The organism is Pseudomonas sp. GW822-FHT06D10 (assembly GCF_058799535.1).
The window spans coordinates 866022-922830 of record NZ_JBXALN010000001.1 but is presented as its reverse complement, the minus strand read 5'-3'; the positions used below and the strand labels follow the sequence as shown (position 1 = coordinate 922830).

Annotated in this window: 49 protein-coding genes and 1 pseudogene (2 of these 50 only partly in view); 29 read left to right on the top strand and 21 right to left on the bottom strand. The window is 64.4% G+C overall.

Features of this window, described 5'->3' with window-relative positions:
• The 9 genes from arnA to AC1RL5_RS04025 all read left to right on the top strand — a co-directional run.
• On the top strand, positions 1 to 1489 hold the 3' portion of the coding sequence (arnA, locus tag AC1RL5_RS04065) for a bifunctional UDP-4-amino-4-deoxy-L-arabinose formyltransferase/UDP-glucuronic acid oxidase ArnA (RefSeq protein ID WP_011061333.1). 518 nt of this gene lie to the left of the window's left edge; only the last 1489 of its 2007 coding nucleotides appear in the window; its start codon lies beyond the left edge, outside the window; it ends in the stop codon at positions 1487 to 1489.
• Positions 1489 to 2373 (top strand): 4-deoxy-4-formamido-L-arabinose-phosphoundecaprenol deformylase, encoded by an 885-nt coding sequence (arnD, locus tag AC1RL5_RS04060; protein WP_492588920.1) that lies wholly within the window; start codon positions 1489 to 1491, stop codon positions 2371 to 2373. The genes arnA and arnD overlap by 1 nt, the downstream gene beginning before the upstream one ends.
• The gene (gene arnT / locus AC1RL5_RS04055) at positions 2370 to 4019 is read left to right on the top strand and encodes a lipid IV(A) 4-amino-4-deoxy-L-arabinosyltransferase (RefSeq protein ID WP_123577845.1); all 1650 of its coding nucleotides are present in this window, start codon (positions 2370 to 2372) and stop codon (positions 4017 to 4019) included. Before arnD ends, arnT begins: the two co-directional genes overlap by 4 nt.
• Positions 4016 to 4360 carry a 4-amino-4-deoxy-L-arabinose-phosphoundecaprenol flippase subunit ArnE gene (arnE, locus tag AC1RL5_RS04050; protein ID WP_011061336.1) on the top strand — a complete coding sequence of 115 codons (345 nt, stop codon included), beginning with the start codon at positions 4016 to 4018 and terminating at the stop codon, positions 4358 to 4360. The genes arnT and arnE overlap by 4 nt, the downstream gene beginning before the upstream one ends.
• Entirely contained in the window at positions 4357 to 4770 is a 414-nt protein-coding gene (gene arnF / locus AC1RL5_RS04045) for a 4-amino-4-deoxy-L-arabinose-phosphoundecaprenol flippase subunit ArnF (protein WP_015635644.1), read from the top strand. The genes arnE and arnF overlap by 4 nt, the downstream gene beginning before the upstream one ends.
• Positions 4767 to 6131 carry a UDP-glucose dehydrogenase family protein gene (locus AC1RL5_RS04040; protein ID WP_072450309.1) on the top strand — a complete coding sequence of 455 codons (1365 nt, stop codon included), beginning with the start codon at positions 4767 to 4769 and terminating at the stop codon, positions 6129 to 6131. Before arnF ends, AC1RL5_RS04040 begins: the two co-directional genes overlap by 4 nt.
• Positions 6132 to 7757 (top strand): ArnT family glycosyltransferase, encoded by a 1626-nt coding sequence (locus AC1RL5_RS04035; RefSeq protein ID WP_492588922.1) that lies wholly within the window; start codon positions 6132 to 6134, stop codon positions 7755 to 7757. It abuts the gene before it with no gap.
• Positions 7758 to 7798: 41 nt separating this feature from the next.
• Positions 7799 to 8314, top strand: coding sequence for a GNAT family N-acetyltransferase (locus tag AC1RL5_RS04030; RefSeq protein WP_072450307.1), 516 nt, complete (start codon positions 7799 to 7801; stop codon positions 8312 to 8314).
• A 289-nt stretch (positions 8315 to 8603) separates the two neighbouring features.
• Complete coding sequence (locus AC1RL5_RS04025) at positions 8604 to 9308, top strand: HPP family protein (protein WP_053151700.1); 705 nt, start codon at positions 8604 to 8606, stop codon at positions 9306 to 9308.
• A 91-nt stretch (positions 9309 to 9399) separates the two neighbouring features.
• Here AC1RL5_RS04025 and AC1RL5_RS04020 read toward each other — a convergent pair whose 3' ends face one another.
• From AC1RL5_RS04020 to AC1RL5_RS03985, 8 genes are all read right to left on the bottom strand, one after another.
• Positions 9400 to 10263 carry a LysR family transcriptional regulator gene (locus tag AC1RL5_RS04020; RefSeq protein ID WP_015635648.1) on the bottom strand — a complete coding sequence of 288 codons (864 nt, stop codon included), beginning with the start codon at positions 10261 to 10263 and terminating at the stop codon, positions 9400 to 9402.
• A 59-nt stretch (positions 10264 to 10322) separates the two neighbouring features.
• On the bottom strand, positions 10323 to 11357 hold the full coding sequence (gene astA, locus AC1RL5_RS04015; RefSeq protein WP_207239229.1) for an arginine N-succinyltransferase: 1035 nt from the start codon (positions 11355 to 11357) through the stop codon (positions 10323 to 10325).
• Positions 11354 to 12292, bottom strand: a complete 939-nt coding sequence (gene ctlX, locus AC1RL5_RS04010) for a citrulline utilization hydrolase CtlX (protein ID WP_011061343.1) — start codon at positions 12290 to 12292, stop codon at positions 11354 to 11356. Before ctlX ends, astA begins: the two co-directional genes overlap by 4 nt.
• A 257-nt stretch (positions 12293 to 12549) precedes the next feature.
• Entirely contained in the window at positions 12550 to 13029 is a 480-nt protein-coding gene (locus AC1RL5_RS04005; RefSeq protein WP_011061344.1) for an Lrp/AsnC family transcriptional regulator, read from the bottom strand.
• A 12-nt stretch (positions 13030 to 13041) separates the two neighbouring features.
• Entirely contained in the window at positions 13042 to 13803 is a 762-nt protein-coding gene (locus tag AC1RL5_RS04000) for an ABC transporter ATP-binding protein (RefSeq protein ID WP_015635651.1), read from the bottom strand.
• Between the two features lie 64 nt (positions 13804 to 13867).
• Entirely contained in the window at positions 13868 to 14578 is a 711-nt protein-coding gene (locus AC1RL5_RS03995) for an ABC transporter permease (RefSeq protein WP_011061346.1), read from the bottom strand.
• Positions 14575 to 15300: an ABC transporter permease gene (locus AC1RL5_RS03990; RefSeq protein WP_011061347.1), complete on the bottom strand. Its 726-nt coding sequence runs from the start codon at positions 15298 to 15300 to the stop codon at positions 14575 to 14577. Before AC1RL5_RS03990 ends, AC1RL5_RS03995 begins: the two co-directional genes overlap by 4 nt.
• A gap of 72 nt (positions 15301 to 15372) precedes the next feature.
• Positions 15373 to 16152 (bottom strand): transporter substrate-binding domain-containing protein, encoded by a 780-nt coding sequence (locus tag AC1RL5_RS03985; RefSeq protein WP_011061348.1) that lies wholly within the window; start codon positions 16150 to 16152, stop codon positions 15373 to 15375.
• 460 nt (positions 16153 to 16612) lie between these two features.
• On the opposite strand from AC1RL5_RS03985, the gene AC1RL5_RS03980 reads away from it, so the two are divergent.
• Positions 16613 to 17719 (top strand): enoyl-CoA hydratase/isomerase family protein, encoded by a 1107-nt coding sequence (locus tag AC1RL5_RS03980; protein WP_492588924.1) that lies wholly within the window; start codon positions 16613 to 16615, stop codon positions 17717 to 17719.
• 4 nt (positions 17720 to 17723) lie between these two features.
• Complete coding sequence (locus AC1RL5_RS03975) at positions 17724 to 18875, top strand: acyl-CoA dehydrogenase family protein (RefSeq protein ID WP_011061350.1); 1152 nt, start codon at positions 17724 to 17726, stop codon at positions 18873 to 18875.
• A gap of 148 nt (positions 18876 to 19023) precedes the next feature.
• Here AC1RL5_RS03975 and AC1RL5_RS03970 read toward each other — a convergent pair whose 3' ends face one another.
• The 11 genes and pseudogenes from AC1RL5_RS03970 to AC1RL5_RS03920 form a co-directional block, all read right to left on the bottom strand.
• Positions 19024 to 19284, bottom strand: coding sequence for a PAAR domain-containing protein (locus AC1RL5_RS03970; protein ID WP_072450304.1), 261 nt, complete (start codon positions 19282 to 19284; stop codon positions 19024 to 19026).
• A gap of 96 nt (positions 19285 to 19380) precedes the next feature.
• A complete protein-coding gene (locus AC1RL5_RS03965; protein ID WP_072450303.1) occupies positions 19381 to 20382 on the bottom strand; it encodes a T6SS immunity protein Tli4 family protein in 1002 nt (333 codons plus the stop codon).
• The gene (locus AC1RL5_RS03960; protein WP_072450302.1) at positions 20379 to 22091 is read right to left on the bottom strand and encodes an esterase/lipase family protein; all 1713 of its coding nucleotides are present in this window, start codon (positions 22089 to 22091) and stop codon (positions 20379 to 20381) included. Before AC1RL5_RS03960 ends, AC1RL5_RS03965 begins: the two co-directional genes overlap by 4 nt.
• On the bottom strand, positions 22088 to 24607 hold the full coding sequence (locus AC1RL5_RS03955; RefSeq protein ID WP_093403261.1) for a type VI secretion system Vgr family protein: 2520 nt from the start codon (positions 24605 to 24607) through the stop codon (positions 22088 to 22090). Before AC1RL5_RS03955 ends, AC1RL5_RS03960 begins: the two co-directional genes overlap by 4 nt.
• Before the next feature lie 134 nt (positions 24608 to 24741).
• A pseudogene (locus AC1RL5_RS03950) lies at positions 24742 to 26175 on the bottom strand (type VI lipase adapter Tla3 domain-containing protein); the annotation flags it as partial.
• A 195-nt stretch (positions 26176 to 26370) separates the two neighbouring features.
• Complete coding sequence (locus tag AC1RL5_RS03945; RefSeq protein ID WP_011061351.1) at positions 26371 to 27144, bottom strand: enoyl-CoA hydratase; 774 nt, start codon at positions 27142 to 27144, stop codon at positions 26371 to 26373.
• 20 nt (positions 27145 to 27164) lie between these two features.
• A complete protein-coding gene (locus AC1RL5_RS03940) occupies positions 27165 to 28292 on the bottom strand; it encodes an acyl-CoA dehydrogenase (RefSeq protein WP_093403263.1) in 1128 nt (375 codons plus the stop codon).
• Positions 28293 to 28304: 12 nt separating this feature from the next.
• The gene (locus AC1RL5_RS03935) at positions 28305 to 29495 is read right to left on the bottom strand and encodes an acetyl-CoA C-acyltransferase (RefSeq protein ID WP_207239233.1); all 1191 of its coding nucleotides are present in this window, start codon (positions 29493 to 29495) and stop codon (positions 28305 to 28307) included.
• Between the two features lie 12 nt (positions 29496 to 29507).
• Positions 29508 to 30269, bottom strand: a complete 762-nt coding sequence (locus AC1RL5_RS03930; protein WP_072450299.1) for an SDR family NAD(P)-dependent oxidoreductase — start codon at positions 30267 to 30269, stop codon at positions 29508 to 29510.
• 14 nt (positions 30270 to 30283) lie between these two features.
• Positions 30284 to 31948 carry an AMP-binding protein gene (locus tag AC1RL5_RS03925; RefSeq protein WP_072450298.1) on the bottom strand — a complete coding sequence of 555 codons (1665 nt, stop codon included), beginning with the start codon at positions 31946 to 31948 and terminating at the stop codon, positions 30284 to 30286.
• 242 nt (positions 31949 to 32190) lie between these two features.
• Positions 32191 to 33213: an AraC family transcriptional regulator gene (locus AC1RL5_RS03920; protein WP_123578014.1), complete on the bottom strand. Its 1023-nt coding sequence runs from the start codon at positions 33211 to 33213 to the stop codon at positions 32191 to 32193.
• Between the two features lie 338 nt (positions 33214 to 33551).
• Here AC1RL5_RS03920 and AC1RL5_RS03915 point away from each other — a divergent pair, with 338 nt between their 5' ends.
• A complete protein-coding gene (locus AC1RL5_RS03915) occupies positions 33552 to 35762 on the top strand; it encodes a TonB-dependent receptor (RefSeq protein WP_103407446.1) in 2211 nt (736 codons plus the stop codon).
• Here the strand turns inward: AC1RL5_RS03915 and AC1RL5_RS03910 are convergent.
• A complete protein-coding gene (locus AC1RL5_RS03910) occupies positions 35750 to 36037 on the bottom strand; it encodes a hypothetical protein (RefSeq protein ID WP_143031414.1) in 288 nt (95 codons plus the stop codon). The two genes, AC1RL5_RS03915 and AC1RL5_RS03910, sit on opposite strands and share 13 nt — an antisense overlap.
• 93 nt (positions 36038 to 36130) lie before the next feature.
• Between AC1RL5_RS03910 and AC1RL5_RS03905 the strand changes: the two genes are divergently transcribed.
• The 7 genes from AC1RL5_RS03905 to AC1RL5_RS03875 all read left to right on the top strand — a co-directional run bounded on the left by AC1RL5_RS03905 (position 36131) and on the right by AC1RL5_RS03875 (position 44579).
• Entirely contained in the window at positions 36131 to 37402 is a 1272-nt protein-coding gene (locus AC1RL5_RS03905; protein WP_237615559.1) for an ABC transporter substrate-binding protein, read from the top strand.
• Positions 37403 to 37559: 157 nt separating this feature from the next.
• Entirely contained in the window at positions 37560 to 38486 is a 927-nt protein-coding gene (locus AC1RL5_RS03900; protein ID WP_011061358.1) for a carbohydrate ABC transporter permease, read from the top strand.
• Between the two features lie 10 nt (positions 38487 to 38496).
• Positions 38497 to 39327: a carbohydrate ABC transporter permease gene (locus AC1RL5_RS03895; protein WP_011061359.1), complete on the top strand. Its 831-nt coding sequence runs from the start codon at positions 38497 to 38499 to the stop codon at positions 39325 to 39327.
• Positions 39328 to 39350: 23 nt separating this feature from the next.
• A complete protein-coding gene (locus tag AC1RL5_RS03890) occupies positions 39351 to 40451 on the top strand; it encodes an ABC transporter ATP-binding protein (protein WP_492588927.1) in 1101 nt (366 codons plus the stop codon).
• A 16-nt stretch (positions 40452 to 40467) separates the two neighbouring features.
• A complete protein-coding gene (locus AC1RL5_RS03885) occupies positions 40468 to 41949 on the top strand; it encodes a mannitol dehydrogenase family protein (protein WP_011061361.1) in 1482 nt (493 codons plus the stop codon).
• A 181-nt stretch (positions 41950 to 42130) separates the two neighbouring features.
• Positions 42131 to 43627 carry a xylulokinase gene (gene xylB, locus AC1RL5_RS03880; RefSeq protein ID WP_065364091.1) on the top strand — a complete coding sequence of 499 codons (1497 nt, stop codon included), beginning with the start codon at positions 42131 to 42133 and terminating at the stop codon, positions 43625 to 43627.
• A gap of 13 nt (positions 43628 to 43640) precedes the next feature.
• Positions 43641 to 44579, top strand: coding sequence for a carbohydrate kinase family protein (locus tag AC1RL5_RS03875; protein WP_072450295.1), 939 nt, complete (start codon positions 43641 to 43643; stop codon positions 44577 to 44579).
• Positions 44580 to 44669: 90 nt separating this feature from the next.
• Here the strand turns inward: AC1RL5_RS03875 and AC1RL5_RS03870 are convergent, their stop codons facing one another.
• Positions 44670 to 45971 (bottom strand): OprD family porin, encoded by a 1302-nt coding sequence (locus AC1RL5_RS03870; RefSeq protein ID WP_011061364.1) that lies wholly within the window; start codon positions 45969 to 45971, stop codon positions 44670 to 44672.
• A 644-nt stretch (positions 45972 to 46615) separates the two neighbouring features.
• On the opposite strand from AC1RL5_RS03870, the gene AC1RL5_RS03865 reads away from it, so the two are divergent.
• The 10 genes from AC1RL5_RS03865 to AC1RL5_RS03820 all read left to right on the top strand — a co-directional run.
• A complete protein-coding gene (locus tag AC1RL5_RS03865) occupies positions 46616 to 47968 on the top strand; it encodes a UDP-glucose dehydrogenase family protein (protein ID WP_011061365.1) in 1353 nt (450 codons plus the stop codon).
• Complete coding sequence (locus tag AC1RL5_RS03860) at positions 47965 to 48984, top strand: NAD-dependent epimerase (RefSeq protein ID WP_011061366.1); 1020 nt, start codon at positions 47965 to 47967, stop codon at positions 48982 to 48984. Before AC1RL5_RS03865 ends, AC1RL5_RS03860 begins: the two co-directional genes overlap by 4 nt.
• A 57-nt stretch (positions 48985 to 49041) precedes the next feature.
• Positions 49042 to 49794: a sugar transferase gene (locus AC1RL5_RS03855; RefSeq protein ID WP_019093969.1), complete on the top strand. Its 753-nt coding sequence runs from the start codon at positions 49042 to 49044 to the stop codon at positions 49792 to 49794.
• 1 nt (position 49795) lies between these two features.
• Complete coding sequence (locus tag AC1RL5_RS03850; RefSeq protein ID WP_011061368.1) at positions 49796 to 50440, top strand: CpsD/CapB family tyrosine-protein kinase; 645 nt, start codon at positions 49796 to 49798, stop codon at positions 50438 to 50440.
• 22 nt (positions 50441 to 50462) lie between these two features.
• Positions 50463 to 51482: a polysaccharide biosynthesis/export family protein gene (locus AC1RL5_RS03845; RefSeq protein ID WP_093403279.1), complete on the top strand. Its 1020-nt coding sequence runs from the start codon at positions 50463 to 50465 to the stop codon at positions 51480 to 51482.
• 11 nt (positions 51483 to 51493) lie between these two features.
• On the top strand, positions 51494 to 53086 hold the full coding sequence (locus tag AC1RL5_RS03840) for a GumC family protein (protein ID WP_041118261.1): 1593 nt from the start codon (positions 51494 to 51496) through the stop codon (positions 53084 to 53086).
• Between the two features lie 11 nt (positions 53087 to 53097).
• The gene (locus AC1RL5_RS03835; RefSeq protein ID WP_492588928.1) at positions 53098 to 54198 is read left to right on the top strand and encodes a glycosyltransferase family 4 protein; all 1101 of its coding nucleotides are present in this window, start codon (positions 53098 to 53100) and stop codon (positions 54196 to 54198) included.
• Positions 54195 to 55565, top strand: a complete 1371-nt coding sequence (locus AC1RL5_RS03830; RefSeq protein WP_072450293.1) for an O-antigen ligase family protein — start codon at positions 54195 to 54197, stop codon at positions 55563 to 55565. Before AC1RL5_RS03835 ends, AC1RL5_RS03830 begins: the two co-directional genes overlap by 4 nt.
• 144 nt (positions 55566 to 55709) lie before the next feature.
• Positions 55710 to 56675: a glycosyltransferase family 2 protein gene (locus AC1RL5_RS03825; RefSeq protein WP_492588929.1), complete on the top strand. Its 966-nt coding sequence runs from the start codon at positions 55710 to 55712 to the stop codon at positions 56673 to 56675.
• Positions 56668 to 56809: the 5' end (the start) of a glycosyltransferase gene (locus tag AC1RL5_RS03820; protein WP_053158618.1), read on the top strand. Its footprint extends 995 nt past the window's final position; the window shows 142 of its 1137 coding nt (coding positions 1-142); the start codon lies at positions 56668 to 56670; the stop codon falls past the right edge of the window. Before AC1RL5_RS03825 ends, AC1RL5_RS03820 begins: the two co-directional genes overlap by 8 nt.

Here is a 56809-nt window from a genome sequence, read left to right as displayed (position 1 = left end):
CCTGCTGCGCGACACCCTGCCGGCACTGGCCCAGGGCAAGATCACCGAAACCGCCCAGGACGAGTCCAAGGCCAGCTACTTCGGTCGTCGCACCGCGGCGGACGGCAAGATCGACTGGCAGCGCCCGGCCGAAGAGCTGTTCAACCTGGTGCGCGCCGTGACTCAACCCTACCCGGGCGCCTTCTGCGCCGTGGGCGAGCACAAGCTGATCGTCTGGAGCGCCGAAGTCGCCAAGGGCAACGAAGGCCAGGCCCCGGGCCGGGTCATCAGCGTCGACCCGCTGCGCATCGCCTGTGGCCAGGACTCCCTGGTGATCACCTCCGGCCAGCGCAACGCCAACGGCCTGTTCCTGGGTGGCCCGCAACTGGCCAACGAACTGGGCCTGGTGGACGGTTCCCTGCTGCGCGGCGCCGAGTCGGGGCGCAAGCCACGTCGCACCCGCGTACTGATCCTGGGCGTCAACGGCTTTATCGGTAACCACCTGTCCGAGCGCCTGTTGCGTGACGACAAGTACGACGTCTACGGCCTGGACATCGGCTCCGACGCCATCGAGCGCCTGCGCAGCCATCCGAACTTCCACTTCGTCGAAGGCGATATCAGCATTCACTCCGAGTGGATCGAATATCACATCAAGAAGTGCGACGTGGTCCTGCCTCTGGTGGCCATCGCCACCCCGATCGAATACACCCGCAACCCGCTGCGCGTGTTCGAGCTGGACTTCGAAGAGAACCTCAAGCTGGTTCGCTACTGCGTCAAGTACAACAAGCGCGTGATCTTCCCGTCGACTTCGGAAGTCTATGGCATGTGCCAGGACAAGAACTTCGACGAAGACACCTCCAACCTGATCGTCGGCCCGATCAACAAGCAGCGCTGGATCTACTCGGTCTCCAAGCAGCTGCTGGACCGGGTGATCTGGGCCTACGGCGCCAAGGGCCTGAACTTCACCCTGTTCCGCCCCTTCAACTGGATGGGCCCGCGCCTGGACCGCCTGGACTCGGCACGCATCGGCAGCTCCCGGGCCATCACCCAACTGATCCTCAACCTGGTGGAAGGCACCCCGATCCGTCTGTTCGACGGTGGCGAGCAGAAGCGCTGCTTCACCGACATCGCCGACGGCATCGAAGCCCTGGCACGCATCGTCGACAACGAAAACGACTGCTGCAACGGCCAGATCATCAACATCGGCAACCCGGACAACGAAGCCAGCATCCGTCAGTTGGGCGAAGAGCTGCTGCGCCAGTTCGAAGCTCACCCGCTGCGCGGCAACTTCCCGCCGTTCGCCGGTTTCCGCGATGTGGAGAGCAAGGCGTTCTACGGTGCCGGCTACCAGGACGTGGAACACCGCAAGCCAAGCATCGACAACGCCAAGCGCCTGCTGAACTGGGAGCCGACCGTGGAAATGAGCGAAACCATCGGCAATACCCTGGACTTCTTCCTGCGTGAAGCGATGCTGGAAATCGCCGACCGCGCCAAGCAAGAAGCACGCTGATGCAGGCAGGTCTGCGCATTGATGTCGATACCTACCGCGGCACCCGGGAGGGGGTGCCACGGCTGCTCGAATCGCTGGACGAAGCCGGGGTCAAGGCCACCTTCTTCTTCAGCGTCGGGCCGGACAACATGGGGCGCCACCTGTGGCGCCTGATCCGTCCGCAGTTCCTCTGGAAAATGCTGCGGTCCAATGCCGCGGGCCTGTACGGCTGGGACATTCTCCTGGCCGGCACGGCCTGGCCGGGTAAACCCATTGGCCGGGACCTGGGGCACTTGATGCGCCAGACCCTGGCCGCCGGTCATGAAGTCGGCCTGCACGCCTGGGATCACCACGGCTGGCAGGCCAATACCGGGCGCTGGAGCCAGGCACAGCTGATCGAGCAGATCCGCCGTGGCGTCGACAGCCTCAACGATATTCTCGGGCAAGCGGTGAGCTGCTCGGCGTCCGCCGGTTGGCGCGCCGACGAACGCGTCATCGAAGCCAAGCAACAATTCGACTTTCGCTACAACAGCGATTGCCGCGGCCAGAGCCTGTTCCTGCCACGCCTGGCGGACGGCAGCCTGGGCGCCCCGCAGATTCCGGTGGACCTGCCGACCTTCGACGAAGTGGTCGGGCCGGTGGTGGCCGCCAAGGATTTCAACAGTTACATCCTCGACCGGTTCAGCCCGGACAAACTCAACGTCTATACCGTGCATGCAGAAGTAGAAGGGATTCTCATGGCCAACGATTTCCGCCAGCTGCTGGCCAGCGCCAGGCAGCGCGACATCCACTTCCAACCCCTGGGTGACATGCTCCCGGCGGATCTGGCCAGCCTGCCCGCGGGCAAGGTGGTGCGCGGTGCGCTGGAAGGACGTGAAGGCTGGCTGGGAGTGCAAGGCGCATGACCAGACGTTGGGCTCTGCCGTTGCTGCTGATCGCGTTCGGCCTGTTCTACCTGCTGCCCCTGGCCACCCACGGCCTGTGGATTCCCGATGAAACCCGCTACGCGCAGATCAGCCAGGAAATGCTCCTGACCGGCAAATGGGCGTCGCCGCACTTCATGGGCATCCGCTATTTTGAGAAACCGGTGGCCGGCTACTGGATGATCGCCATCGGCCAGGCGCTGTTTGGCGACAACCTGTTCGGCGTGCGCGTGGCCTCGGCCCTGAGCACCGGCCTGAGCGTGGTCCTGGCCTACCTGCTGGCCCGGCGCCTGTGGAACGATCCGCGCAAGAGCCTGGCCAGCGCCCTGCTCTACATGAGCTTTACCGTGGTCGCGCTGCAGGCCGGCTACGCCAACCTCGATCCGCAATTCACTTTCTGGGTCAACCTGAGTCTGGTGGCGCTGTGGTTCACCTTCGACTGCCGGACAACCCGCGGCCAGGTGCTGGCCTGGGTGGCGCTGGGCCTGGCCTGCGGCATGGGCTTCATGACCAAGGGTTTTCTGGCCTGGCTGCTGCCGGTGCTGGTGGCCCTGCCCTACGCCATCTGGCAGAAGCGCCTGCGCTCGCTGCTGATCTATGGCGGCATCGGTGTGCTGGTGGCCATTCTCATCAGCCTGCCCTGGGCCCTGGCGGTGCACTCCCAGGAACCGGACTACTGGCGTTTCTTCTTCTGGCACGAGCACATCCGCCGTTTTGCCGGTGATGATGCCCAGCACGCCTCGCCGTGGTGGTACTACCTGCCGTTGCTGGTGGGGTTCAGCGTGCCCTGGGTGCTGCTGCTGCCGGCCGGCCTGAAGCAGGCCTGGCAACAGCGGCGCCAGAACAGCAGCGGCTTCCTGCTGCTGTGGCTGGTGCTGCCCCTGGCCTTCTTCAGCCTGAGCAAGGGCAAGCTGCCGGCCTATATCCTGCCGTGCCTGTTGCCCCTGGCGTTGTTGATGGGCAACACCCTGGTGGACCGCCTGGCTGCCGGCAAGACCCGGCTGCTGGCATTCAACGGCGTGCTCAACCTGGTGGCCGGCCTGCTGGGGCTGCTGGCCCTGGTGTACTTCCAGATGAAAAAGCCGGTGTATGTGGACGAGCCGCAGCACCTGGTGCTGGTGTATGTGTTGCTGTTGGGCTGGATCCTCAGCAACCTGCTGCAAGCCATGCGCCCCCTGACCCTGTGGGCGGCGCCGGCCCTGGGCAGCTTCCTGCTGGTGGCCCTAGCCCCGGCAGCGCTGCCCAACTCGGTGGTCTACAACAAGATCCCCGACCAGTTCATCATCGATCACGTGGCCGAGCTGGGCCAGGCCAAGGCCCTGCTGAGCAACGACCTGGGAGCTGCCTCCGCCCTGGCCTGGCGCCTGCGTCGCCCCGACGTGACCCTGTACAACACCGAAGGCGAAGTGAAATACGGCCTGGGCTACGAAGACGCTGCCGCGCGCAAAATCGACCTCAATCAGGTCCAGCCGTGGATCGCCGAGGCCCGCAAGCAGGGCTCGATCGGCGTGGTGATGCGGGTCAAGAGCAGCGACGAGGAACATGAAGTCGAGCTGCTGCCCAAGGATGCCAAGCGCTACGAGCAAGGCAACATCGTGATCTTCATCATTCCCCAGAGCCAGCCATGAGCCTGCTGCTTTTGTTGCTGGCCTGCGGGCTGACCTGCCTGGGCCAGGTGGCGCAGAAGTTCGCCGTGGAAAGCTGGCGCGGCCAGCCTTCCAGCGCCCTGCAGAAACTGCGCTCGGGCTGGCTGTGGCTGGCTCTGTTCAGCCTCGGCCTGGGCCTGCTGGTGTGGCTCCTGGTGCTGCAACGCATGGAGGTGGGCGTGGCCTACCCGATGCTCAGCCTGAACTTCGTCTTCATCACCCTGATTGCCCACTTCGTATTCCGTGAGCACATCGACCGGCGCCACTGGTTCGGCGTGGCCCTGGTGATCGGCGGCGTGCTGCTGTTGAGTCGCCACGCATGAGCCGGGCCAAGGGGTTTGCCTTCGCCCTGGGCAGCGTGGCCCTGGTCAGCGGCGCCCAGCTGGGCATGCGCTGGAGCATGACCCGCCTGCCCGCTCCGGATCAGTGGTTGCCGGCGTTGAGTGCCGGCAGCGTCGACCTGGCCGCCCTGGCGGTGGTGGCCGCGGCCATCGCCGCCTATGCGCTGTCGATGCTCTGCTGGCTGCTGGCCTTGCGCGACCTGCCGCTGGGCCGGGCCTATTCGCTGCTCAGCATCAGCTACGCCCTGGTCTACCTGCTGGCCGCCAGCCTGCCGTTGTTCAACGAACCTTTCACGCTTTCCAAAACCCTCGGGGTGGCCCTGGTCATCCTCGGGGTCATCACCATCAACTCTCGATCTGCACCCGCGACAAGTCCCAGGAATACCCCATGAAAATCAGTGTATTTGGAAGTGGTTACGTCGGCCTCGTACAGGCTGCCGTGTTGGCTGAAGTCGGCCACGATGTCATCTGCATGGACATCGACGAGCAAAAGGTCAAACAGCTGCAACAGGGACACGTGAGCATCTTCGAGCCGGGGCTGGCCAGCCTGGTCAAGGAAAACCTCGAAGCCAAGCGCCTGCACTTCACCCACGATGAAAAACTCGCGGTGCAGCATGGCCAGGTGCTGTTCATCGCCGTGGGCACGCCCTCCAGCGAAGACGGTTCGGCGGACCTGCGCTACGTGCTGTCAGTGGGCGACGCGGTGGCCCGCCACCGTGAGCAGCCGGTAATCCTGGTGGAAAAATCCACCGTACCAGTGGGCACGGGCGACACCTTGAAGGCCCACATCGAGAAGGTCCTGGATGGCCGTGCGCTGCAATTCGATATCGTCTCCAACCCGGAATTCCTCAAGGAAGGCTCGGCGGTCACCGACTGCCGCCGGCCGGACCGGATCATCATCGGCTGCGAGCGCGAAGAAGTGCGCGATGTGATGCGCGACCTGTACGCACCGTTCAACCGCAACCATGACCGCATCATGTTCATGGACCTGCGCAGTGCCGAGCTGACCAAGTACGCCGCCAACTGCATGCTGGCGACCAAGATCAGCTTCATCAACCAGATCGCCGAGCTGGCCGAGCACCTGGGGGCCGACATCGAAGCGGTGCGCCTGGGCATCGGCGCCGACACTCGCATTGGCTACCACTTCATCTACCCGGGCTGCGGTTATGGCGGCTCGTGCTTCCCCAAGGACATGCGTGCGCTGATCCACAGTGCCCAGCAAGCCCACTGCTCCAGCGACCTGTTGCAAGCCGTGGAAGCCATCAACGAGCGGCAGAAGCACAAGCTGTTCGAACGCATCAATGCGTTCTACAAGGGCGACCTCAAAGGCAAGACCTTTGCCCTGTGGGGCCTGGCATTCAAGCCCAACACCGACGACATGCGCGACGCCCCGAGCCGGGTGCTGCTCGATGCGCTGTTCGCCGCCGGTGCCCAGGTGCGGGCCTTCGACCCGGAAGCCATGCAGGAAACCCAGCGCCTGTACCCGGACGAGTCGCGCCTGATGCTCATGGGCACCCCGGAATCGGTACTGGTGGGCGCCGACGCCCTGGTCATCTGCACCGAGTGGCAGCAGTTCAAGGCACCGGATTTCGACCTGATCCAGCAGCGTCTCAAGGCGCCGGTGATCTTCGACGGGCGCAACCTGTACGACGCCGAGCGCCTGGCGCGCAACGGCTTCACCTACTTCCCGATTGGCCGCGGTGAATCGCGCAACCTGCCGATCCCCCACCAGCAGTGGTCTGCTGAGGCCTGAATGAACACCAGTCACTCCTCCCCTTCGAACACTCTTCTTTGGCAATCGTTGGGGCTGGGGTTGCTGGCCCTGCTGCTGTTCTGCGTCGGCGCCGACCACCAGTCGGCGATCGGCTTCGATTCGCGCTTCGTGCTGTTTGCCAAGGAAATGCTGCGCCACGGGCCGGGGTTCTTCCCCACCACCTACGGCCAACCCTACGCCGACTACTCCAGCGCCTCGACCCTGCTGGTCTGGCTGTTCTCCCTGCCAGGGGGGCAAGTCACCAGCCTTACCGCCTGGTTGCCCACGGCCATCGCCTCGGCCTTGATCGTCAGCCTGATCTATCGCCTGTTGGCGCCCTATTCCCGCACCTGGGCCCTGCTCAGCGTTGCCCTGCTGTTGCTCAGCAACACCTTTATCAGTGAAACCCGCGCCGTGTCCCTGGACCAGATGCTGGCTGCGGTGTCCCTGGCCGTGTTCTACCTGGGCTACGCCCATGACCATTTCGGTACCCGTCGGCGCCTGGGCTGGATCTTCCTCCTGCTGGTGCTGGGCTTTGCCATTCGCGGGCCCATCGGCCTGGTGATTCCCACCGGCATGCTGTGCAGCTACTACCTGCTCAATGGCCAGTGGCGGCGGCTGTTCAGCGTCGGTTTCAGCGCCCTGGCGCTGCTGGTGGCCTGCGTCGGCCTACTGCTGTGGCTGGCCAAGCTCAGTGGCGGCCAGGCCTTCGTCGACGATGTGATCCGCATGCAGTTCATGGGGCGCATGGACGGCAGCGAAGGCTCCAGCGATGTCTTCTATTACTTCACCAGTTCCCTGGGCAACTACGCCCTGGCCTACCCCCTGGCGATCCTGGCGTGGCTGGCCGTGCTGCTGACCCGCGCCACGGAACAGGGCCCGGGCCTGAAACTGTTGCGCCTGTGCACCGCGGCCGGGTTGATCGTGATGATCGGCCTGTCGATTCCCCAGGCGAAAAAGGCCCGCTACCTGCTGCCGATGCTGCCCATGGCGGCGATCATTGCCGCCTATCCGTTCCAGGCCGGCCGCGGACGGCTGCTGGCCTGGCTGCGCGGGGCGATCCAGGGCCTGTGGCTGCTGCTGCCGGGGCTGCTGATCATCGGCTTGCTGGTGCTGCGGCGCAAATTCCCCGAGCAGCTCGACTCGTTGACGCCGATGCTGCTGGTGCTCGGCCTGTTGCAGCTGTTGTCCCTGGGGCTGCTGTTCAAGCGCCAGTGGCGCGCCGTGGGCCTGGCCTACAGCGCAGTGCTGGCAGTCTGGGCCTGCTACATCGGAGTCTTCGAGCCGGTGGAGCACCGTCTCTATGACACGCGCACCTTCAGCCACAGCGCCATGCAACTGATCGAGGCCGACCCGGCACCGGTGGTCCTGCACCGCATGGGCAAGGATGCCAAGGCCATCAAGTTCATGGTCAACCTGGACCGGGATCTGCAACCGCAGTTCACCGAAAGCCCAGACGCCCTGGCTCAGGTACCCGGCCCGGCCTGGGTCATCCTCGATCAGAGCGACCTGGCCAGCCTGCAAGGCACGCCACTGGCGGCACTTGAACCAATGCTGAGCGGGCGTTTCGACAAGAACGACTTCGTCCTCCTGCACCTGCCCGGGCCAACCGCCGCGCAACCCTGAAAGCGTTGCACGGCCCCTGCCCGCTGCCTACACTCGCGCCCATGACTATTGAGATCCGCCGGGCGCGGGTGACCGACGCCGACTTTCTTCCCGCCATTGAAACCTGCGCTGCCGAACTGTTTCGCTCCGATGCGCAACTGGCCTGGCTGGCAGACGCCGCAGTGGCCGACGCACCGAGCCACCGCGCCAATATCCAGCGCCACCCGGTCTGGGTGGCGGTGACGGCGGATGACACCCCTTGCGCCTTTCTCAACGCCGAAGCCTGCGACCGGGAACTGCACGTGTGGGAGATTTCCGTCGCCCGCGGCCACCAGGGCCAGGGCATCGGCAAGCGCCTGTTGCAGGCGGCGCGGCAATACGCTCTGGAGCAGCAGCTTGAAGCCCTGACCCTGAGCACCTTTCGCGAACTGCCCTGGAACGAACCCTTCTACCAGCGCCAGGGCTTTGTCACCCTCGAACAGGCGCAACTGGGCCCACGGCTGTGCCAGGTGCTGGCCGATGAAGCCCGGTACGGCCTGCCCGCGGCGCGCCGCTGCGCCATGCGCCTTACGCTGTAGAAACCGGTGAGGAATCGGCTGTCTTCGCGGGCTTCCCAGCGAAGGCGTCCGCCAGGGCTACACCACACTCAAGGGCCTCTTCGCCGGCAAGCCGGCTCCTACAGGGGCTGTCGTATTTAAGTGCAAAATAAATGCACTGAAGCAGCATTATTATGAATTTGTCAGGCGCTAGATTCCTCGGCACACTGTGCCGGTTCCTCCCCCAAATGTTGGAACGTTCAAGGGCTTTCTGGTCATCCAGGCAAGCCCTTCTTTTTGCCTGTCGTTCTGGATTGGAAAGCGTTTACCGATGTTCGCCCGCTGGAAACCCGCCGCCATCAATACCCGCCCACTGGAATGGAGCCGCGCCGCCATCGGCATGGCCCTGGGCACCCTGTTCAGTGTCTGGCTCTGTGCCCAGGTCTTCGGCATGCCGGTGGCCCTGCACCTGATCGGCCCTCTGGGCGCGTCGGCGGTGCTGCTGTTCGCGGTGTCTTCAGGCGCCCTGGCCCAGCCCTGGTCGATTCTTGGCGGCTACCTCTGTGCCGCCGTCATGGCCTTGGCGGTGGCCCATGTACTGGGCCGTACCTTGGGCAGTGCCTGCCTGGCGGCGGGCATGGCCCTGGTGCTGATGTGCTGGTTGCGCTGCCTGCACCCGCCGGCCGGCGCCCTGGCCCTGACCCTGGTACTGGCGGACCCGGCCAGCGTGGCCCTGGACTGGTACGAGCTGGGGCCGGTGATGCTGGCCGCCGCCAGCCTGTTGCTCAGCGCCCTGGCCTACAACAACCTGACGCGCACCCGTTACCCCAAGGGCCCCAGCGAAGCTCCGGCGCTCCTGCCAGCAACCGCTGCCGGCGACAGCCTGGCGATCACGGCCCAGGACCTGAAACTGGCCCTGGCGGAGATGGAGGAGTTCTTCGACGTCACCCCCGAAGACCTCGAACAGCTGATTCATGCCAGCGAGGCCCACGCCCGGCGCCGCAGCATCGGCCAGGTGCTCGCCTCACGCCGCTGACAGCCAGCGCCAGGAGCCGGCTTGCCCGCCAAGGCGCCCTCAAGGACAACCCATCACTCAAGGGCCTCCTCGCCTGCCAGGTTGCCGGGTTTCAGACCATCGGCGACCAGCGCTGGGACCAGTCGGTGTCGCTTTCTATCACTTCCCGCAGTACCGCGAACGCCTGTTGCAGCTCTGGGGTATCGCGCTCGCGGGCGTACAGCAGGTAGGTGGGGAAGTTGAACTCCGGGGCTTTTTCCACCCGCTCCAGCACACCGCTGTCCAGGTAGCTCTGCACCACCCGTGTGCGGAAATAGCCGCTGCCACCGGCATCGAGGATGAACTGCAGGGCCAGCGGCCCGAGGTTGAAGCCCACTGCCGCCTTGGCCTGCGCAGGTAGCGCGGCGTCGTGCTGGCGGCGAAAGTCCTCGCCCCAATCGATGTACACATAGGGCTCGGGGCGCCCCGCCAAGCGCACCTGGATCAGTTTTTCCTCCAGTAACTGCTCCACCTGCAAGCCCGGCGAGTACAGCGGCTGGAACACCAGCGCGGCGTCCAGCACGCCCAGCTCCAGTTGCCGCTGCAAGCTGGCGCCTTCGCCGATCTGAGTGCGCACGGCGTGGTTGGGCAACGCCTGGCGCAGGCGCCGCACCCAGTTGAGCATCAGCGGGTTGCACAGGCTCAGCTCGCCGCCGATGTGCAGCACATTGCGGTAGCCGGCCAGCAGCGGCAGGTCGCGCTGGGCTGCTTCCCAGGTCTGCACCAGTTGGTTGGCGTAGCTGATGAAGGCCTCGCCGTCGGCGGTGGGCCGGGCGCCGGCGCGGTTGCGCACCAGCAGCTTGCAGTTGAGCTGGCCTTCCAGGTTCTGCACCCTGGCGCTGATGGCGGTCTGGGTCAGGTGCAGGCGCTCGGCAGCAGCGATCAGGCTGCCGCTGCGGACGATTTCCAGGAAGGTGCGGGCCAGATCGATGTCCATGGTGCCTCGCCGGCAGAAAATTCGAGCGCCATTGTAGCGGCGCTCGCGCCACGACGCTTCTAGGCTGCGGACATTTGCCACGCCGGCACCGCCAGGCTCACCGCCCGCACCGAGGCCCCGGCCGGCAACCCCAGGGCCCGGGCACTGTCACGGCTGACAATCAGGGTGCCGGCGGCGACCCGCGCCGCCGCCACGCTGATCCGGCAGTCGGCGAACTGGCGGTTGTGGACCAGGTAGGGCTGGGCCTGCTCCCCCGGGGTGCCGATGCTCAGTTGCAGCACCTGGCTGTCGCGCACTGCGCGGATGTCGCCGGTGGCGCATTCGATCAGGGGCCCGCCGTCGAAGATGTCGATGTAGTCCTTGAAGGCAAAACCTTCGGCCTTGAGCATGCCCAGGGCCGGTTCGGTATTGGGGTGCACCCGGCCGATCACTGCCCGTGCCGGCTCCGGCAGCAGGCAGGTGGGCAAGGGAAACTTGGGCATCAGCTCGGCGATGAAGGTCTTGTTGCCAAGGCCGGTGAGGTAGTCGGCGTCGGCGAAATCCATCTTGAAAAAGTGCCGGCCCAGGCCCTCCCAGAACGGCGACACACCCTGCTCGTCGGAATAGCCACGCATCTCGGCGATCACCTTGTCGCCGAAAAGCTCGCGGAACTCGGCCAGGAACAGGAAGCGCGCCTTGGACAGCAGGCGCCCGTTGAGCCCCTGGCGGTGGTCGGCATGCAGGAACAGCGAGCACAGTTCCGAATGGCCGGTCATGTCGTTGCCCAGGAACAGGGTCGGCAGTTGCTGGTTGATCCCCAGGTTTTTCGAGGCCGCGACAAACAGCCCGACCCGATAGTTGTACCAGGGCTCGCGCAGGCCCACGGCGCCGGCCAGGGCGCAGATGCCGACCACCTCGCCCTGCGCGCTTTGCAGCACGAACAGGTAGTCGGCATCGGCCCGCGAGGCCTGGCCGGCGAAGGTCTGCTCGGCCCATTGCAGGCGTGACCGCAGGCGCCCGGCGTCGGCGGGCAAGGTGGTCAGGCCGGCACCGGCACTGTGGGCCAGGGCCAGCAGCGCCGGCAAATCGGCCAGGGTGGCGGGACGGACGATCATCGCGAGAGCTCCAGCTGAGGTTGACGTTCGGGCAGGTAGATTTCCGCCAGCATGCAGCGGGCGCTGCCGCCGCCGATGCGTTCAATGGTGTCGATGTTCACCGGCACCGGCTGCACATGGCGCTCGATCAGCCGGCGCTGCTCGGCATCCAGGGAGCGCCAGGCACTGCGGGACATCACCAGCAGCGGCTCGCCGGCACTGTTGTGGACTTCCAGCATATTGCCGGCGAAGGATTCCAGCTGGGCCCAGGTCAAGGGCAGCAGCTGTTTGCCGCTGCTTTCCAGGCGCTGGCGCAGGGCCGCCCGCTCCTGTGCATCGTCCAGGGCCAGCAGGCAGGCCACCGCCAGCTGGCTGCCGACGCTCATCATCACGTTGGTGTGATAGATCGGCTCACCCTGGCGGTCCCGGGCATGAAAGGCACACAGCTCATAACCCAGGTGCGCCACCAGCTGGTCCAGGGCCCGGGCATGGGTGCGGGTCGAGTAGCCGGCGTAGCAGATGCGCTGCTGGCGATCCAGGACCATGCTGCCGGTGCCTTCGAGGAACAGTTCCTCCTGCTCCAGGGAGGTGAGATCCAGGGTGCGGTTCACCTGGTACTGCTCGTGCAGGTGCGCCAGTACCCCCTTGTAGCGCTCCAGGCGGCGGTTGCGGCCCTGCATCGGGTACAGCACCAGGGTGCCGTCGGGGTGGCTGCTCCAGCAGTTGTTGGGAAAGATCGAATCCGGGGTATGGGGGGCGGCGCCGTCTTCGTGGACCAGCACCCGGACCCCATGCTCGCGCAGCGTCGCGACGTAGCCGTCGAACTCCTGCAGGGCCTTGGCCTGCACGTCTTCGGCGGCACCGGGCGGGCGCTGGAAATGGTTGTTGCCGGCAGTGTCCTGGTTGAACGAAAAACGCGTGGGGCGAATCATCAAAACGCTATGGGTAGTCTGCATGGGGCACGCAATCAATGAGGTTTCAGAGGGGCCCATTGTGTTTTTTTGTCGGGACAAAACCCGGCTGAACGGCGGGCCTGCACGGCAGGAAATGGCTGAAAGCACGGGTTGCCCCAGCCGATTTCGCACCTCCTGAAAACATCGATATGCGACCTGCAGGAGCAGGCTTGCCAGCGAAGGCGATCTTGCGAGCGGTGCAAGGCTTGCGGGCCTGTTCGCCGGCAAGCCGGCTCCTGCGGCGGGGGGCGTACAGGGGGTTATTCCATGCCGGTCTTGACCATCGCCAGTTCAGGGTGGCTGACCAGTTTGTCGATGTGCAGATCCGGGTCGTCGAACCAGACTTCGGTCAGCACCCGGTAGTGCTCCATGTCCCGGCAGCGCATGCGCAGGCTGTAGTCGAAGGCGCCGCTGATCAGCCGGCATTCCAGCACCTGGGGGCAGGCGCGGACCTTGGCCTCGAAGGCTTTCTGCGCCGCCCGCCCGCTCTGGTTGGACAAGGCCACCAGCACCAGCAGCGACAGCCCCGGGGTGAGTTTCTTTTCGTCGAGGATGGCCCCGTAGCCACGGATGACCCCGAGCTGCTCCAGCTTGCGCACCCGTTCCAGGCACGGCCTGGGGGTCAGGTGCACGCGCTCGGAGAGTTTCTGGTAGGTGATGCGCCCTTCGTGGCGCAGAACCTCGATGATCGCCTGGTCGATTCGATCAAGCACGATCGACAGGTCGCGGATGTCCGCCATGGATGTCTTCCCTCACTTCAAACGGCCGGATAGAAACTGCTGCAAACGTTCACTCTGCGGCTGGTCGAGAATCGCCGGGCTACCCTGCTCCTCGACCCGCCCTTGATGCAAGAACAACACCTGGCTCGACACTTGTCGGGCAAAGCTCATTTCATGGGTGACCATGAGCATGGTCCGCCCTTCTTCGGCCAGGGCCTGGATCACCTTCAGCACCTCCCCCACCAGTTCCGGGTCCAGCGCCGAGGTCGGCTCGTCGAACAGCAGGATCTGCGGCTCCACCGCCAGGGCCCGGGCGATCGCCACCCGCTGTTGCTGGCCACCGGACAGGAACGCCGGGTACTGCTCGGCCACCCGTTGCGCCAAGCCCACCTTGTCCAGGTAGGCCCGGGCACTGGCTTCGGCCTCCTTGCGGCCAATGCCCAGCACCCGGCACGGCGCCAGCATGATGTTCTCCAGCACGCTGAGGTGGCTCCACAGGTTGAAGTGCTGGAACACCATGGCCAGGCGCGTGCGCAGGCGCTGCAACTGGGCCGGGCTGGCCACCTGCATGCCGCCTGGGGCATCGCGGGTGACAATCGCCTCGCCGTCCAGGGCAATGGCCCCGGCATCGGCCCGCTCCAGGAAGTTGATGCAGCGCAGCATGGTGCTCTTGCCCGAGCCACTGGCGCCGATCATGCTCACCACGTCTCCGGCCCGGGCCTTCAACGAGACGCCCTTGAGCACCTCGTTGTCACCAAAACGCTTGTAGAGATTTTCAACGGTCAATTTGTACATCGCAGACTCCTGGAACTCCGCCGCTGGCAGCAAGGTTCTGGATAGGAAAAAGAGGAAAGGAGCGTCAGTGAGCCGGGCCGAGGAAGCTCAGCCAGCGCCGCTCCGCCAGGCGGAAGGCCGCCACCAGGCCGAAGGACAGCCCCAGGTACAACAGGCCGGCGATGCCGAAGGCCTGGAAGGTCATGAAGGTGGCGGCATTGGCGTCCCGGGCCACCTTGAGGATGTCCGGGATGGTGGCGGTGAAGGCCACCGAGGTGGCGTGCAGCATGAGGATCACCTCGTTGCTGTAGTACGGCAGCGCCCGGCGCAGGGCCGAAGGCAGGATCAGCCGCCAGTACAGGCGCCAGCCGCTCAGGCCATAGGCGTGGGCTGCCTCGATCTCGCCATAGGGAATGCTGCGGATGGCCCCGGCGAAGATCTCCACGGTGTAGGCGCAGGTGTTCAGGGTGAAGGCCAGCAAGGTGCAGTTCATGGCATCGCGGAAGAAAGCTTCGAGCAACGGCTGCTGGCGTATCGCGGCGATGCCGTACAGGCCGCTGTAGCAGATCAGCAGCTGGATGTACAAAGGCGTGCCGCGAAACACATAGGTGAACAACTGCACCGGCCAGCGCAGCAGCGCCCAGTGCGAGGTGCGCAGAATGGCCAGGGGCAGCGACAGGACAAACCCCATGGCCAGGCTGGCCACCAGCAGCCACAGGGTCATGGCCAGCCCGGTAAGGCTCTCGCCGTCAGTGAACAGAAACGGCCGCCAGTATTCCTGGATCAGTTCGATCATCGCGACAGCCCTCGCACGCCCTGGTTGTAGTGCCGTTCCAGGCGCCGCAGCAGCTGGTTCGAAGCGCTGGTGATCAGCAGGTACAGGGCCGCCGCCAGGAGCAGGAAATCCAGCATGTTGAAGGTGCTCTTGCCGGCTTCCTGGGCCACCTTGACCAGGTCGGTGAGGCCGATGATCGACACCAGCGCCGTAGCCTTGAGCAGCACCAGCCAGTTATTGCCCAGGCTCGGCAAGGCGAAGCGCATCATCTGCGGGAACACCACGTGGCGAAAGCGCTGCATGCGGCTCAGGCCGAAGGCCGCCGCGGCTTCCTGCTGGCCCCGGGGCACGCTAAGGATTGCCCCGCGAAAGGTCTCGGTGAAATAGGCGCCGTAGATGAAGCCCAGGGTCACGATCCCGGCCACGAAGGGGTCGATCTCCATATAGGGCCAGTCCAGCAGTTCGGTCAGGGCCGTGAGCCAGCCCTGCAGGCTGTAGAAGATCAGCAGCATCAGCACCAGGTCCGGTACGCCGCGGATCAAGGTGGTGTAGCAGGTCGCCGGGATCTGCAGCAGGCGCAGCGGCGAAAGCTTGGCCGCCGCCCCCAGCAGCCCCAGGAGCATGCTCACCAGCAGCGCCAGGGCGGAGAGTTTCAGGGTCATCCAGGCGCCGTGCAGCAACAGCGGCCCATAGCCTTGCAGGACCTCGAGGTCCAGGCCCAACAGAGTCAGAAAGGTATTCACGCCAATCACCTTGCTCGGGCCACGGCCGGGCCCGGGATACTGGGTAACAGTCCCGGGGCCCGCCGTGGGCGATCAGTTGTTGTAGAGGTCGAGGTCGCCGAAGTACTTGCGCTGGATCTGGGCGTAGATGCCCTTCTCATGCAGCGCCTGGATGGCGCCATTGAGCATGGCCTTGAGCTCGTCCTGGTCCTTGCGCAGGCCAATGGCGATCTCCGACGGCACCAGAGGGTCGCTGATGCCGACGCTGTTCTCGAAGTCGGCGCCCTGGGGTGATGCGAGGAAACTCATCTGCGCTTGCAGCTTGTCCTGGATCGAGGCGTCCAGCCGGCCGTAGACCAGGTCGGCATAGACCTGGTCCTGGTTCTGGTAGGCCCGCAGCTTGACCCCCGCCGGGCCCAGCTTGGCCCTGGCGTAGGTTTCCTGGACGGTGCCCTGCATGTAGCCCAGGGTCTTGCCCTTCAGCGATTCGCCGGTGGGTTCGAGGCCCGAGCCCTTGCGCGTGACGATGGCCGTGGGGCCGGCGTACAGCCGGTCGCTGAAGTCGATCTGCTTGCGCCGCGCATCGGTAACGGTCATGGAGGACTCGATGGCGTCGAACTTGCCGGCCTTGAGTGCCGGGATCAGGCCGTCGAAGTCGTTGCTGACCCACACGCACTTGAGCTTGAGCTCGGCGCAGATGGCGTTACCCAGGTCGACACCGAAGCCCTGCACGCCGCCGCCTGCCGTGGTGGATTCAAAGGGCGGATAGCTCGGGTTGACGCCAAAGCGCAGTTCTTTCCATTCCTTGGCGCTGGCGCCCATGGAAACGCACGCAATTGCCAGTAACGGCACAGCCAGCCAGTGTTTAGTCATCTTCAGAGTCCCGGATTATTTGGATTTATAGCGGCCCGGCAGCAATGCCAGGCCCCACTTGTGACAGGGGCAGAGAGTGGATGCGGGGTCGCCGCAGTCGGGTTCTTGTTGTTATTGGCCGGGTTTGGCGCGCAGAGCCGAACCCGTTCCTGGTTGCCGCGGTCTACGCTGCAACGGAGCGCCAGAATGCCAACTGCCGAAGTGGCCCAGGTGTCGTAAGGGGCGTCTGAAACAGCCGGGATCGGCTGATCACGGCTATTTCACAGCCGATTCTGTCGTCAAGGCTCTACACCTTGGTCCAGAGCGGTTGCGCAAGGCCAGGGCGTGTTTTTTTGTCATGCAAAAATGCACAGTCGACCTGCAGCTTTCCGGGTTGTAATTGGCAAATTTGCACTGCTACGATCCGCCGATGCTCGCGCGCGAGCCTCATATAAAAAACAATAAAAGCAGGGAGTTAGTGATGACTGCTCAGGTTTCATCCCAGGCGAGCCAGGCCTGCGACGCCACCCCGGACGAAGTGTTGGTCGAGGTGCGCAACCACATCGGCTACCTGACCCTAAACCGCCCCGCCGGCCTCAACGCCATCACCCTGTCGATGGTCCGCACCTTGCAGCAGCACCTGGACCACTGGGCCCAGGATCCGTTGATCCACGCCGTCGTCCTGCGTGGCGCGGGGGACAAGGCTTTCTGCGCCGGCGGCGATATCCGCTCGCTGTACGACAGCTACCACAGCGGCGACAGCCTGCACCAGGACTTCTTCGTCGAGGAATATGCCCTTGACCTGACCATCCACCACTACCGCAAGCCGGTGCTGGCGCTGATGGACGGTTTTGTCCTGGGTGGCGGCATGGGCCTGGTGCAAGGCGCCGACCTGCGGGTAGTCACCGAGCGCAGCCGCCTGGCGATGCCGGAGGTGGCCATCGGTTACTTCCCGGATGTTGGCGGCAGTTACTTCCTGTCGCGCATACCCGGCGAGCTGGGGATCTATCTCGGAGTCAGCGGCGTGCAGATCCGCGCCGCCGATGCCCTGTACTGCGGCCTGGCCGACTGGCACCTGGACAGCAGCAAACTGGACCTGCTGAACCAGCGCCTGGACCGCCTGCACTGGAGCGACTCGCCCCTCAAGGACCTGCAAGGCCTGCTGGCCAGGCTCGCGGTGCAGACCCTGCCCGATGCGCCCCTGCAAGCCTTGCGCCCGGTCATCGACCACTTCTTCGCCCAGGCGGACCTACCCAGCATCGTCGAGCAACTGCGTACCGTCACCGTTGCCGACAGCCATGAATGGGCGCGCAGCACCGCCGACCTGCTGGAAACCCGTTCTCCCCTGGCCATGGCCGTGACCCTGGAAATGCTGCGCCACGGCCGCCAGTTGAGCCTGGAACAATGCTTCGCCCTGGAACTGCACCTGGACCGGCAGTGGTTCGAGCGTGGCGACCTGATGGAAGGCGTACGCGCCCTGATCATCGACAAAGACAAGACTCCGCACTGGAATCCGCCCACCCTGGCGGCCCTCGACGCCGATCGGGTGGCGAGCTTCTTCAGCGGTTTTGACGGCAGCGGGAGCTGAACTCATGCACGACATTGAACTGACCGAAGAGCAAGTGATGATCCGCGACATGGCCCGGGACTTCGCCCGAGGCGAGATCGCCCCCCATGCCCAGGCCTGGGAAAAGGCCGGCTGGATCGACGATGGCCTGGTGCGCAAGATGGGCGAACTGGGCCTGCTGGGCATGGTGGTTCCCGAGGAATGGGGCGGCAGTTACCTGGACTACGTGGCCTATGCCCTGGCAGTGGAAGAAATCGCCGCCGGCGACGGCGCCACCGGTGCCCTGATGAGCATCCACAACTCGGTGGGCTGCGGGCCGATCCTCAACTACGGCAGCCAGGAACAAAAGCAGCAATGGCTGCCGCGCCTGGCCGCTGGCGAAGCCATCGGCTGCTTCTGCCTGACCGAACCCCAGGCCGGCTCCGAAGCCCACAACCTGCGCACCCGCGCCGAACTGCGGGACGGCCAGTGGGTAATCAACGGCGCCAAGCAGTTCGTCAGCAACGGCAAGCGCGCCCAGCTAGCCATCGTTTTTGCAGTGACCGACCCGGAACTGGGCAAGAAAGGCCTGTCGGCGTTCCTGGTGCCCACCGACACCCCGGGCTTCATCGTCGACCGCACCGAACACAAGATGGGCATCCGCGCCTCCGACACCTGCGCCGTGACCCTCAACCAATGCACCATCCCCGAGGCCAACCTGCTGGGTGAACGGGGCAAGGGCCTGGCCATCGCCCTGTCCAACCTCGAAGGCGGGCGCATCGGCATCGCGGCCCAGGCCCTGGGCATCGCCCGCGCCGCCTTTGAAGCCGCCCTGGCCTACGCCCGGGAGCGGGTGCAGTTCGACAAGCCGATCATCGAACACCAGAGCATCGCCAACCTGCTGGCCGACATGCACACCCGCCTGAATGCCGCCCGCCTGCTGATCCTCCACGCTGCGCGCCTGCGCAGCGCGGGCCAGCCGTGCCTGTCGGAGGCTTCCCAGGCCAAGCTGTTCGCCTCGGAAATGGCCGAGAAGGTCTGCTCCTCGGCCATGCAGATCCATGGTGGTTATGGGTATCTGGAGGACTATCCGGTGGAGCGCTACTACCGCGATGCGCGGATTACCCAGATCTACGAAGGCTCCAGCGAAATCCAGCGCCTGCTGATTGCCCGCGAGCTCAAGCATTACCAGCTGTAGACATCAGCACCGGCCATAAAAAATCGCAGCCTGAGCTGCGATTTTTTTGACTATTCCCTGTCGGAGCCGGCTTGCCAGCGAAGAGGTCCTTGGGTCATGCAATACCCTCGGAGACGCCTTCGCTGGCAAGTCAGCGCCTGCACAAGCATCAGAATTCGGCTTGGCCTTTGGGATCACTGGCGATCAGTTTGGCGCCACACGCGGTTTTCATCCCATCAAGCGCGACCGCAACGCCCCCGACGTCCAACAAAGTGCTGCCCTGCACAATCGGGAAAGCTCCCTTGCACAACGGGCACATCACCAGATGGCCAACTCCCGCCACGGGCTTGCCATTCAAGTCGGTCTCGCCGAAGGCCTCTATTACAGTGCCACCATGGGTGGTGGAGTCGCCAAGCCGGACAATATCCATATCTGTTTCCTTTTCCTTGCCGACCTTGGAGAACATTCATTCGGTTGTCGGTGAAATCGAGCCAGGGCGGACAGCAGGACTCCAACCTGTGGGCAGTCAGGACACCGGGCGCAGCCGGATCGAATCGATGATCGCGTCCCAAAGCTCCAGCGCCTCTCTATCGGATTTGAAGGCAGGAGGTGGCGGATTGCCGTGCTTATCAGGGCTGCGCTCCAGCACCCCGAGGGCCGCAGAGATATTCGGTTCCGTGAGTGACTCATTCTTGCCCTGGGCTTCCCAGGCAAAGGTGTAGACACGCTGCCCCTTGTCGCTGGCGGCGAGCAGGTACTCATCAGCTGGAACGGGGCCGCCACGCTCTCGTTTACGCAAGGTTTCGATACCGGTGAGCGTCCTTGCCGCACCCGCCAGAAAACCGCCCACCCGGTCCAGCAAGCGATCCTGCTCGGCTCCGGTACTCGAACTGAACTCAAAATGCGCATCGGGATAGTTAGGGAAGGTCACGGCGATATCGAACCTTTCGGATTGAAAACGATTGCCGGCGATGTACGCCCGATCAATGCAGAAACCGGGTCTGCTGGGGATCTCGGTGGGTTCGCGAGAGTGCAGGTTGTGAGCTAAGAGATTGGCGACCTCTACCCCACCCTTTTCTCGGTCATGAGTAACCTCTCCCGAATAACGATAGGCGGCCCACTGCGGTGTCGATACTAGATATGAATCCACTCTGTATGTCAGCGCACTTGCCTTTGAGTCCCACGACCACAGACTGGCCGAGCCGTTTCCATGTTCAATTCGCCGTAGAAACATGCTGCCCTTGGTGTTGTGCCGCAGCCCTCTCAGCTCATGTTCACGTTGATCAATTCGGGCTGCCAGGGTGGCGGGAGTGTCATCAAGTGGCTCGATATTGTCGCCCCACAGGTAGTACCCGGCATTGATCTTCGACTCGGGCGGCAGATCAATCAGAAAGCGTCCAAAGCAATGGGTGATCCATCCGGTTTTGTCCATGGTGGGGCTCCGAGAAGAGGGCAACGAGGTACAGCTGGCCACACTGCTCAGAGCGACCAGGGCAAGAATCGTAAGTAAGCGCTTAGAGCAAATCATGAGCCGTCCTTGTCGCCTGGATGCCAGTTTGCGAGCTGGGCGATTTTAACTACGCCATAGAGCGCAGCCCATTGAGCACGTTTATCGTTGTAGCTATCCGCATGCTCGTAGCCTGGTTCGCTGTTGTGGCTCCCACGCCCTTTGTTGCCGTGCCGGAAGCTGGCCTTGATGCTTGCCTGTCCTGGCGCCTGGCCTGAGTCGGTGGGTACCGTGCCATCTCCGCCACTGCCAGAGGCTTCATCTCCTTGCTCACTCCACGAACCAAGGGCGGGGACGATGGCGGGCAGGCCACGGCGAAACCAACTGTTGTAACTGCCCCGCTCATCATCCTTAAGGGTCGAACCAGGCATTTCCAAAGGGCCAGGCTCACCCTGCCAGATCATGTCGCGCCAACTGTGGCGCTCTGGAGAGTTATCGGCAGCGTAGTGGGCATAGGTTTCAGAGTGATAGCCAACTGCGGATAGCTCTGCCTGGAACTCGGCAACAAGCTCGATTCGCTTTTCGAACATCGTTCGTGGACTTTTCCTTTTATCAACAGTCCCCGACATATCCAGATACTTACTGTTCTGCTCCGGCACCAGCCCATACCACGCAGAGCTCTTATAGATTTCCCCATAAGGGTCCTTGTTTTGCGGGTAAGCACGACGACTCCCATCGACATCGTGAACGACCTGCCCTTGTGCATCACATAGAAACAGCCAGGGTCTCCCTTGCCGATACTCGGCGGTTGGCAGCAGCTCCAATGCACCAGGAGAATTGCCTACCACTGACGTCACCTCACCAGCATTGGCACCTAGAATGAGCCGTACTGCACCTTCATAGCCGCAGCGCATGTGATGGTAGATCGCCGACGAGCCAAGTGCTGGCTGCACGCCATGAACCACACCCAGCACACGCTGGTAGCCCTGCATCTGAGTCAGAGTGCGGCTGACCAGTCCCCCCATGGAGTGAGTCACCAGAATCACCTTCATCTGCTCTGTCTGCTCGGAACTGATGCCCCCTTGCTGACGGTAGAAAGACAACACTGTGTTTTCGATATAGTCACGTACATCCAGGGCCGACTGGCGATTGGACTGCAGCCAGTTGTAACCGGCACACCAGATGTCGAACTGGTATTTGCCGGCCTGCAGCAGCTGTTTCTCGTCAAGAGCCTCCACCTTGCCCAGCTCCTCACCATAGTCGGCAGGCGGGCGCTGGCTTTCTTCGCCCCACCATCCCTGAATCTCCTGCTGGCTGACGATCCTGTCCAGCCGCGCTTCCATTTGCGCCATGAAGGGACCGTAGCCGATGCGGTGGACCTTGCCCCAACCTCGATTCCGGGCCGCCTCTTCGCTCAGGCCAGAGGCGCCCAGATCGATCGTTCCCTGATCATCGACTTCCACATCCTCGGCCTTGAGTAACTCCTGGCGGCGCTTGGGGCCGCGAAAAAACCAGACCAGCACAGCCCCAAGAGCCTCCAGGACGCCGCTGAACCCTCCAACGTTCGGTGGCCGCCATACCCTGGCCTTGGTTTTTTTATTGCGCAGGTTCGTCCCCATGATGCCCGGGATGAAGATCACTGGAATGGGGGCCAGCTGTTTGACCAGCAGCACCTTGTCACGTTGATCATCGGATTGAGTCAGTTGGGCCTTGTAAACCGGACGGCCCAGATTGTCCCGGGCCCGGGGAATGATCACATCCTGTTCACTATCGAGACGCGCTTGATTCATGCACTGGACTCCTTGTCACCGTTGCCATCGGCCAGGATGCGTATCTGCACTTGATCCATGGCAAGATCCTGCTGCTTCGGCAGCCGACCCTGGCTGTCGGTGCTGAGTTTTATCGTCGCCCCATCGCCCCGCTGCAGTTCTACCAGGGTGTTGGCCAACGGTTGCAGAGTGGTTTCGTCGCGTAGGACATAGGCGTCATTGAAGGGCGTCGAATCCCATGAGTTGAAGCTGGTGGATGCATGGGCGGGACCGGTGTGGCTGTGCCTGGCCGCCTTGACGGTAAAGTTGCCCGGCATGCCCAATTCGATGTTCCCGCCCTTGAGGGTCAGGTAGGCGCCACCGCACATCAGGGTGATGTGCTCTTTGGCCGAGATCAGCACGTGCTGCTTGCTCGCGCTGACCTCCACGCTCTGGTCGGCCTCCAGGCGGATGGTGTTGTTTTGCGCCTGCAACAGCATCAACCCTTGATGAGCGATCTGCCGGATCTCGCCACCCTGGGCAAACAACCCCAGGTCGGAGCCCGCGTTGAGCACGATTTTTTGCCCGGAGGTGAGCTGCTGGTTCTGCTGCGCCACGCTGTCGATATGTTCGCCAGCCGCCAGGGTGATGCTCTGCGGGGAAGCCGCAGCGATGCCCGCAGGTCCGCTAAGAGCGATGGCTGGCTTGCCGCCGTTGCCGCCCGGCTCATCGTTGGCCCCCTGCCCCAGAGCGCGAACCGCCTCACTGAGGGTTTCCTGAGGCGCGCTGTCGTGAGCCACGCCGGCATGCCCGGCGGCGTACTCGCCAAGCCCCTTGGCCAGTTGCAGCGCAGCCTCCAGCACCTGAACGACGCTCACCCGGTTCAGCTGTCCTCCGTCAGCCTTCAATTGCTCCTCGGTGCTGAGCAGCAGCCCCTTGGCCGCCCGCAACGCACCGCGCTGGTCGGTACGCAGCTCGAAACCCTCGCCACGAGCCGCTCCACCAGCCGGGCGTGGCTGGGTCAGGTAGCCCAGGTGCAAGGCGCTGCTGCCGTGATCGCTCATCAAGGCCGCGCTGATCTGTTGAGTGGTGTCGTCGATGCGCAACTCGTTGGCGCGCGCGCCCTTGTATTCCTTGCTCTTGATCGTGCTGAGGGTCTTGTGATTCGGCAGCTGATAGGGAGGCATGTGGGACGCTCGGTAAGTGCGCCCGGTGATGATCGGCTGATCGCAATCGCCATCCAGGTAATCGACGATCACTTCCTGGCCGATACGCGGGATTGCCATATGCCCCCACTCCGCGCCCGCCCAGTTCTGCGACACCCGTACCCAGCAGGAACTGAACGCGTCGTGCCGGCCCTTTCTGTCCCATGGATACTGGATTTTCACCCGGCCGAATTCATCGACGTGGATTTCTTCTCCTTCCGGGCCGACCACCGTGGCGATCTGTGGCCCATCCACCACAGGCTTGGGCAGTGGCTGCGGGCGCCACTCGGTGTCCTCGGTGACGATCTGCGCGGTGAAGTCATAGCTCACGCCCACTTCGGCGCCCGCGGACTCCTCCTGCTGGCTGGCGTGCTGGATCCCTTTGTGAGTGACCCTGAGCGTGCGCCACCAACGATTGAAATCAGCCCTCGGATGGCCTGTCAGTTGGAAGGAAAAGCCCGGTATCAGCCGCGGATCATCGCCCTGCACGGTCGCCACCCGGGCATCGCCGCGCAGGCCCAGCAACCGGTTCCGGGTGAAGGGTTTACCGGCGGCGCTGACCTTGTAGCGGCCAGGGTAGTCATAGCGTTCATAGTGCTGGGCCTGATGTTCAAGGTCATCGCCCAGCCCGTGCTGTTGCTGATTGAAGGCCGGGCGCTTGAAGCTGTAGTCCCGTTGAGTCTGTTGGGCCGTGCGAACATTTTCCGTGTAGCTGAAGGCGTACAACACCGGCTGCTCGGCATCCCCGGCCGGTTGCCCGCTAAACAGCACTGGATCGCCCTCGATGCGCTCCTGGACATACAGCTTGTCGCTCTGGATCAGCGTACAAGTGCGGGCTTCGTGCTTGAAGAAATAGAACAGCCCCTCCTCCGTCGACAGCCGCTCGAACAGGTAGAGGTCGCTGTCGCCCACCTGGGCGCAGTACTCACGGGGCAAGTGCTCGGTGTAGATACGTTGCTGGTAATCCAGCACGCCGTGCTCATCCAGTACCGACTTGAGAATCTCGGGCACGCTCTTGTGTTGAAAAATCCGCCAGTCGCCGCTCAACCCCAGCCGGGCGAAGGGCGGCTCGACCAGTGCCCGGTAACGCGTCCGGCGAAAGCCCGTGGTGCCTTGGGTGAAGCTGGAAACCAGGCCGTGGACATAGCGCACGGCAGTGCCGCCCTGCCAGATCGTCAGCACAGCGGGTTGATCGAGGACATGCGCGAAATCGATGTCGGGGGTGTCGCTGGCCAGCTCCAGGGTCAACCGGTAAGGCAGGCAAACGCCCTCCTCCAGGGTGAATTCCACGACTTCGAATTCCACCTGCGCGGCAACCACGGAAAACGTGAACTTCAAGTCCCTTTGGCGCATATGACCGGTCCCTGTCATGCCTGGGCTGGAGCTGATATCCAGCCTGAAGAGCGCTGCACTCAGCGCGAGTGCAACAACCTAACAAAGGGGGCAAGCGAAACCTATAGGACTTATCGCAAAACACGGGCCGCCTACGGCCGCAACCTCGCCTCAAAGTGCTGGCCGCCAAGGGGCTTTTTACCCGGGGTTGGCGACGTCACGCTGATGATCGTCGCCTGGTCCTTGCGACGCAGGGGAATGACCACGCTGGTGTCGGCATTCTGGTAGCTGGCCATGGTGGCCAGCGCGATGGCCACGAACGGTGAAGCCGCACCGGTATCGCCCAGGCGTTGGCTGAGGTCGTAACTCTTCCGGGAGTCATGCAGGTCCAGCGAACTGTGGGCAGCCGTTAGGGCCGGCACCAGTTCGGCCAGCGGTGTGCTGTTCGGGCCGCCGTCGTAGAACACCCGGGCCGGCGCCGATGCAACGGCGTCAGTGGCCTTGTTCCAGGCGCTGGCCAGCTGTGCGGCCAAGGCATCGCGCTCCGGCCGTTCGCCATGGTCCGCGCGCAGCAGGGAAACGCTGACCGGCCGGTGCAGCTTGGCCAGCACCGGCAAGGCGTCCCATTGTTCAAAGGCGTACTCGGTCCAGGGTTGCGGGATGAACGCTGAAGGTTGGAACTCGACACCCGGTTTACGCCAGCCCCAACCGCTGAACTCGGGGTCGATCCTGTTCTGGTTGACCTAGGTGAAAGGCGCGTAATAGCGCAGCCACTCGACCCGCTCGGGGCGCCCCACGACCATGGCGACCATGGAATCGGTGAGTTCGCCGGGTCTGCGCGGCCCCGGCCCACCGATCAAGGGCGCCTTTCTGGCGGAAAGTGCGAACGACATGTTGAAGCCTTCATTGGCGTAAACCAGCACCGCCGGAAGGTCAGGGTGACGCTCGAACAGCTGGAACAGGCTTTCTATCAAGTCTTCGGGGGTGTCCGTGCAGACGATGCCGTCCTGAAGATTACGAATACGATGCCAATGGAGCCCGGCAGGCATTCGCAAGTCATTGACCTTGGCAGACAGGCTTTTTTGCGTTCTTTCAGGCGTAAAGCGAAGGTTCGGGGTTTGTGGGTCCCAGCCTCTTACCGCGGTGATGGTGGGTATCGGCCACTTCTCCAGAAAATCCCTCAGCCCCAATTCCAGTGCATCCGCTTGCCGCTTTTCATAGGCCAGGTCCTTGTCATCGGCCGTCTGGGGATAGCGCTGCGTATCGATGGGCAGGATGCTGCCCACATACCGTGCCTCGGGCTGCCTGGCGCTCTGTTCCTGCAGCGCCTGCCAAACCTGTCCCTGGCGAAAGACATCCAGGCTCATGCCAACGCTGAGCACATCCAGGGTGTCCAATCGTGGTGAGACGGTGGGTGCACGGTAACGAGGATCAACAGGCATGGTGGAAGCCTCCCTGGCTGAGGTATAGGCCGTCACGGGGGGGGCCTGGCTGGTAAAGCAACGGCCTGCCATCAGCGGCCATTCGGCGGCCTGAGCCCAGTGGCCGGCCTGTAACAGGCAGCCGATCAACAGCAGTGTGCGGTGCATGGAAACAGCCCTCTCCCTTTGGCGCGGATCTGCGGCGCGATGTTGCTCGGCGGCCGTTGCAGGTCATTCATAAAAGCGGCCCAGACTACAGCGCTCTCCAGGGGAGTGGGTGCGGCTGCAGCAAAAAAAATCGCAGCCTGGGCTGCGATTTTTTGGTTATTCCCTGTAGCAGCCGGCTGGCCGGCGCCTAGGGGGTTACTGGTCCTTGAACTGCGGGTCGCGCTTGGCGATGAAGGCGGCCATGCCTTCTTTCTGGTCCTGGGTGGCGAAGGCGGCGTGGAATACCCGGCGCTCGAAGCGCACGCCCTCGGACAGGCTGACTTCAAAGGCGCGGTTCACGCTTTCCTTGATCATCATGCTCACCGGGATCGATTTGCCGGCAATCACCGCCGCCACTTTCAGGGCTTCTTCCACCAGTTCATCGGCCGGCACGATGCGTGCGACGATGCCGCAGCGCTCGGCTTCCACGGCGTCGATAAAACGCCCGGTCAGGCACATTTCCATGGCCTTGGCCTTGCCTACCGCGCGGGTCAGGCGCTGGGTGCCGCCCATGCCCGGCAGCACGCCGAGGTTGATTTCCGGTTGGCCGAACTTGGCGTTGTCGCCAGCCAGGATGAAGTCGCACATCAGCGCCAGTTCGCAACCGCCGCCCAGGGCGAAGCCGTTGACCGCGGCGATGATCGGCTTGCGCCGGTTGGCCACGCGGTCGCTGTCGCTGAAGAGGTCGTCGAGGTAGATCTGCGGGTAGCTCAGCTCGGCCATTTCCTTGATGTCGGCACCGGCGGCGAAGGCTTTCTTGGAACCGGTGATGACGATGCAGCCGATCTGCGGGTCGGCTTCTAGGCGATCCAGGGCCTGGTTCACCTCGCCGACGATCTGTGCATTGAGGGCGTTCAGCGCCTGGGGGCGGTTGAGAGTGATCAGGCCGACCCGGCCCTTGATGTCCAACAGAATGGTTTCGTAGCTCATGAATCAGCTCCTGCTAAAAGTCAGAGATTGCGCGAAATGACCATGCGCTGAATGTCGCTGGTGCCTTCGTAGATCTGGCAGATGCGCACATCGCGGTAGATCCGCTCCACCGGGAAGTCGCTCAAATAGCCATAGCCGCCCAGGGTTTGCAAGGCCGCGGAACAGACCTTCTCGGCCATTTCCGAAGCGAACAGCTTGGCCATCGAGGCCTCCACAAGCGCCGGCTTGCCACTGTCGCGCAGGGCCGCGGCGTAGTGCACCATCTGCCGCGCCACGGCGATCTGGGTGGCCATGTCCGCCAGGCGGAAGGCCACGGCCTGGTGCTCGATGATCGGCTTGCCGAAGGTTTCGCGCTCGCGGGCGTAATCCCGTGCCGCTTCGAATGCGGCCCGGGCCATGCCCACCGATTGCGAGGCAATGCCCACGCGCCCGCCTTCAAGGTTGGCCAAGGCGATCTTGTAGCCCTCGCCCTCCTCGCCCAGGCGGTTGGCCAGCGGCACCTTCACATCCTCGAAGAGGATCTGGCAGGTGTCGGAGGCGTGCTGGCCGAGCTTGTCCTCGATGCGCGCGACCTTATAGCCCGGCGAGTCGGTGGGCACGATAAAGGCACTGATTCCGCGCTTGCCGGCCGCCGGGTCGGTGACCGCGAACACGATCACCACCCCGGCGTTCTGCCCGGAGGTGATGAACTGCTTGCAGCCGTTGAGCACATAGTGGTCGCCGTCGCGGCGGGCCCGGGTCTTCAGGCTGCTGGCATCGGAGCCGGCCTGGGGTTCGGTCAGGGCGAAGGCGCCGAGCATGGCGCCACTGGCCAGGGGCTTGAGGAAGCGTTCCTTCTGGTCATCGTTGCCGAACTTGAGGATCGGCACGCAGCCCACCGAGTTGTGCACGCTCATGATGGTGGAACAGGCGCCATCACCGGCGGCGACTTCCTCCAGGGCCATGACATAGGCCAGGTAGCCGGTGTCGCACCCACCCCACTGCTCGGGCACCAGCATGCCGAAGAAACCCAGCTCGGCCATCTCGGCAATGGCTTCCCTGGGAAAGCGGTGCTCGCGGTCCCAGTCGGCGGCGAAAGGCTTGAGGCGCTCCTGGGCGAATTGCCGGGCCGCGTCGCTGATCTGCAGTTGTTCGTCATTGGGCAACATCGGGATTCCTCGTTACAGGCATTCAACGGCCATGGCCGTGGCTTCACCACCGCCGATGCAGATCGCGGCCACGCCACGCTTGAGGCCTTTCTGGCGCAGGGCCGACAGCAGGGTCACCAGGATCCGCGCACCGGAAGCGCCGATCGGGTGGCCCAGGGCGCAAGCGCCGCCGTGCACGTTGACCTTGGCGTGGGGGATTTCCAACTTGCTCATGGTGACCAGGCTGACCACGGCGAAGGCTTCGTTGATCTCGAACAGGTCGACCTCGTTCAACGACCAGCCGGTCTTCTTCATCAGCCGCTCGATGGCACCCACCGGGGCCACCGGGAACAGCCCGGGGCTATCGGCGAAGGCCGCGTGGCCGTGGATCACTGCCAGGGGCTTGAGGCCGCGCTTGTCAGCTTCGGAGCGGCGCATCAGCACCAGGGCCGCGGCGCCGTCGGAGATTGAGCTGGAGTTGGCCGCAGTCACGGTGCCAGCGTCGCGGAACGCCGGTTTCAAGGTGGGGATCTTGTCCAGCTTGGCCTTGGGCGGCTGCTCGTCGTCGCTGATCAGCTTCGACTCCTTGCCGACCATCACCTGCAGGGGAACGATCTCGTCCTTGAACAGGCCGTCCTTGATCGCCTGCTGGGCACGGGTCAGGGAAGCCACAGCGAAATCGTCCTGGGCCTGGCGGGTGAAGCCGTTGGCCTCGGCGCAATCCTCGGCGAAGGTGCCCATCAGGCGGCCCTTGTCGTAGGCGTCTTCCAGGCCGTCGAGGAACATATGGTCCAACACCTTGCCGTGGCCCATGCGGTAGCCGCTGCGAGCGCGGTCCAGCAGGTACGGGGCGTTGGACATGCTTTCCATGCCACCGGCGATCACCACCTCGGCACTGCCGGCCAACAGCATGTCGTGGGCCAGGATGGTGGCCTCCATGCCGGAGCCGCACATCTTGTTCAAGGTGGTGCAGCGGGTGCCCTTGTCCAGGCCGGCGCCCAGGGCGGCCTGACGGGCCGGGGCCTGGCCGAGGCCAGCGGACAGCACGCAGCCGAACAGCACTTCTTCGACCGCCTGCGGTGCAATGCCGGCGCGCTGGACTGCGGCGCGAATGGCTTCGCTCCCCAGTTGCGGCGCGCTGAGGCCTTTGAGGTCCCCCTGGAAACCGCCCATGGGGGTACGGACGGCGCTGACGATGACAATCGGATCTTGGGCAATGGACATGATGAATCCTCCTTACTTGGCGGCCATGCGCAAGGCGCCGTCGAGACGGATCACCTCGCCGTTGAGCATGCTGTTTTCAATGATGTGCCGCACCAGCGCGGCGTACTCGGCGGGCTTGCCCAGGCGTGGCGGGAATGGCACGCCGGCGGCCAGGCCGGCCCGCACTTCGTCGCTCATGCCGGCCATCATTGGGGTTTCGAAAATACCCGGGGCGATGGTCATCACCCGGATACCGAAGCGTGCCAGCTCCCGGGCCACCGGCAGGGTCAGGCTGGCGATGGCGCCCTTGGAGGCGGCGTAGGCCGCCTGGCCGATCTGCCCGTCGAAGGCGGCAATGGACGCCGTGTTGATGATCACCCCGCGCTCGCCGTCGGCATTGGCCGGGCTTTCGGCAATGGCTGCTGCTGCCAGGCGCAGCAGGTTGAAGCTGCCGATCAGGTTGACGTTGATCACCTGGCTGAAGCTGGCCAGGGCGTGAGGGCCGTTCTTGCCGAGGATTTTCTCGCCACGCACGATGCCGGCGCAGTTGACCAGGCCGTTGAGCCCGCCAAAGGCCTTGACCGTGGCCTGCACCGCCGCTTCGGCCGCGGCTTCCTGGCTGATGTCGGCCACCACGCTCTGGCAGCACAGCTGCTGGGCCTTGGCCGCCACGGCCTCGGCATTGAGGTCCACCAGCATCACCCTGGCGCCGGCGGCGACCAGCATTTCGGCGCTGGCGGCTCCCAGGCCGGAAGCGCCGCCACTGACGAGAAACACCTGGTTTGCAATGTCCATCATTCAAATCCTGTTCATGCGGTAGCTGTTGACGCCGCGGCCTCTTGAGCCTTGGCGATTTCCTGGTTGCGCAAGATAAAGCGCTGCAATTTGCCGCTTGGGGTCTTCGGCAATTCGCTGACAAATTCGATTTCACGGGGGTAGGAATGGGCCGCCAGGCGCTTGCGCACGTGCTGGCGCAGCTCCTCTGCCAGCTCATCGGTGGCGCGGTACTGCTCGCTGAGCACCACGAAGGCCTTGACCAGCTCGGTGCGTTCCGGATCGGGCTTGCCCACCACCGCCGCTTCCACCACGGCCGGGTGTTCGATCAGCGCGCTTTCCACGTCGAACGGGCCGACCCGGTAGCCGGAGGTGGTGATGACATCGTCGCTGCGGCCCACGAAGCTGATGCTGCCGTCCTGGTTCAGCTCCACGGTGTCGCCGCTTAAGTAGTAGTGGCCGACAAAGGCCTTGGTCGGCACCCCGGCGTAACCGGCGAACCAGCACATGGGTGACTGGCTGCGGTCGATGGCCAGAATCCCCGGCTGGCCGACGCCCAGTTCCTGGTAGTGCTCATCGAGCACCACGATACGGTGGCCCGGCGAGGCGAAACCGGCGGCGCCGACATGCACCGGGTGCTCCAGGCCGTGGTGGTTGCACAGCACCATGCCCAGCTCGGTCTGGCCGTAGTGGTCGTGGATCACCACGCCCAGTTGTTCGGCGAACCAGCGGATGACTTCGGGGTTGAGCGGCTCGCCGGCGCTGCTGACGATACGCAGGCGGCCCTTGATCGAACGGGCGAACTGGTCGCCGCCAGCGATCAGCAGGCGGTAGGCAGTGGGCGAACCGGTGAGGTTGGTGATGCCGTACTTGTTGATCACCCGGCAGGTGCTTTCCAGGGTGAAGGGGCCGTCGTAGAAGGTGATCGGGTGGCCCAGGCCCAAGGGCCCGGTGACGCCGAAGTAGATGCCGTAGGCCCAGCCCGGGTCGGCGACGTTCCAGAAGGCGTCTTCCGGGCGCAAGTCCACGGCGTCGCGGGTGTAGGCCTGGAACGCGACAATCGCTTTGAGCGGTACTTCCAGGGCTTTCGAGGGGCCGGTGGTGCCCGAGGTGAACATCAGCAGGAATGGGTCTTCGCCGGTCAGCAGCACGGGCTCGCACTGGGCCGGGTACTGTTCCAGCTCGGCCCAGAAGCTGAAATCGCCGCGCACGATGCCCTGGCCCTTGGCGCCTGCGACCGTGACGATGGTCGGGCATTCGGCGACTTCCGCCAGCTTGGGCCGGTTCACCGCGTCGCTGACCACCAGCTTGGCCTTGGAGCTGTTGAGACGGTGCTCGATGGCCTTGGGGCCGAAGGCGGTGAACAGCGGCTGGTACACCGCGCCAATGCGCCAGGTGGCCAGCACCGTGATCAAGAGTTCGACATTGCGTGGCAGCAGCCCGGCGACCTTGTCGCCCTTGCCGACCCCCTGGGCCAGGAAGAAGTTGGCCAGGCGCCCGGCCTTGTCCTGCAGTTCAGTGAAGGTATAGCTGGCGCTGCTGCCGTCCCGGCCTTCCCAGAACAGCGCGATGCGCCCGGGCAAGGCATGCCGGTCGCAGCACTCGACACAGGCATTGAGGGCTGAGAGCGAGCCCGCCAGGGCCGACTCCATGGTGTGCTGATAATCGAATTCCTTGATAGCAGACAGGTAGTTGCGCATTGCCAGAATCCCTCACTGTTCTTATTAGGATGGGAACCTCATGAAAATCAGGGAAATACTGGCGCCAGAGCCCTCGCGGAACAATGGTCAAAGCTATCAAGTTGCGTGACCGGTTTGGCCAAGAGCACGCCCCGTCACGGTTGGCGGCGGCACCTGAAATTGCCGTAGGCGCTGGCTTGCCAGCGAAGGCGTCGTCTCGGGCGGTACAAGGCTTGCGGGCCTCTTCGCCGGCAAGCCGGCTCCTACGAGAGGTGCGGGTCGTTGAGGATCAGGCTGCGGTAATGCCCGGGGTTGGAACCGGACCATTTGCGAAAGGCCTTGTAGAACGAGCTGGTGTCGGCAAACCCCAGGCGCCCGGCAATCTCGGCAAAGCTGATCTGCGGCTCGGCCAGCCAGACAATCGCCAGTTCCTTGCGCACGCTGTCCTTGAGCGCCTGGTAGCTCTGGCCTTCTTCGGCCAGGCGCCGGCGCAGGGTCGAGGCGGACATGCACAGGCTCTGGGCCAGGCTTTCGCTCTCGGGCCACTGCTCCCCTGGCAGGTGCCGCAACTGCTGCTTGATGCGGCTGGCCAGGCTCTCGGGGTCGCGGTACTTGACCAGGATGTTGGCCGGGGCATGGGCCAGGAAGCGCTTGAGCTCTTCCTCGCTGCGCTTGATCGGCAGGTCCAGGCAGTCGGCGGCGATGATCATCCGTGTGCGCGGCCGCTCGAAACGCAGGTTGTCGGAGAACATCACCCGGTAGTCGTCGCAGAAATCCGGCTGCGGGCCGCGCAGCTCGATGGCCAGGATCGGAATGCGCCGGCCCGCCAGCCAGCAGGCCACGCCGTGGACAATCATCCAGTAGGTGAAGTAGGTAAAGGCCCGCCGCGGCTCGTGTTCATCCTCCAGCAGGACGATTTCCGCCAGGCTCTGCTGGTGCACCAGCTGCGCCGGCATGCGCTCGAACATCAGCGTCAGAAAGCCCAGCACCGAGTCCAACCCGCTGGCCAGGGTCGGCTGGGCCATGGCCGAGCGGCAGAGAAAGGCCAGGCTGCCGGACTTCAGGCGGCGCGGGTCCATGCCGAAGAACTCATCGTCCAGGCGCCGCGCCAGCAGGCGCCAGAGCCGTGCATAGGCACTGGCCGGCACCCGCGCCGTGCCCTGCTGCAGGCCCGCCGGGTCGATCCCGACCTTGTGCAGCACTTCATCGGTGGCGGCGCCCGGGGCGCAGCTTTGCAGCAGTGCCTCGCGCACCAGTTGCATGGAGATGGTGTCTTTTTCCGACATCGCGGCCAACGGTTTACTCAATCCTGGGATGGCCATCTTAGGCAGTGACCGGGAAAAAGCCAGTGGGCTTTGGCCCCCCCCTGCATGCCCTTTGCCACTCTCCGCCAGCCAGGGCCCGGTAGCAGCGGACTGCGTCCGATGTTCAGAAGTAAACCCGAGACCACGCTGAAATGGTCGCCACCAGGACAAGATAAATACCCATAAGGAAGTAATTTATCCCAAGAATTGCTAGGAAAAGACTGAATGTAGCCAGGTCCGCATAAGCATCATTGAATGCGCAGTTATTAGGAATTAGTCTCGTTTGCGATTTGATCTCATCAAGCAAACGAGTGATTCCAATGAATAAAAAATCCCCACCTGCCTTGCCGCCACGCCACTTCCTGGCCTCCACCATCGGCTTCGCGATCGCCTCTGTACCAGGCGTTGGCGGCGCCGCAGAACAGCAGAAACCGCTGCAGCTGGACAGCATCAAGATCGAGACCGAAGAGCATCGCGGCTACAAGGTCGAGCGCTCGTCCTCCGCCAAATACGTCGCGCCTCTTCTGGATACCCCGCAAACCATTACCACGATCCCCTCCCAGGTGATCCAGGAGCAGCAGGCGCTGAACCTGCGCCAAGTGCTATCCAACGTCTCCGGCATCACCTTCAACGCCGGCGAAGGCGGCGGCGGCTCGGGAGACAGCATCAACATCCGCGGCTTTTCGGCCAACAGCAACCTACAGATCGACGGCCTGCGCGACAGCGCGCAAAGCAACCGTTCCGACACGTTCAACGTCGAACAGGTCGAGGTCATCAAGGGCCCCAACTCAGTATTCGGCGGTGCCGGCACCACTGGCGGCAGCATCAACGTGGCCAGCAAGCAGCCCAGGGACCAGGCTTTCACCCGTCTGGGCGGCAGTATTGGCAGCGACAACTACTACCGGTTGACCCTGGACGGCAACCAGCCGCTGGAAGGCGTCGGCACCAACAGTGCGCTGCGCATCAACCTCATGGGGCATCAGAACGATGTGCCCGACCGCGAGAAGATCGACCGCCAGCGCTGGGGCATTGCTCCGTCACTGCGGCTGGGTTTCAACGACACCACCCGCCTGACTCTCAGCGTTTTCCACCAAAGCGACGACAACCTTCCCGACTACGGCGTGCCGGCGCGCGACGGCAAGAGGCTGGCCGGCGTCAAGCGCGATGCCTACTTCGGCTGGAAGAACCTCGACAAGGAACAGATCGAGCAGAGCGCCTTCACCGCCAACTTCGAGCATGAGTTCAACAACTACCTGCGCCTGCAGAACTTGACGCGCTACAGCCACACCGCACGCGACACCATTGTCTCCGCGTCCCATACCAACACCAGCCGTGTCCCGCCGGGCCGCTACCTGCCGGCGGGCCCCCAGGCCTATGGGCGCGACGCTACCACCGAGATGTGGATCAACCAGAGCAACCTCATCGGCGATTTCGAGCTCGCCGGGATGCGCCATGATCTGACGGTGGGCCTGGAGCTGTCTCACGAAACCCTGGACCTGAAGACCTACAGTCACGGCCTGGGCAGCACCCTCTACCCGGCCCTCGGCTATGACCTGGGCCATCCACCCGGACGCTGGAATGGTCCGATCAGCAAGACCACCGGCGGCTACACCGAGACTCGCCTGACGGACCAGGCGCTGTACCTGTTCGACAACATCGCCCTGCATGAACAATGGGACCTCAACCTGGGCCTGCGCTATGACAAGATCCGCGGCAAGGCCGACAGCTACTCCGGGGCCCATGTGAAAACCTCGAAGCGCGCCTCCGATGACGCCAAGGTCAGCGCCCGCACGGGCCTGGTGTTCAAGCCAACCGAGAACGGGCGGATCTATGCCGCCTGGGGCAACTCCTTCAACCCCTCCGCCGAGAACCTCGCCTCGACCGGCAGCGGCCTCAACGCCAATACCGAGGAGCTGGCGCCGGAGAAGAACGAAACCTGGGAGCTGGGCACCAAGTGGGAACTGCTGGACAAGCGCCTGGAGCTGGACGCCGCGCTGTTTCGCGTGGAGAAGAGCAATGCCCGGGAAACCATGTCCGACGGTTCCACCCAACTGGCCGGCAAGAAGCGGGTACAGGGCGTCGAACTGGGCCTCACGGGGCGTGTGACCGAGCATTGGAACCTGTTCGCCAACTACACCTTCCTCAACAGCGAGACCCTGAAGGCCGCGGACACCGCTTCCGGGATCGCCCGCAAGGGCCAAGCCCTGGGCAATACCCCACCGCGCTCGCTCAACCTCTGGACCACCTACGAATGGCCGGCTGGCTGGACCCTGGGTTACGGCACTCGTTATGTCAGCGAACGCAACGTCACCTCCAGCACCCAGGCCAAGCTGGACGCCTACTGGGTACACAACGCCATGCTCAGCTACAAGGTCAACCGCAATCTCGACCTGCAACTGAACGTCAATAACCTGTTCGACAAGGACTACGTGGAACGAGTACGCCAGCAGAGTGGCTCAACCGCCCGCTCCTCGGCCATCGAATACGGCGATGCACGCTCGGCGATCATGACAGCCAGCTATTCGTTCTGAACCACCCCTCCAGGCGAAGCCCTTTTGGCCAGGGCCTCGCCGCCGTTCTGCGCGGTTTTTCGCCCGGCAAGCCCGACTACGCAGCAAACCAATACGCAATTTTCTCGATTTTTCCCGGCAAGGCCGGACAAATCCTTGCCCAATGGCGGCTGGCGCCGGCCGAACGTTTTCAGTGCAGTGCAAAAAAGTATCGGTTTCAGTGTTATGGATGATTTGTCAGAGCGGTCGTTGAGGGCTGTAATCAGCCCACCTTCTTCCTCGGCAGAGGAAGACATAACAACAATAACCGTCCTTCTGCAGCCCTCACCGGCGCAGGACAGGAGTGAACGATGAAACCCTGCAGCAAAGCCCTGCTCCTCACCACCTGCATGACCCTCAGCAGCGTCACCCTTGGCGCCCAGACCCTGACCATCGCCACCGTCAACAACAGCGACATGATCCGCATGCAACGCCTGTCCAAGACCTTCGAGGCCGAGCACCCGGACATCAAGCTGAACTGGGTGGTGCTGGAAGAGAACGTGCTGCGCCAGCGCCTGACCACCGACATCGCCACCCAGGGCGGGCAATTCGACGTGCTCACCATCGGCATGTACGAAGCCGCACTCTGGGGCGCCAAGGGCTGGCTGCAACCGATGCAGGACCTGCCGGCCAGCTATGAGCTGGACGATGTCTTCCCTTCGGTGCGCGAGGGCCTGTCGGTCAAGGGCACTCTCTACGCCCTGCCGTTCTACGCCGAAAGCTCCATGACCTACTACCGCACCGACCTGTTCAAGGAGGCCGGCCTGAGCATGCCCGAGCGGCCGACCTGGGAGCAGATCGGCGAATTCGCCGCCAAGCTCAACAAGCCCGACCAGGAGCAATACGGTCTGTGCCTGCGGGGCAAGGCCGGCTGGGGCGAAAACATGGCGCTGATCACCACCCTGGCCAACAGCTACGGGGCGCGCTGGTTCGATGAGAAGTGGCAGCCGGAGTTCACCGGGCCGGAATGGAAGAACGCCCTGACCTTCTATGTCGACAACATGAAGAAGTCCGGCCCGCCGGGGGCTTCGAGCAACGGTTTCAACGAAAACCTGGCGCTGTTCAACAGCGGCAAGTGCGCGATCTGGGTCGACGCCAGCGTGGCCGGCTCTTTCGTCACCGACAAGAGCCAGAGCAAGGTCGCCGACCATGTGGGCTTCACCTACGCGCCGCACCAGGTCACTGACAAGGGCAGCGCCTGGCTGTACTCATGGTCCCTGGCGATCCCCGCCAGTTCCAAGGCCAAGGACGCCGCCAAGACCTTCAGTGCCTGGGCCACTTCCAAGCAGTACGCGGCCCTGGTGGCCGAGAAGGATGGCATCGCCAATGTGCCGCCGGGCACCCGCGCCTCCACCTATAGCGAGGCCTACATGCAGGCCGCGCCGTTCGCCAGGGTCACCCTGGAATCGCTGAAGGTCGCCGACCCGAGCAAGCCCACCCTAAAGCCCGTGCCCTACGTCGGCATCCAACTGGTGACCATCCCCGAGTTCCAGGCCATTGGCACCCAGGTCGGCAAGTTGTTTTCCGCCGCCCTGATCGGCCAGACCACGGTGGACCAGGCCCTGGCGGCCGCGCAGCAGAGCACCGAACGGGAAATGAAACGCGCCGGCTACCCGAAATAACCCGGCTCTCCCTGTAGGAGCCGGCTTGCCGGCGAAGAGACCCTTGAGTCTTGCGCAGTGTTCAAGGGCGCCTTCGCTGGCAAGCCAGCACCTACGGGCAGCCCGGCCGTGCCAGCGCCGTGTCGCGCCCCCTTGTACCCAACTGGTTGTGACCCTTATGAATACCTCGACTGCCAAGCTGCATGTGCAACCGCAGGCGGCGCCTCGCAAAAGCCGCCTGGCCAACCCCGGCTGGTTCCTGGTCAGCCCCTCGGTGGCGCTGTTGCTGCTGTGGATGATCGTGCCCCTGGGCATGACCCTGTACTTTTCAGTGATCCGCTACAACCTGCTGTACCCCGGCGAGAACCAGTTCGTCGGCCTGGAGAACTTCAGCTACTTCCTCAGTGATTCGGGCTTTGTGCCCGGGGCCACCAACACCCTGTTGCTGGTGGGCAGCGTACTGCTGATCAGCGTGGTGTTCGGGGTACTGATCAGCGCCCTGCTGGAGGCCAGCGAGTTCCTCGGCCGGGGCATCGTCCGGGTGCTGCTAATCTCGCCGTTCTTCATCATGCCCACGGTGGGCGCGCTGATCTGGAAGAACCTGATCTTCCACCCGGTGTCGGGGATCCTCGCCGCGCTGTGGAAACTGTTCGGCGCCCAGCCGGTGGACTGGCTGGCGCACTACCCGCTGCTGTCGATCATCGTCATCGTTTCCTGGCAGTGGCTGCCGTTCGCCATCCTGATCCTGATGACCGCCATGCAGTCCCTGGACCAGGAACAAAAGGAAGCCGCGCGCCTCGATGGTGCCGGGCCCATCGCCATCTTCTGGCACCTGACCCTGCCGCACCTGGCCCGGCCGATTGCCGTGGTGGTGATGATCGAGACCATCTTCCTGCTGTCGGTGTTCGCCGAGATCTTCACCACCACCAACGGCGGCCCGGGCTATGCCTCCACCAACCTGGCGTACCTGATCTACAACCAGGCCCTGGTGCAGTTCGACGTCGGCATGGCTTCGGCCGGCGGGCTGATCGCCGTGGTCATCGCCAACATCGCCGCGATCATCCTGGTGCGGATGATCGGCAAAAACCTGACTGACCAGAGCTGAGGTGGCCGCCATGACCCTGCAACAATCCCGACGCCTGCAAAGCCTGCTACTGGGCACCCTGGCCTGGGCCATCGCGATCCTGATCTTCTTCCCGATCTTCTGGATGGTGCTGACCAGCTTCAAGAGCGAGATCGACGCCTTTGCCACGCCGCCGCAATTCATCTTCACGCCAACGCTCGAGAACTACCTGCACATCAACGAGCGCAGCAACTACCTGGCCTTCGCCTGGAACTCGGTGGTGATTTCCTTCAGCGCGACCGCCCTGTGCCTGCTGATCGCGGTGCCGGCGGCCTACTCCATGGCCTTCTTTGAAACCCGCAACACCAAGCGCACCCTGCTGTGGATGCTCTCCACCAAGATGCTGCCGCCGGTGGGCGTGCTGATGCCCATCTACCTGCTGGCCAAGAGTTTCGGCCTGCTGGATACGCGCATCGCGCTGATCGTGATCTACACCCTGATCAACCTGCCGATCGTGGTGTGGATGGTTTACACCTACTTCAAGGACATCCCCCGGGACATCCTCGAGGCCGCCCGCCTGGACGGCGCCACACTGGCCCAGGAAATGCTGCGGGTGCTGATGCCCATCGCCAAGGGTGGCCTGGCCTCCACTGCACTGCTATCGCTGATCCTGTGCTGGAACGAGGCCTTCTGGTCGCTGAACCTGACCTCTTCCAACGCCGCCCCGCTGACCGCGCTGATCGCCTCCTACTCCAGCCCCGAAGGGCTGTTCTGGGCCAAGCTCTCGGCGGTCTCGACCCTGGCCTGCGCGCCGATCCTGATCTTCGGCTGGATCAGCCAGAAGCAGTTGGTGCGCGGCCTGTCCTTTGGCGCGGTGAAGTAACTCTGAAATTGCGGAGACATCCCATGGCTCACCTGAAAATCAACAACCTGCAAAAAGGCTTCGAAGGCTTCGACATCATCAAGGGCATCGACCTTGAGGTGAACGACAAGGAGTTCGTGGTCTTCGTCGGCCCCTCGGGCTGCGGCAAGTCCACCCTGCTGCGGCTGATCGCCGGGCTGGAGGAAGTCAGCGGCGGCAGCATCGAGCTGGACGGTCGCGACATCACCGAAGTCAGCCCGGCCAAGCGCGACCTGGCCATGGTGTTCCAGACCTACGCCCTGTACCCGCACATGAGCGTGCGCAAGAACATGTCCTTCGCCCTGGACCTGGCGGGGGTCGATAAGGCCCTGGTGCAGCAAAAGGTCGACGAAGCGGCGCGCATCCTGGAACTGGGGCCGATGCTCGAACGCAAGCCCAAGCAACTGTCCGGCGGCCAGCGCCAGCGCGTGGCCATTGGCCGGGCCATTGTGCGCAACCCGAAGATCTTCCTGTTCGACGAGCCGCTGTCCAACCTCGATGCCGCCCTGCGGGTACAGATGCGCCTGGAACTGGCGCGCCTGCACAAGGAACTGCAGGCCACCATGATCTACGTGACCCACGACCAGGTGGAAGCCATGACCCTGGCAGACAAGGTGGTGGTGCTCAATGGTGGCCGGGTGGAACAGGTGGGCTCGCCCCTGGAGCTCTACCATCGCCCGGCCAACCTGTTTGTCGCAGGCTTTCTCGGCACGCCGAAGATGGGCTTTCTCAAGGGCCGCATCAGCCACGTCGACGGTCAGGGCTGCGAGGTCCAGCTGGATGCCGGGGCACGCCTGCGCCTGGAGCAGAGCGGTGCGCAACTGAGCCTGGGCAGCGAGGTGACCCTGGGCATCCGCCCCGAGCATCTGGAGCTGGGCGAGCCCGGCCCGGGCAGCCTGGCAGTCACCAGCGACGTGGCCGAGCGCCTGGGCAGCGACACCTTCTGCCATGTCCGCAGCAGCTGCGGTGAAGCCCTGACCCTGCGTATCCGCGGTGACCTGGCGAGCCGCTACGGCGAACAGCTGCACCTGCACCTGGCCCCCCAGCACTGCCATCTATTCGATGCCCAGGGGGTCGCCGTGTCCCGCCCCCTGCGCGCCGCCTGATCCCAGAGAGCCCTGCATGAAACTCAAACGCTTGAACCTCAGCCAACTGCCGCCCCAGGTGCGGGTACCCGCCTACACCGTCACCGCCACCCGCCAGGGCATCGCGCACATTGGCGTCGGCGGCTTTCACCGGGCCCACCAGGCCTATTACACCGATGCCCTGATGAACCTGGGCCAGGGCCTGGACTGGAGCATCTGCGGGGTCGGCCTGCGCTCCGAAGACCGCCGCGCGCGGGACGATCTGGCCGGCCAGGACTACCTCTATACCCTGTACGAGCTGGGCGATGGCGACGGCCACGAGGTGCGGGTGATCGGCGCCATCAGCCAGATGCTGCTGGCCGAGGACGACGCCCAGGCGCTGATCGACAAGCTGGCCAGCCCGGAGATCCGCATCGTCTCCCTGACCATCACCGAGGGCGGCTACTGCATCGACGACAGCACGGGCGAGTTCATGCTGCACCTGCCGCAGATCCAGCACGACCTGGCCCATCCGCAACAGCCGCGCACGGTATTCGGCTTTCTCTGCGCGGCCCTGGCCCTGCGCCGGGCCGCGGGGATCCCGGCCTTTACCCTGATGTCCTGTGACAACCTGCCCCACAACGGCGCGGTGACCCGCAAGGCGCTGCTGGCCTTCGCCGCCCGCCGCGACGCCGACCTGCATGACTGGATCGAGCGCCACGTGAGCTTTCCCAACGCCATGGTCGACCGCATCACTCCCATGACCAGCACCGCCCACCGCCTGCAGCTGCACGATGAACACGGCATCGACGATGCCTGGCCGGTCGTCTGCGAGCCCTTTGTGCAGTGGGTCCTGGAAGACAAGTTCTGCAACGGCCGGCCGGCCTGGGAACAGGTCGGCGTGCAGTTCACCGACGACGTCACGCCCTATGAAGAGATGAAGATCAAGCTGCTCAACGGCAGCCACCTGGCCCTGACCTACCTGGGCTTTCTCAAGGGCTACCGCTTCGTCCACGAAACCATGAACGACCCGCTGTTCGTCGCCTACATGCGCGCCTACATGGACCTGGACGTAACCCCGCAACTGGCGCCGGTACCGGGCATCGACCTGGCGGCCTACAAGGACACCCTGGTCCAGCGCTTCTCCAACCAGGCGATCGCCGACCAGCTGGAGCGGGTGTGCAGCGACGGTTCGTCGAAGTTTCCCAAGTTCACCGTGCCTACCATCAACCGGCTGATCGCCGATGGCCGTGATACCGAGCGTGCGGCCCTGGTGGTGGCGGCCTGGGCCCTGTACCTCAAGGGCGTGGACGAGAATGGCCTGAGCTACCGGGTTCCCGACCCGCGGGCCGAGTTCTGCCAGGCCCTGGTGGCCGACGATACCTTGCTGACCCAACGTTTGCTGGCGGTGGAAGAAATCTTCGGCTCGGCGATTCCCCATTCCAGCGCGTTTGTCGATGCTTTCGAGCGCTGCTTCAACAGCTTGCGCGAACATGGCGTGAGCAAGACGCTGGAGCGGTTGTTGGCCAGGCCCGTGTAGCCGCTGCCGCAGGCTGCGAACGGCCTGGGCGGCACTGCGTCGAAGGAGATGCGGCGATTACAAGGACGCTGCAGGTTCGGCTGCAGATCGCCAGGCAAGGACCTGCGGGCCTTAGCGCAGCCTCGCCTCAGGCTCGGCAGCGGCTACAGCTCGACAGTAATCACCCACACCAGGAGCGACGATGACTCAACCCGCGCTTTTTCTCGGCCTCGACTGCGGCACCCAGGGCACCAAGGCGCTGATCCTCGACAGCCGGAGCGGCACCGTCCTGGGCCGGGGCGCTGCGCCCCACAGCCTGATCAGCGGCGCCAATGGCTGCCGCGAACAGGATCCCGCGCAGTGGCTGCAAGCCTGCACCAGCGCCACCCGGCAGGCCTTGCAGGCGGCCGGGGTGGATGGCCGGCAGGTGCTCGGTGTCGGGGTTTGCGGCCAGCAGCACGGTCTGGTGCTGCTGGATGACCAGGGCCAGGTGCTGCGCCCGGCCAAGCTGTGGTGCGATACCCAAAGCAGCGCCGAAAACCAGCGCCTGCTGGACTGGCTGGGGGGCACCCAGGGCTCCCTGGAGCGCCTGGGGCTGGCCATTGCCCCGGGCTACACGGTGTCAAAGCTGCTCTGGACCCGGGAGCAGCATCCGGAGCTGTTCCAGCGCATTGCGCATATCCTGCTGCCCCACGACTACCTCAATTTCTGGCTGACCGGGCGCTGCTGCAGCGAGTACGGCGATGCCTCGGGCAGCGGCTATTTCGATGTGCGCAGGCGCGACTGGGACCGCGCCCTGCTGGCCCATATCGACCCCAGCGGGCGCCTGGAGCGGGCCTTGCCGCCGTTGCTCGAAGCGCACCAGCCTGTGGGCCGGATCCTTGCGCCGGTCGCCCGGCAACTGGGGATCAGCGCGGATGCCTGGGTGGCCAGCGGCGGTGGCGACAACATGCTGGGGGCCATCGGCACCGGCAATATCCAGCCCGGAATCATCACCATGAGCCTGGGCTCCTCCGGCACCGTGTATGCCTACGCCGAGCGCCCGCTGATCAGCCCCGAGCCTTCGGTGGCGACCTTCTGTTCGTCCAGCGGTGGCTGGCTGCCGCTGATCTGCACCATGAACCTGACCAACGCCACCACCCTGGTGCGCGAACTGCTGGGCCTGGACCTTGCCGCTTTCAACCAGCGCCTGGAGCAGGCCCCCATCGGGGCCGAGGGGCTGTGCCTGCTGCCGTTCTTCAACGGTGAGCGAGTGCCCGCCCTGCCCCAGGCCCAGGGCAGCCTGCACGGCATGACCCTGGACAACCTGACCCCGGCCAACCTGTGCCGCGCGGTGGTGGAAGGCACCACCTTCGGTTTGCGCTACGGCCTCGACCTGTTGCGCGCAGCGGGCCTGCACAGCCAGAGCATCCGGCTGATCGGCGGCGGTGCGAAAAGCCTGCTGTGGCGGCAGATGGTCGCCGATATCATGCATGCCCCGGTGATCTGCCCCCGCGAGGCCGAAGCCGCCGCATTGGGCGCGGCGATCCAGGCAGCCTGGTGCCATGGCCGGCAGGACGATCCGGACCTGGACCTGCAACAACTCTGCGAGCGCTGCGTGCGCCTCGACCCGGGCAGCGAAACCCAGCCCCGGGCCGAACACGTGGCGGCCTACGAACCGGTGTACCAGCGCTATCGACAGCAACTGGCAAGCCTTTGAAGAGCGAATGACTATGTATCTGGTGTGTGGCGAAGCGCTGTTCGACTTTTTCAGCGCGGATGAGGCCGGGGCCCCGGCCAGTAAAGTGGCGTTCCAGGCGATCGCCGGGGGCTCGCCGTTCAACGTGGCGGTGGGCCTGCGCCGCCTGGGCGTCGATGTCGCCCTGCTGGCCGGGCTGTCCCGGGACTACCTGGGCCAGCGCCTGCGGCGGGTGCTGGAAAACGAAGGCGTGGATACCCGCTACCTGCGGGAATTCGACGCCCCCACCACCCTGGCCATGGTGGCCGTGGGCGCCGATGGCTCGCCCCACTACAGCTTTCGCGGCGAGGGCTGTGCCGATCGCCAGTTGCAAGAAGAGCACCTGCCGCAGCTCGACGCACAGGTGCGCGGGCTGCATATCGGCTCGTTTGCCCTGGTGGTGCAGCCGATTGCCGATACCTTGCTGGCCCTGGTGCGCCGTGAGCGCGGGCAGCGGCTGATCAGCCTGGACCCCAACGTACGGCTCAACCCGCAGCCGGATATCCAGCTGTGGCGCCAGCGCATCGCCGAACTGGCCGGCCATGCCGACCTGATCAAGGTCAGCGACGAAGACCTGGCCCAGCTGTACCCCGGGCAGGCGCCCGAGACGCTGATCCGGGGTTGGCTGCAAGGCAATGCCCGGCTGGTGTTCCTGACCCGTGGCAGCCAGGGGGCGACGGTGTTCAGCCGTGGGCATGGCAACTGGTCGGTGGACGCGCCCCGGGTGGAGGTTGCCGACACCGTGGGCGCCGGGGATACCTTCCAGGCTGCGCTGATCACCTGGCTGACCGAACAGGGCCTGGATTCCCCCCAGGGCCTTGAACAGCTCGATCGCGAACAGACCGACGCCCTGCTGCGTTTCGCCGTCAACGCCGCGGCCCAGACCTGCACCCGCACCGGCCCGGACCTGCCGTACCGGCATCAACTCCCGTAGCCGCCGGCTTGCCGGCGAAGAGGCCCGCAAGCCTTGCGCAATTGCGGCTACCGCCTTCGCTGGCCAGCCAGCTTCTACCAGAGTCGTCGGTCAGAGCAGCGAGAAGTTGTAGCTGACGATCAGGCGGGTTTCGTCCATGTCGCGGGCGATCTTCTGGTAGTTGCTGCGGTAGGTGGCGTTGCGCAGGCGCAGGCTCACGTCCTTGAAGGTGCCGCTCTGCACCACGTACTTGAGCTCGCTGTCGCGCTCCCATTCGCGGCCTTCTCGCAGGCTGCCCGGGACCTTGATGTGGTCGCCGCTGACGTAGCGGGTCAGGAAGCTCAAGCCGTTGAGGCCAATGGCCTTGAAGTCATAGTCATAGCGCAGTTGCCAGGAACGCTCCTGGATCGCAGCGAAGTCGTTGACCTGCACGTAGTTCACCAGGTACGGGTTGCTGCCATCCAGGTAAGGCATGGAGTTGTCGCCGTACATGCGCTGCCAGCCGGCACTGAACACGTGCCCGGCCACGCTGTAGCCGAGCATGCTGCTCAGGGCGCGGTTATCGATGCCGCCGGCGCGCTCGGCGCCGGTGTCGGCACTCTTGAGCAGGCGCAGGTCGCCTTTGAGCACCCCGGGCCCCAGGGGCTGGTTGGCCAGCAGGCCGACAAAATGCTGACGGTAGATGTCTTCCAGCTCGGCGTAGTGGTACTGGCCGGTCAGGCGATCGTTGAACTTGTAGTCCACCCCATAGGTGTCGAAGTGATCCGCCGTGGTGTTGCAGGCGTAGCGCTTGTTCTTGCAGTGCACGCGGATGTCCTGGGCATCGCTGGAGTCCCGCGCGGTGTAGCGGTTCAAGCGGGCCGCGGTCAGGGTCAGGTCCTTGACCTCCCGGGAAGTCAGCACCGCGCCGTTGAACATGGTGGGCAGCAGGCGCCCGTCGTTGTACTTGAGCAGTGGCAGGTCCGGCAACTGGGCGCCGTACTTGAATACCGTCTGCGAGACCCGGACCTTGGCGGTCAACCCCAGCTTGGCGTACTGGTCCGCCGAGCCCCGCGGGTCGTGACCGCTGGAGGGCAGCAGGCCGCTGTTGCTGCGGTCGGGGCTGGAGTCGAGCTTGATCCCCAGCATGCCCAGGGCATCCAGGCCGAAACCCACGGTGCCCTCGGTGTAGCCCGATTGCAGGTTGAGAATAAAGCCCTGGGCCGATTCTTCACGCTTGGACGCGCCCTGGTCGGTGCTGGTGTGGCCGTCGCGAAAGTCCCGGTTGAAGTAGATCGTGCGCGATTCCAGCTTGGCGCTGCTGTCTTCGAAAAAACCCGCCGCATTGGCCAGGGGGGCAAAACCCGCGCACAGCACGGCAGCGCCGAGGCCCAGCAATGGGCACGGATTGAGTAAGGGGAAAGGGGGACGCATGAACAGGCTCCAGCAGCAAATCAGTGACGCGAGGTAAAGAAAAAGACCCAGGTGAAATTCATCCAGCGAATCTGTAGTCGCCAGCTGAATTGATTGAATCAATGAAGACCGGCAATGATGGCAGATAGCCCCTACCCTCCCAACCCGACTTTAGTCTGACGCCCGCCTGGTCATAACCGGCGCTACCCGTCCCGCCTTGCCAGCCATATCTTTGAAAAAACCGATCAATTTCAACAGTTTTCAAGCTGCAGAAAAGCGTCAAAAAAACTGTCCGACTGCTCAGCTTCGCCTTCGGAACCCAGGCTGCCGTAGCAGGTAATATCAAAAAGGCATTAGCTTTTCGTCTCACCGAACTACCGTTCGTCGGTTTTTTCAGTCATTTATTAACAAAAACCAACTATTTGACGCTTTCCATGATGATCATCATGAATACGCTTAACTATTTGTTTTTAAACATTATTTTATGAACCGAAAAATAAACAAAACACAGCTGTCATTTATGTAACACAGCAAAACGTCAATTAAACGTCTCGATGTTGTGGTAGTGTCAAAAAAAGAGCGTGATAGCGGCAATGTGCCATACGCCTTTTCAGAAGGTGAGAACCACCCTCACCCCAACACTCATCATGGACGAGGTCGTTCCCTTGGAAGTCAGCGTTTTTGGTACTGGCTATGTTGGCCTGGTGCAAGCAGTTGCCCTGGCCGATGTCGGGCATAACGTGGTCTGTGTCGATATCGACAGCCACAAGATCGCCCAGCTGCAACGTTCTATTCCGCCGATTCACGAGCCGGGCCTGGCGACCCTGATCGAAGAGAATCAAAAGGCCGGCCGATTGCACTTCACCACCCAGGCCAGCGATGCAGTGGGCCACGGCAAGGTGATTTTCATCGCGGTCGGCACTCCCTCCAACGAAGACGGCTCCGCCGACCTCGACCATGTCCTGGCGGTGGCGCGCAACATTGCCTGCCTGATGTTCAGCGACAAGACCCTGGTGATCAAATCCACGGTGCCGGTGGGCACCGCCGATCTGGTGATCGAGACCGTCGCCGAACAACTGGCGGACCTGGGCAAATCCGAGCTGCGGGTGCACGTGGTCTCCAACCCGGAGTTCCTCAAGGAAGGCTCGGCCGTGGCCGACTGCATGCGCCCGGACCGGATCATCGTCGGTTGCGCCGACGACCTGCCCCGCCAGCAGTTGAGCGAGCTATACGCGCCCTTCAACCACAACCATGACCGCCTGATGTTCATGGACAACCGCAGCGCCGAGCTGGTCAAGTACGCGGCCAACGCGATGCTCGCCACTCGTATCAGCTTCATGAACGAGATGGCCAACCTGGCGGAACGCCTGGGGGTGGACATCAATGCCGTGCGCAAGGGCATCGGTGCCGACCCGCGCATTGGCTACCACTTCATCTACCCCGGCGCCGGCTTCGGCGGCTCGTGCTTCCCCAAGGACCTGCGGGCGCTGATCCACACCGCAGAAAGCCACGGGCTGGAACCGCACATGCTCAAGACCGTGCGCGACGTCAATGAGCAGCAGCGCCATGTGCTGTTTCGCAAGCTCAAGGCGCACCTGGGGGACAACCTGCAGGGCAAGGTCATCGCGCTCTGGGGCCTGGCCTTCAAGCCCAACACCGACGACATGCGCGAAGCCACCAGCCGCTACCTGATGCAGGCACTGTGGGAGGCCGGGGCCAAGGTCCAGGCCTACGACCCGGAAGCCATGACCGAATGCCGGCGCCTGTACGGCTACCGCGATGACCTGCAACTGTGTGCCACCCGTGACGACACCCTGCAAGGCGCCGACGCGCTGGTGATCTGCACCGAATGGAAGGCCTTTCGCGTGGTGGACTTCACGCTGCTGCGCGAGACCCTCAGGGATCGCCTGGTGGTCGACGGCCGCAACCTCTACAACCCACAACAGGCAGCGGATGCCGGCCTGCATTACCTGAGCATCGGCCTGCCCTACCGTGTACCGGAGGCATTGCGCGCATGAATATCCTGATCACCGGGGCCGCCGGATTCATCGGCGCCCATACCGCACTGCGTTTGCTCAAGGATGGGCACCAGGTCACCGGGCTGGATAATTTCAACGACTACTACGACCCCCAGCTCAAGCGCGACCGGGTGCGCTGGGTGGAACGCCAGGTAGGGCACTTTCCCCTGCAGCGCCTGGACCTGGCCGACAGCGAGGGCCTGGAACGGCTGTTCGCCGAAGTACGGCCCCAGGTGGTGATCAACCTCGCCGCCCAGGCCGGGGTGCGCTATTCCCTGGAAAACCCCAAGGCCTACCTGGACAGCAACCTCAGCGGTTTCCTCAACCTGCTGGAGATGTGCCGGCGCTACCCGGTGCAGCACCTGATCTACGCCTCGTCCAGTTCGGTGTACGGGGCCAACCAGCAGACCCCGTACAAGGTCAGTGACAACGTCGACCACCCGCTGTCGCTGTATGCGGCCAGCAAGAAAGCCAACGAGCTGATGGCCCACAGCTACAGCCACCTATTCGGCGTGCCCGCCACCGGCCTGCGCTTCTTCACGGTGTACGGCCCCTGGGGCCGGCCGGACATGTCGCCGATCCTGTTCGCCGACGCCATCAGCCAGGGCCGGCCGCTGAAGCTGTTCAACTACGGCATGCACCAGCGCGACTTCACCTACATCGACGACATCGTCGAATCCCTGGTGCGCCTGCTGGGCAAGCCGCCAGTGCGCGATCCGCTGTGGGACCGGGAACAGCCGGACCCGTCCACCAGCATGGCGCCCTGGCGCCTGTTCAACATCGGCGGCCAGCGCCCGGTGGAGCTCAAGGACTACGTGGCGACCCTGGAAAAACTCCTCGGCCACAAGGCCCAGGTGGAATACCTGCCGCTGCAGCCCGGCGATGTGCTCAACACCTGCGCGGATGTCAGCGCCCTGGAAAACCTCACCGGTTTCGGCCCCCAGGTGCCCCTGGAGGAAGGCCTGCGCGAGTTCGTCCAGTGGTACCTGAGCTACTACCCGGGCGCGGCGTCCTGAGCCGCGACAGCCGAACGTTTTTACCCAACCCCTGCAATGGAAGTATTCCCGGTGGATATGGATAGACCTCTCTCATCGCCCGCAACCGAGGTGCCCGCCCCGCTGCACATCGACCGGCGCAACGACCCGTTCCGGCGCAAGGTCCAGGCCGCCATCGACCTGCAACAGCACGGCTGGATCACCGGCCGCGACGGCGGGCGGCCCTGGACCCTGTCGCGCAGCAAGCGCCTGACCTCGGCGCTTTTGGCCGCGGTGCTGCTGGTGCTGCTGTCGCCGGTGCTGCTGGTCGTGGCCTTGCTGATCAAGCTCACCAGCCCCGGCCCGGTGTTCTTCGTGCAGTTGCGCACCGGTTTTCGCGGCCGGCGCTTCGGCATGTACAAGTTCCGCACCATGGTGGTCAACGCCGAGGCCCTGAAGGATTCGGTGCGCCACCTGAACAAGCACGGCGCCGACTCGGTGGATTTCAAGATCGACCGCGACCCGCGGATCACTGGAATCGGCGGTTTCCTGCGCCGTACCAGCCTCGACGAGCTGCCCAATCTGATCAACGTGGTGCTCGGCCAGATGCGCATCGTCGGCCCGCGCCCCACCTCGTTCCATGCCCAGACCTACAAGGAACACCACCTCGGCCGCCTGAGCATCTACCCGGGGATCACCGGCCTGTGGCAGGTATCCGGGCGCAGCGACGTGGATTTCGACGGCCGCGTGACCCTCGACATGACCTACATCTTCCAGCAGAGCCCCTGGCTCGACCTGAAGATCCTGATCAAAACCCCTTTCAAGGTCCTCAATGGCCACGGAGCAAGTTGAAATGGCGGCAGCAACCTTTGCCAGTCTGAAGATCCAGAGCCCCAGCGAAAGCAACCTGGCGGTGACCGTACTCGACCAGGAACTGCGGGTCATCCTGCTGACCGCGGCCAACCGCAACAGCGGCGTCACCAGCAGCAGCCTGAGCATGGCCAACGAACTGGCGCGCACCAGCCGCGGCCGGGTGCTGGTGGTGGACACCAGCCTCTCGGACAGCAGCCTGACCCGGCGCCTGGCCCTGGATGAGCGGCCCGGCTTCCTCGACCTGGCACTGGCCGAAACCCCGCCGCCCCTGGCCTCGTGCATCGAGAGCAGCGACGCGGTGAATTTCGACTTCCTGCCCCTGGGCCGCCGCCAGCAGTACAGCGAGCGCCTGACCCCGGAACTGCTGCGCGAACTGCTGCAGGCCCTGGCCGAGGAATACCGCTTCGTGATCATCGACGGCGACCCGGTCTACAGCAGCGGCGACATCCTCACCCTGGCCACCCAGGTCGACGGCGTGGTGCTGGTGGTGCGCAGCGAGGAAACCCGCTGGGAAGTGGCCCAGGCCGCCGCCCAGCGCCTGATCCAGGCCGAGGCCAAGTTGATCGGCAGCGTGTTCAACGCCCGCAAGTACTACATGCCCAAGTGGGTTTATGACCGTCTCTGACCGGCACAAGGACCGTGTAACCATGAACAAGCCAAGACTTTCCCTGCTGAGCCTGTCACTGCTGCTGGCCCTGGGTGGCTGCGTCAATCGCGAGCCGCAGCAGATGCCGGTGCAGATCCTCAGCGCCCCGGCCGACCAGGCCCAGCTCACCGAGGTGGTGCCCATCGAGCAGGTGCTGCGGCCCCAGGACGTGCTGGACGTGATCTTCCATATCGGCACCACCAGCCAGCAGCGCTACCTCGTGCAGCCCGGCGACCAGGTGGATGTGACCTTCCTCACCGCTCCGGAACTGGGCGGCAGCAAACTGGTGCTGCCCGACGGCAGCATCGACATGCCCTACGTGGGCAATATCCAGGTCGCCGGGCTCTCCGCCGAACAGGCGCGCCAGGTCCTGGAAACCCAATACGCCAAGGTGCTGAAGAAGCCGCAGATCAACTTTTCGATCTCCCACGCCATGGCCCAGCTGGACAACCTGCGCACCAGCCTGACCAACCCGGCCACCGGGCTTAGCCGCGAGATCGTCGTGGGCTCCGACGGCCGCGCCAGTTTCCCGCTGCTGGGCAGCCTGTCGTTGCAGGGCAAGAGCCTCAGCGAGCTGCAGACCCTGATCAACCAGCGCTATGCCAAGGAGGTGGGTTCGGTGAGCGTCGATGTGCTGCTCAAGACCACCGCCTCCAACGAGGTGTTCGTCATGGGCGAAGTCGGCCAGCCCGGAGCCTACCCGATCCGCCGGCCGATCTCGGTGCTTGAGGCCCTGACCCTGGCCAAGGGGGCCGGCCCCACTGCACGCCTGGATTCGGTGGTGATCATGCGGCGCAAGGGCAACCAGGTCGAAGCCCGGGTCTACGACGCCGACGCGGCGCTGGACGGCAAGGCCCTGCAATTCGCCTACCTGCAGCCCGACGACATGCTCTATGTGCCCAAGACCCGCCTGGCCAAGGCCGGCGCCCTGAGCAAGCAGCTGGCGGACGTGATCATGTTCCAGGGTGTCGGGTTCAGCTTCGGCTACCGCGTCGACAACAAAGAAACGAACAACAACTGAGTTCCCTCTTGATGACCAAGATCGAAAACTACCTGCACGAGTTCCTGCTCGTGTTCTTTGTCAATCGGCGCCTGATCAAACGGGTGTTCCTGGGTTTCGCGGTGATCGCCCTGCTGCTGCCCCTGGTGCTCAAGCAGAGCTTCGAGATCACTGCCGAAGTCATCGTGCAGTCCAAGAAACTCTCGCAGACCGACGCCAACACCGTGCTCGCCCCGGACTCCGACAAGTTCATCCCGCCGTCGCTGGCGGACATGGAGACCGAGAGCAACATCCTGCGTTCACCCACGCTGATCCGCGACACCATCGACCAGTTGCGCCGCGAAGGCCAGTTCGGCGGCAGCGAGGGCCTGTTGACCCGGCTGATCGTCAAGCCGATCCGCAATGGCCTGATCGACCCCCTGCGCAACCATGTGATCAACCCGGTGCGCGGTTTCTTCGGCCTGGCCGTGGACCCGGTGCGCGATACCAGCCTGGATGCCTTCACCGACCAGGCGGTCAAGGACCTGAAGATCGGCACCCTGCCCGGCTCCAACGTGATCTCCATCGTCTACGCCAGCCCCAATGCCGCCGAAGGCACGCGCTTTGTCGAGCGCCTGCTGGCCAACTACCTGAAGAACCGCCAGGACCTGCAATCCAACGAACTGCCCGAAGCCTTCTACGAACAGAAGAAGGCCCAGTACCAGTCGCGCCTGGATGACCTGGAAGGCAAGCGCCAGGCCCTGCTGGAAGCGGCCCACGCCTCCGACCCCAAGGAAGAGATCACCTTCCGCCTGAACGCCATCAACACCGAAGAGCAATCGCTCAACGGCTACCGCGACCAGGCCCTGGAGAACCAGCGCCGCCTGGATTACCTGCAGAAGAACCTGGCTGCCGCGCGCAAGGCCGGCCTCACCGACTACACCTTCCCCTTCGCCTTCGCCAACACCGTGGACAACGTTGCCTACGAAGACCGCGAGATCAAGCAACTGGGCGAACAGCTGACCAACCTGGTGAGCCAGTACGGCACCACCGCCGACACCTACCGCGCCGACAGCGTGCCCATGCAGCAGCAGCGCGAGCAGATCGTGCGGGCCCGGGCGCAGTTCCTCAAGGTGGTGGAGAACCGCGTGCGCGAGCGCAGCAGCGACTTGCAGATCACCCAGTCGGTGATCGCCCAGAAGACCGCGCGGATCAACGACTACAAGGCGCGGGTGCGCGACCTGCAAGAGGTCCTGAGCAAACTGCGCCAGCTGGACACTGAAATCGATGCCTTGCACAAAGCCTTCTTCACCTACACCCAGCGCTACGAAGAGAGCCGTGGCGAGCGCCTGATCAGTGGCGAGCTGTCCAACGCGCGGGTCCTGAGCCAGCCTTACGAACCCAGCGAAGCGGCGTTCCCCAAGCCGATGCTGATCATTCCCCTGGGCCTGCTCACCGGCCTGCTGCTGGCCATTGCCCTGGGCTATGTCTACGAGTTCTTCGACCATCGCTTCAAGCACCCGGCCCAGGTCAGTGATCACCTCGGCCTGCCGGTGCTGATGGTGCTCAACGCGGTCGAGCAGCCCCAGGTCAACCCGTACCCGCGCTGGACCTGGCGCTGGGCCTGGCATTGGGCCAAACAGTGAGCGACCTGAGCATGGCCGCGCAGCCTATCGTGCACCTGATCCACAGCGGCGGTTTCTACGGTGCCGAGCGCATGCTGCTGGATCATTGCCTGGGCACCCCGGGGCAGCATCGGGTGGTGTTCATCAATGCCCCCGATGCGCTGCTGCAGCGTTTCGCCGAGGCCGGCGTGGCGAGCCACAACTGCCACTGCCTGCAGGAACTGCTGGCGCACCTGCGGCAACAGCCGGGGCTGCTCAACGCGCACAACTTCAAGGCCCAGGTGTTTGCCTGGGTCTGCGCCCGGCGCCTGCGCCTGCCCCTGGTCATGACCCAGCACGGCTTCACCCCGCGCAGCCTGAAACAGAAGTTCTACACCTGGCTCAGCCTGCGCCTGTGCCGCAGCCGCCGGGTGCGCCGGGTAGCCTGCGTGGCCCAGAGCATTGCCCTGCTGCACCTGGAGGCGGGGGTCGCCGAGGGCAAGCTGCGGGTGATCCCCAACGGCCTGCCGGAGCCGGTCCTGGAACTGCCGGCGAGCCTGGACGGGCCGCCGCTGCGCGAGCCCGAAGTACGCCGCGACGAAATGGAACCCTTGGTGGGTTTCGTCGGGCGCCTGAGCGCGGAAAAAGGCCCGGACCTGTTTCTCGATGCGCTGATCGGCCTGTGCCAGCAGCGCCCTGCGCTCAAGGCCGTGCTGCTGGGCGATGGTGAGCAGAACCAGGCCCTGCGCGAGCGCATCAACGAAGCCGGGTTGGCCACGCGCATCCTGCTGCCGGGCTATCAGAACGACATGCAGCCCTGGCTCAAGCGCCTGAATGTGCTGGTACTGAGTTCACGCACCGAAGGCACACCGATGATCCTGCTCGAAGCCATGCAGGCCGGCACCCCGGTGGTGGCCTTTGCCGTGGGCGGGATTCCCGATGTGCTGCAGCACCGGCACAACGGCCTGCTGGCCAAGCCCCTGGACAGTGCCGGGCTGGGGCGCTGCATCGGCCAGTTGCTGGACGACCCGGTACTGGCCGGGGAGCTGGCCAAGGCGGCCCAGGTCACCCAGCGCAAGCACTATCACTTGCCCACCCTGGCTCGCCGCTGGGATGAGCTGTACCGCGTCGCCAGAGAGAGCTCCCGAGTATGATCGCCGCTCCGTTCCTGGGTTTGCTGCTGGGTCTGGCCGCACTGTTGCTGCTGGCCAGCCCCTGGCCGTTTCTTGCGCCGCTGGTGGTGGTCGGGCTGTTCGGCCTGGCGCTGCTGTACCGGCGCCCGGGCTGGGGCCTGCTGGGGATCTGCGCCCTGGTGCCCTTCGAAGGCCTGTTCAAGGACAGCGCGTTCTCCGGGGCCAAGCTGCTCGGCGCCTCGCTGATCCTGATCATGCTGTTCAAGCTGTTGCTGCGGCAGATCCCCGACACCCGCCTGCGCAGCAACCTGTGGCGGGCCCTGGGGCCATTCCTGCTGTGCCTGCTGCTGAGCATGCTGTACAGCGAGAACCTGCTGGTGTCGCTGGACAGCCTGCGGGAGCTGGCAGTGGGCCTGGTCCTGTTCTTCGTCACCCTGCTGATTGCCCGGGAAGTCAACCTGCTGATGCTCTGCCGCCTGCTGGCGGTGAGCGTGGCCATCACCTGTGTGATCGCCCTGGTATCGGCCAAGTACCAGGTGGGCGGCCGGGCCATCGGCCTGTTGCAGGATGCCAACTACTTCGCCCTGCTGATCGCCATGGCGGTGCCGCCGGCGATCTTCCTCGCCCTGCGTTCGCCCCATTGGCCGGTGCGGCTGTTCTGGGTCGGCATCAGCCTGACCCTGATGGCCGGGATGACCAAGACCGACTCGCGCTCGGGCCTGCTGGTGGTGCTGTTCACCATTGCCATCGGCGTCTGGCACTACCGCGACCGGCTCAAGGGCCTGCGGCCCAAGCACCTGGGCTTCGCCATGTTCGCCGTGGCCATCGTCATTCCCCTGGGCATTGCCGTGCTGCCGGCGGAGTACGTGGCGCGGATCCAGTCCCTGAGCATGCTCAAGTCCGGCGCGCACTCGGCGGACACCTCCCTGGGCCGGCGCACCTCCTACCTGGTGGTGGGCGGCCAGATGATCCGCCAGAACCCGCTGCTGGGCTCGGGCCTGGGGACCTTCCCGATCCACTACGCGCAGACCGGCTTTGCCAGCAGCTTCTCGGAAAACATGAACGAGCCGGACCTGTTCCGCCGGGCCCACAACACCTACCTGGAGCTGTTCAGCGAGCTGGGCATTCCCGGCGGCCTGAGCTTCGTGGCGCTGATGCTGATGGGCCTGCGCAACTTCGAACGGGCGCGCCAGGGCTTTCTTGCCCGGGGCCAGCGCGAGCAGGCCGATATCGCCACCCACCTGGGCCTGAGCCTGTTGGCCATGGCGGTGTTCCTGCTGTTTCTCAGCGCGCCGAACCACAAGTACCTGTGGATCTTCCTGGCCCTGTCCAGCGTCCTGCGCCTGCAGGCCGAAGACGCTCCCGCGCCGCGCCCGGCCCCGGCCTGACAACGCCGCGTGTAGCCACTGCCCCAGGCTGCGACCAGGCCCGAAGGGCCTTCTGGCCCCCAGGAGCAGCACCGACAGAACAGCAACACCGCGCCCTCACCCGGCGCCCACGACAACAACGCAATCTGGCCAAGGGAGGCAAAGATGCAAAGGATCAGCGTGATCGTGCCCATGTACAACGAGGCGCGTCACATCACCCGCACCCTGGACAGCGTGCTGCGCGCCGCCCGGGCGGCGACCCTGGACTGCGAACTGATAGTGGTGGACAACGGCTCCACCGATCAGGGGCCGCAACGGGCCCGGGAGCTGGGCGCGCGGGTGCTGCTGTGCCCGGGCATCGGCATCGGCGCCCTGCGTAACCGCGGTGCGGCGGTGGCCACCGGCGATAGCCTGGCGTTCCTCGACGCCGACATCGAAGTGCCCGGCAATTGGCTGCAGCTCTGGCAGCAGGCCCAGGCCGAGCAGCGTGCCGAGGTCTTCGCCCTGGACTGCGCGGCACCCGCCAGCGCCCCCTGGTTCGCCCGGACCTGGCAGCGCCGCAGCCTGGCCGGCGACCCGCAACCCCGGCTACTGCCGTGGATGCCCACCCCCAACCTGTGCCTGCAGCGGGCCTGGTTCGAACGGGTCGGCGGCTTCAACGAGCAGTTGCGCACCGGCGAGGACAAGGATTTCGGCCTGCGCCTGCACGCTGCCGGCGCCCGCCAGTTGAGCCTGCCCCAGCCCCAGGTGCTGCATTGGGGCTACGAGGCCAGCTGGGCCGAATGGGCCGGCAAGGAACGCTGGCGCCAGGGCAGCCACGTGCAATTGCTCAAGGGCAGCGGCTTCAGCCTGCGCCTGTTGCGCTTTCCCCTGTTGTGCCTGGCCTGCGCCCTGCTCAGCCTCGTGGCGTTGCTGTGCCTGCTCGCGGGCCTGCCCGGCGCCGCGGGCCTGTGCCTGCTGCTGGGAGCGCTGGCGCCCCTGGCCCTGGCTGTGCGCCAGGGCCTGCGCCAACGCGACCCGCTGTTCGTCCTGCAACTCTGGCTGCTGCACTGGGTGCGCCTGCACCTGGGCGCCCTGGCCCTGGTGCAGGCCCTGTTCAACCGTTCTGTCGAGAGACCTGACCGTGGCTAAAACACTTTTCTGGCTGTGCCTGCTACTGCCTTTCTATGCCTGGGTCGGCTACCCCCTGCTGCTGGCCCTGCTCAGCCTGTTCGTCAGGCCGCGGCCGGTGCAGGAAGGCGCGCCGCTGTCGGTCAGCGTGATCA

Excerpts from the sequence above, each read along its gene's own strand:
- arnD (WP_492588920.1), top strand. The coding sequence starts at position 1,489 with ATGCAGGCAGGTCTGCGCATTGATGTCGATACCTACCGCGGCACCCGG.
- arnT (WP_123577845.1), top strand. The coding sequence starts at position 2,370 with ATGACCAGACGTTGGGCTCTGCCGTTGCTGCTGATCGCGTTCGGCCTG.
- arnE (WP_011061336.1), top strand. The coding sequence starts at position 4,016 with ATGAGCCTGCTGCTTTTGTTGCTGGCCTGCGGGCTGACCTGCCTGGGC.
- arnF (WP_015635644.1), top strand. The coding sequence starts at position 4,357 with ATGAGCCGGGCCAAGGGGTTTGCCTTCGCCCTGGGCAGCGTGGCCCTG.
- AC1RL5_RS04040 (WP_072450309.1), top strand. The coding sequence starts at position 4,767 with ATGAAAATCAGTGTATTTGGAAGTGGTTACGTCGGCCTCGTACAGGCT.
- AC1RL5_RS04035 (WP_492588922.1), top strand. The coding sequence starts at position 6,132 with ATGAACACCAGTCACTCCTCCCCTTCGAACACTCTTCTTTGGCAATCG.
- AC1RL5_RS04030 (WP_072450307.1), top strand. The coding sequence starts at position 7,799 with ATGACTATTGAGATCCGCCGGGCGCGGGTGACCGACGCCGACTTTCTT.
- AC1RL5_RS04025 (WP_053151700.1), top strand. The coding sequence starts at position 8,604 with ATGTTCGCCCGCTGGAAACCCGCCGCCATCAATACCCGCCCACTGGAA.
- AC1RL5_RS04020 (WP_015635648.1), bottom strand. The coding sequence starts at position 10,263 with ATGGACATCGATCTGGCCCGCACCTTCCTGGAAATCGTCCGCAGCGGC.
- astA (WP_207239229.1), bottom strand. The coding sequence starts at position 11,357 with ATGATCGTCCGTCCCGCCACCCTGGCCGATTTGCCGGCGCTGCTGGCC.
- ctlX (WP_011061343.1), bottom strand. The coding sequence starts at position 12,292 with ATGCAGACTACCCATAGCGTTTTGATGATTCGCCCCACGCGTTTTTCG.
- AC1RL5_RS04005 (WP_011061344.1), bottom strand. The coding sequence starts at position 13,029 with ATGGCGGACATCCGCGACCTGTCGATCGTGCTTGATCGAATCGACCAG.
- AC1RL5_RS04000 (WP_015635651.1), bottom strand. The coding sequence starts at position 13,803 with ATGTACAAATTGACCGTTGAAAATCTCTACAAGCGTTTTGGTGACAAC.
- AC1RL5_RS03995 (WP_011061346.1), bottom strand. The coding sequence starts at position 14,578 with ATGATCGAACTGATCCAGGAATACTGGCGGCCGTTTCTGTTCACTGAC.
- AC1RL5_RS03985 (WP_011061348.1), bottom strand. The coding sequence starts at position 16,152 with ATGACTAAACACTGGCTGGCTGTGCCGTTACTGGCAATTGCGTGCGTT.
- AC1RL5_RS03980 (WP_492588924.1), top strand. The coding sequence starts at position 16,613 with ATGACTGCTCAGGTTTCATCCCAGGCGAGCCAGGCCTGCGACGCCACC.
- AC1RL5_RS03975 (WP_011061350.1), top strand. The coding sequence starts at position 17,724 with ATGCACGACATTGAACTGACCGAAGAGCAAGTGATGATCCGCGACATG.
- AC1RL5_RS03970 (WP_072450304.1), bottom strand. The coding sequence starts at position 19,284 with ATGGATATTGTCCGGCTTGGCGACTCCACCACCCATGGTGGCACTGTA.
- AC1RL5_RS03965 (WP_072450303.1), bottom strand. The coding sequence starts at position 20,382 with ATGATTTGCTCTAAGCGCTTACTTACGATTCTTGCCCTGGTCGCTCTG.
- AC1RL5_RS03960 (WP_072450302.1), bottom strand. The coding sequence starts at position 22,091 with ATGAATCAAGCGCGTCTCGATAGTGAACAGGATGTGATCATTCCCCGG.
- AC1RL5_RS03955 (WP_093403261.1), bottom strand. The coding sequence starts at position 24,607 with ATGCGCCAAAGGGACTTGAAGTTCACGTTTTCCGTGGTTGCCGCGCAG.
- AC1RL5_RS03945 (WP_011061351.1), bottom strand. The coding sequence starts at position 27,144 with ATGAGCTACGAAACCATTCTGTTGGACATCAAGGGCCGGGTCGGCCTG.
- AC1RL5_RS03940 (WP_093403263.1), bottom strand. The coding sequence starts at position 28,292 with ATGTTGCCCAATGACGAACAACTGCAGATCAGCGACGCGGCCCGGCAA.
- AC1RL5_RS03935 (WP_207239233.1), bottom strand. The coding sequence starts at position 29,495 with ATGTCCATTGCCCAAGATCCGATTGTCATCGTCAGCGCCGTCCGTACC.
- AC1RL5_RS03930 (WP_072450299.1), bottom strand. The coding sequence starts at position 30,269 with ATGGACATTGCAAACCAGGTGTTTCTCGTCAGTGGCGGCGCTTCCGGC.
- AC1RL5_RS03925 (WP_072450298.1), bottom strand. The coding sequence starts at position 31,948 with ATGCGCAACTACCTGTCTGCTATCAAGGAATTCGATTATCAGCACACC.
- AC1RL5_RS03920 (WP_123578014.1), bottom strand. The coding sequence starts at position 33,213 with ATGTCGGAAAAAGACACCATCTCCATGCAACTGGTGCGCGAGGCACTG.
- AC1RL5_RS03915 (WP_103407446.1), top strand. The coding sequence starts at position 33,552 with ATGAATAAAAAATCCCCACCTGCCTTGCCGCCACGCCACTTCCTGGCC.
- AC1RL5_RS03910 (WP_143031414.1), bottom strand. The coding sequence starts at position 36,037 with ATGTCTTCCTCTGCCGAGGAAGAAGGTGGGCTGATTACAGCCCTCAAC.
- AC1RL5_RS03905 (WP_237615559.1), top strand. The coding sequence starts at position 36,131 with ATGACCCTCAGCAGCGTCACCCTTGGCGCCCAGACCCTGACCATCGCC.
- AC1RL5_RS03900 (WP_011061358.1), top strand. The coding sequence starts at position 37,560 with ATGAATACCTCGACTGCCAAGCTGCATGTGCAACCGCAGGCGGCGCCT.
- AC1RL5_RS03895 (WP_011061359.1), top strand. The coding sequence starts at position 38,497 with ATGACCCTGCAACAATCCCGACGCCTGCAAAGCCTGCTACTGGGCACC.
- AC1RL5_RS03890 (WP_492588927.1), top strand. The coding sequence starts at position 39,351 with ATGGCTCACCTGAAAATCAACAACCTGCAAAAAGGCTTCGAAGGCTTC.
- AC1RL5_RS03885 (WP_011061361.1), top strand. The coding sequence starts at position 40,468 with ATGAAACTCAAACGCTTGAACCTCAGCCAACTGCCGCCCCAGGTGCGG.
- xylB (WP_065364091.1), top strand. The coding sequence starts at position 42,131 with ATGACTCAACCCGCGCTTTTTCTCGGCCTCGACTGCGGCACCCAGGGC.
- AC1RL5_RS03875 (WP_072450295.1), top strand. The coding sequence starts at position 43,641 with ATGTATCTGGTGTGTGGCGAAGCGCTGTTCGACTTTTTCAGCGCGGAT.
- AC1RL5_RS03870 (WP_011061364.1), bottom strand. The coding sequence starts at position 45,971 with ATGCGTCCCCCTTTCCCCTTACTCAATCCGTGCCCATTGCTGGGCCTC.
- AC1RL5_RS03860 (WP_011061366.1), top strand. The coding sequence starts at position 47,965 with ATGAATATCCTGATCACCGGGGCCGCCGGATTCATCGGCGCCCATACC.
- AC1RL5_RS03855 (WP_019093969.1), top strand. The coding sequence starts at position 49,042 with ATGGATAGACCTCTCTCATCGCCCGCAACCGAGGTGCCCGCCCCGCTG.
- AC1RL5_RS03850 (WP_011061368.1), top strand. The coding sequence starts at position 49,796 with ATGGCGGCAGCAACCTTTGCCAGTCTGAAGATCCAGAGCCCCAGCGAA.
- AC1RL5_RS03845 (WP_093403279.1), top strand. The coding sequence starts at position 50,463 with ATGAACAAGCCAAGACTTTCCCTGCTGAGCCTGTCACTGCTGCTGGCC.
- AC1RL5_RS03840 (WP_041118261.1), top strand. The coding sequence starts at position 51,494 with ATGACCAAGATCGAAAACTACCTGCACGAGTTCCTGCTCGTGTTCTTT.
- AC1RL5_RS03835 (WP_492588928.1), top strand. The coding sequence starts at position 53,098 with ATGGCCGCGCAGCCTATCGTGCACCTGATCCACAGCGGCGGTTTCTAC.
- AC1RL5_RS03830 (WP_072450293.1), top strand. The coding sequence starts at position 54,195 with ATGATCGCCGCTCCGTTCCTGGGTTTGCTGCTGGGTCTGGCCGCACTG.
- AC1RL5_RS03825 (WP_492588929.1), top strand. The coding sequence starts at position 55,710 with ATGCAAAGGATCAGCGTGATCGTGCCCATGTACAACGAGGCGCGTCAC.